At 32.5% G+C, this 41102-nt stretch carries 32 protein-coding genes (1 of these 32 only partly in view); 5 read left to right on the top strand and 27 right to left on the bottom strand.

All coding sequences use genetic code 11. The features are described 5' to 3' along the window. Window positions 1-204: 204 nt before the first annotated feature. From E7Z79_RS01420 to E7Z79_RS01345, 16 genes are all read right to left on the bottom strand, one after another. Complete coding sequence (locus E7Z79_RS01420) at window positions 205-2496, bottom strand: Ig-like domain-containing protein (RefSeq protein ID WP_303738199.1); 2292 nt, start codon at window positions 2494-2496, stop codon at window positions 205-207. A 102-nt stretch (window positions 2497-2598) separates the two neighbouring features. Beyond that, window positions 2599-3075, bottom strand: coding sequence for a hypothetical protein (locus tag E7Z79_RS01415; protein ID WP_303738198.1), 477 nt, complete (start codon window positions 3073-3075; stop codon window positions 2599-2601). Between the two features lie 10 nt (window positions 3076-3085). Next, entirely contained in the window at window positions 3086-3772 is a 687-nt protein-coding gene (gene npdG, locus E7Z79_RS01410) for an NADPH-dependent F420 reductase (protein ID WP_303738197.1), read from the bottom strand. A 4-nt stretch (window positions 3773-3776) separates the two neighbouring features. Continuing rightward, complete coding sequence (locus E7Z79_RS01405) at window positions 3777-4334, bottom strand: DUF2284 domain-containing protein (RefSeq protein WP_303738196.1); 558 nt, start codon at window positions 4332-4334, stop codon at window positions 3777-3779. 44 nt (window positions 4335-4378) lie between these two features. Then, window positions 4379-4723, bottom strand: a complete 345-nt coding sequence (locus E7Z79_RS01400) for a hypothetical protein (protein WP_303738195.1) — start codon at window positions 4721-4723, stop codon at window positions 4379-4381. A 4-nt stretch (window positions 4724-4727) separates the two neighbouring features. Next, the gene (locus E7Z79_RS01395; protein ID WP_303738194.1) at window positions 4728-6098 is read right to left on the bottom strand and encodes an MATE family efflux transporter; all 1371 of its coding nucleotides are present in this window, start codon (window positions 6096-6098) and stop codon (window positions 4728-4730) included. A 4-nt stretch (window positions 6099-6102) separates the two neighbouring features. Next, window positions 6103-7455, bottom strand: a complete 1353-nt coding sequence (cca, locus tag E7Z79_RS01390; protein WP_303738193.1) for a CCA tRNA nucleotidyltransferase — start codon at window positions 7453-7455, stop codon at window positions 6103-6105. 5 nt (window positions 7456-7460) lie between these two features. Further along, entirely contained in the window at window positions 7461-8018 is a 558-nt protein-coding gene (gene thpR / locus E7Z79_RS01385; RefSeq protein ID WP_303738192.1) for an RNA 2',3'-cyclic phosphodiesterase, read from the bottom strand. A gap of 9 nt (window positions 8019-8027) precedes the next feature. Further along, window positions 8028-9158, bottom strand: coding sequence for a 3-dehydroquinate synthase II (locus E7Z79_RS01380; RefSeq protein WP_303738191.1), 1131 nt, complete (start codon window positions 9156-9158; stop codon window positions 8028-8030). Window positions 9159-9166: 8 nt separating this feature from the next. Further along, the gene (locus tag E7Z79_RS01375; RefSeq protein ID WP_303738190.1) at window positions 9167-9958 is read right to left on the bottom strand and encodes a 2-amino-3,7-dideoxy-D-threo-hept-6-ulosonate synthase; all 792 of its coding nucleotides are present in this window, start codon (window positions 9956-9958) and stop codon (window positions 9167-9169) included. Window positions 9959-10199: 241 nt separating this feature from the next. After that, on the bottom strand, window positions 10200-10715 hold the full coding sequence (locus E7Z79_RS01370; RefSeq protein ID WP_303738189.1) for a trans-aconitate 2-methyltransferase: 516 nt from the start codon (window positions 10713-10715) through the stop codon (window positions 10200-10202). After that, complete coding sequence (locus tag E7Z79_RS01365; protein ID WP_303738188.1) at window positions 10708-11553, bottom strand: pantoate kinase; 846 nt, start codon at window positions 11551-11553, stop codon at window positions 10708-10710. Before E7Z79_RS01365 ends, E7Z79_RS01370 begins: the two co-directional genes overlap by 8 nt. An 89-nt stretch (window positions 11554-11642) precedes the next feature. Further along, entirely contained in the window at window positions 11643-11765 is a 123-nt protein-coding gene (locus tag E7Z79_RS01360) for a hypothetical protein (protein ID WP_303738187.1), read from the bottom strand. 258 nt (window positions 11766-12023) lie between these two features. After that, window positions 12024-15611, bottom strand: coding sequence for a right-handed parallel beta-helix repeat-containing protein (locus E7Z79_RS01355; protein ID WP_303738186.1), 3588 nt, complete (start codon window positions 15609-15611; stop codon window positions 12024-12026). A 681-nt stretch (window positions 15612-16292) separates the two neighbouring features. Beyond that, window positions 16293-16799: a flavodoxin gene (locus tag E7Z79_RS01350; protein WP_303738185.1), complete on the bottom strand. Its 507-nt coding sequence runs from the start codon at window positions 16797-16799 to the stop codon at window positions 16293-16295. 68 nt (window positions 16800-16867) lie between these two features. Then, complete coding sequence (locus E7Z79_RS01345) at window positions 16868-18091, bottom strand: FprA family A-type flavoprotein (RefSeq protein WP_303738184.1); 1224 nt, start codon at window positions 18089-18091, stop codon at window positions 16868-16870. Between the two features lie 62 nt (window positions 18092-18153). On the opposite strand from E7Z79_RS01345, the gene E7Z79_RS01340 reads away from it, so the two are divergent. Next, window positions 18154-18819, top strand: a complete 666-nt coding sequence (locus E7Z79_RS01340; RefSeq protein WP_303738183.1) for a histidinol phosphate phosphatase domain-containing protein — start codon at window positions 18154-18156, stop codon at window positions 18817-18819. After that, on the top strand, window positions 18816-19283 hold the full coding sequence (locus E7Z79_RS01335) for a DUF2115 family protein (RefSeq protein ID WP_303738182.1): 468 nt from the start codon (window positions 18816-18818) through the stop codon (window positions 19281-19283). Before E7Z79_RS01340 ends, E7Z79_RS01335 begins: the two co-directional genes overlap by 4 nt. On the opposite strand, the gene E7Z79_RS01330 is transcribed toward E7Z79_RS01335, so the two are convergent. Next, the gene (locus tag E7Z79_RS01330) at window positions 19264-20235 is read right to left on the bottom strand and encodes a glycosyltransferase family 2 protein (RefSeq protein WP_303738181.1); all 972 of its coding nucleotides are present in this window, start codon (window positions 20233-20235) and stop codon (window positions 19264-19266) included. The genes E7Z79_RS01335 and E7Z79_RS01330 overlap by 20 nt on opposite strands. A 145-nt stretch (window positions 20236-20380) precedes the next feature. Between E7Z79_RS01330 and E7Z79_RS01325 the strand changes: the two genes are divergently transcribed. Further along, a complete protein-coding gene (locus tag E7Z79_RS01325) occupies window positions 20381-21472 on the top strand; it encodes an acyltransferase (protein ID WP_303738180.1) in 1092 nt (363 codons plus the stop codon). A 144-nt stretch (window positions 21473-21616) separates the two neighbouring features. Here E7Z79_RS01325 and E7Z79_RS01320 read toward each other — a convergent pair whose 3' ends face one another. Together E7Z79_RS01320 and E7Z79_RS01315 are read right to left on the bottom strand one after the other, a co-directional pair. After that, window positions 21617-22930 (bottom strand): hypothetical protein, encoded by a 1314-nt coding sequence (locus tag E7Z79_RS01320; RefSeq protein WP_303738179.1) that lies wholly within the window; start codon window positions 22928-22930, stop codon window positions 21617-21619. A 318-nt stretch (window positions 22931-23248) separates the two neighbouring features. Then, window positions 23249-25357, bottom strand: a complete 2109-nt coding sequence (locus E7Z79_RS01315; RefSeq protein ID WP_303738178.1) for a hypothetical protein — start codon at window positions 25355-25357, stop codon at window positions 23249-23251. A gap of 367 nt (window positions 25358-25724) precedes the next feature. Between E7Z79_RS01315 and E7Z79_RS01310 the strand changes: the two genes are divergently transcribed. Together E7Z79_RS01310 and E7Z79_RS01305 are read left to right on the top strand one after the other, a co-directional pair. After that, window positions 25725-27539: a bifunctional 2-polyprenyl-6-hydroxyphenol methylase/3-demethylubiquinol 3-O-methyltransferase UbiG gene (locus E7Z79_RS01310; RefSeq protein ID WP_303738177.1), complete on the top strand. Its 1815-nt coding sequence runs from the start codon at window positions 25725-25727 to the stop codon at window positions 27537-27539. 60 nt (window positions 27540-27599) lie between these two features. After that, the gene (locus E7Z79_RS01305) at window positions 27600-28727 is read left to right on the top strand and encodes a YqiA/YcfP family alpha/beta fold hydrolase (protein WP_303738176.1); all 1128 of its coding nucleotides are present in this window, start codon (window positions 27600-27602) and stop codon (window positions 28725-28727) included. Between the two features lie 134 nt (window positions 28728-28861). On the opposite strand, the gene E7Z79_RS01300 is transcribed toward E7Z79_RS01305, so the two are convergent. The 8 genes from E7Z79_RS01300 to E7Z79_RS01265 form a co-directional block, all read right to left on the bottom strand. Continuing rightward, window positions 28862-30664 (bottom strand): glycosyltransferase family 39 protein, encoded by a 1803-nt coding sequence (locus E7Z79_RS01300; RefSeq protein ID WP_303738175.1) that lies wholly within the window; start codon window positions 30662-30664, stop codon window positions 28862-28864. Next, window positions 30664-32469: a glycosyltransferase family 2 protein gene (locus E7Z79_RS01295; protein WP_303738174.1), complete on the bottom strand. Its 1806-nt coding sequence runs from the start codon at window positions 32467-32469 to the stop codon at window positions 30664-30666. The genes E7Z79_RS01300 and E7Z79_RS01295 overlap by 1 nt, the downstream gene beginning before the upstream one ends. 213 nt (window positions 32470-32682) lie before the next feature. Beyond that, window positions 32683-33939, bottom strand: a complete 1257-nt coding sequence (locus E7Z79_RS01290) for a glycosyltransferase family 2 protein (RefSeq protein ID WP_303738173.1) — start codon at window positions 33937-33939, stop codon at window positions 32683-32685. Between the two features lie 10 nt (window positions 33940-33949). Then, window positions 33950-36586: a CDP-glycerol glycerophosphotransferase family protein gene (locus tag E7Z79_RS01285; RefSeq protein ID WP_303738172.1), complete on the bottom strand. Its 2637-nt coding sequence runs from the start codon at window positions 36584-36586 to the stop codon at window positions 33950-33952. Window positions 36587-36700: 114 nt separating this feature from the next. Continuing rightward, entirely contained in the window at window positions 36701-38602 is a 1902-nt protein-coding gene (locus E7Z79_RS01280) for a glycosyltransferase (protein WP_303738171.1), read from the bottom strand. 4 nt (window positions 38603-38606) lie between these two features. Beyond that, window positions 38607-39782: a glycosyltransferase gene (locus E7Z79_RS01275; RefSeq protein WP_303738170.1), complete on the bottom strand. Its 1176-nt coding sequence runs from the start codon at window positions 39780-39782 to the stop codon at window positions 38607-38609. Window positions 39783-39864: 82 nt separating this feature from the next. Beyond that, a complete protein-coding gene (locus E7Z79_RS01270; RefSeq protein ID WP_303738200.1) occupies window positions 39865-40941 on the bottom strand; it encodes a glycosyltransferase in 1077 nt (358 codons plus the stop codon). A 118-nt stretch (window positions 40942-41059) separates the two neighbouring features. Then, window positions 41060-41102 carry the end of an acyltransferase gene (locus E7Z79_RS01265; RefSeq protein WP_303738169.1) on the bottom strand. 1007 nt of this gene lie beyond the right edge of the window, so 43 of the gene's 1050 nt are visible here — the last part of the coding sequence; its start codon lies beyond the right edge, outside the window; the stop codon is at window positions 41060-41062.

The following is a 41102-nucleotide window of genomic DNA, read 5'->3' as shown; positions in this document are numbered from 1 at the left end:
GTAAATGCTGCAAAAAACATTTTAGACGAAGGTCTACGCGCCACTGGTTCAATGGTGCTATGCTTAGTAGATTTCATGCCTAATGGTCAAGGAAAATCCACATATTATTATGAATGGAAATGCTTTGACGAAAAAATAGGCATGGCCTAAGAATCTCCGGCTTCTACAAGCCGGAGAGGTTCAACGAAATGATTTGACAATAATTCATCCTTTATTAACTGTGATTTTTGCAGAGCCAGACACCGCAACATAATAGTTGTTTCCACCATATTTGGCAGTGGCGGTAAATTTGCCTTTCTTATTTAATTTAGTTATTTTAAAGGTAGCCCTACCTTTAGAATTGGTTTTAGCAGTGTAGGTCTTGCCGTTGACCTTTAATGTGACTTTAGTATTTTTCATGGCTCTATAACGATTATCCTTTAAAATCATATAGAATTTTTTTACCTTTTCGCTTGCATAGTATTTCATTTTTGATACGATAATGAACGGTTTTGCCTTTTTAACGGTTATGGTAGATGAAGTTGATGACTTGAAGTATTTGCTGTTTCCGTTAAAAGTGACTGTGACCTTATGTGTACCAGGATTATAACTGGATGTGTCTAACAATACTTGACCGTTTTTGTTTGTAGTATATGTTTTTATAACACCGTCGACATTTACCTTTACTTTGGTATTTTTGATTATTGAACCGTCTGCATCATGCAGGTTTATAATAAGAGGATTGTTGATGCCATAGGTTGCGGTTACGCCTTTAACATAAAATGAAGATGCCTTTTTAATAGTTATATGGCTGGTTACCGGATCGGCATTATAGTTGCTGTCATCCATACTCACAACCATGGTGAATTCTCCAAGGTCAAGGTCTACAAAACAGGTTCCTCCGCTTAAGCATGTAGAAACAAATACGAGTTTATTATCTGAATCATATATTTTCACTAATGTTCTAATGTTGTTTATCATGTAGCTTTGGGAATCTGACAGTTTTACTCTGATTTCTCCACCGAAACCGTAAATCGCTTCAAAGTCTGTAACGGTCAATTTATATTTTGGAAGATTATCTTTTAATATGCAATCTGTAAGGGATGTTCTGTAATGGGCTCCACCGGAAATATTAGCTACATTTCCTGTGAAATTTGATCTGACAGCGGCACCGCTATACATCGCTCCGCCGGTCTTTGCATGATTTTCGATGAAATCACATAAAACTGCAGAGCCTCCATAGATTGCACCGCCTTCATTGGCATAGTTTTCTATAAAAATACAGTCATTAACGAAATTGCCGTAAATCGCTCCGCCGGTTGTTGCATGATTTTCCTCGAATTTGGAATTCAATGAATCCCCTTCACAAGCTCCCGCCCTATATGCAGAATTATCTATAAATAAGCATTCTTCAGAATATCCTTTTATTGCACCGCTTGAATCGGTTGCATAATTACTTATGAAAGTACAGTTTTTGGCGGAACTTCCATACATCGCTCCTCCTTCCTGAGCATGATTTCTTCTGAATTCACAGCCATAAGCATAAATATTGTTTAATGCTCCACCTCTTTCTTTTGCATAATTGTTAAAGAACATTGAATTTTCAACAGAATGAACATTTCCGGAAATGGCTCCTCCATGGGTTGCATGATTGTCCCAAAACTCGGAATTGTTTACATAAGATGCATAAACCGCTCCACCTTCGTTTGCTGCATAATTATTAATGAATATACAATTATTGGCAAAGCAGTCACCTCCAATTGCTCCGCCGAAAGTGGAAGCATTATTATCATTGAAATAACATTTGATTAAATTCGCCTTTGATGCGGCTCCATATTTTAACGCAGAATTTCTATTGAATGTGCAATTATAAGCGGAACCTCCTTCCATTGCACCTGAGCTAACAAGGGCATAATTGGATGTGAATTCACAATATATTGCATATGTATCATATATTGCACCGCCGAATGAGGCCTCATTTGAGTTAAAAGTACAGTTTTTAGCAGAACCATTATATATTGCACCGCCATTCATTGCAGTATTGCCTTCAAAGGTACAGTTTTCCGCATTACCATTGAAGATAGCGCCACCAAAATTATCTGCATTATTTGAAATAAATTTACAATCTATGACCGCATAGGAGTTTCCTGTTATTGCTCCTCCGTTTTGAGCATATCCATTAACAAAGTTAACTCCATTTATAAAGACATTTTCAGATATGATGTTGAATATTCTTGCATTGCCTGTAGCATTAATCATATGTCCATTACCGAATATGTTAACAGACCGGTTAATCAAAATTCCATCCTTAAACTCGGAATCTGTATCATTATCAAATGTAAAATCATGATCAAAATAGATATTAACATCCTCATTGTCATTGATTGCATGATTTAACTCTGCGAAACTATTTGCAGATGCATTCAGCACGACCTCATCATCAAAAATAGCAACATCATTGTCACAAGTTACATTGTCTTGCGCATTAACAGCTGAGATGGCAAATAAGCTAATCAATAACATTAAAATAATAATTTTTTTATTTAGCAAACATCCCAACTCCAAAAATTATTAAATATATAACAATATTTATAAAAAATACTATATAAATATTTTAGTTTAAATCTTGATTTCATTGATGATTTTTTGCAGATATCTCTTTTTTAAAACTAGTTCGCGTTTATTTGCTAATTTGATGCTATTTGGCTGGGGCACTTTTTCACTTAATCTTGAAGCTCCCAAATATCTGGTATCACCTTCCCTCAGTTTATGGGCTTGACCATCATCAATGGCTTTTTTGATGATGTAGTAATCTTGAAATAGGATATCAAAATCGTTGCTCAGGTAATATATCTCCAAATCGGTTATAATGCCCGTTTCATCATGCCAAATTATCAATAACGCTTCCTTTTTGAAAAGCTGTGAAAATGAAATCATGTTAAAATAATCCAAATCAGATATTTTAAGCTTATCTGAAGGATATCGCTTTCCGCAAACTTTAGTTGAATACTTCAGAGGTGCAATAAAAAAAGTTTTTGATTCAATTAAGGACACTTCATCAATATTCTTTCCAATTAGAGCCTCAATTGAATCCATAATAATCGAATCAGTCTTTGTCAAGTGCAGGAATTCCAGTAATTCTTAAACCACCGTAATGTGATTTGTATTTGATGTTTAAACCAATCAACAGTGGAGTGATTTTTTCGATTATTCTTGCTTTTTCCAGTATTCCACAGTCAATTGTTTTAATACCAGGGATTTTGTCAATAATTTCAGCAGCTGTGGCTTTAGCATCAGCATCATCACCTGCAATCAAACAGTCACAGTCGATTTCTTCTGGAATGTTTGAAAGGTGAGAGTTTGAGATGTTACAAAATGCACAGATTACTTTTGCACCGGTTCCGTCAAGGATGGAAGCGGTTCTTTCAGCAGCGGATCCCTCCATGAGGTCGACGAATCTGAATGGTTTTCCTCCGATTGCTGTTTCCAGTGGTACTGTTGCATCCATGACAATCTTGTCGTTACAGAACTCTTTGATTCCTTCGACTGTTGGCTTTTGAGCGGCCAATGGTACTGTCAAAATAAGCACATCACCTTCACGGGCAGCATCTTCGTTTGCCATACCTACCATAGATAAATCATAATCTGCTAAGTCTTCTTTTGCTTTTGCAACGACGTCCAATGCTTTTTCTTCTTTTCTGGAACCGACAATTACATCTACACCTGCAATTGCTAATCTTTCAGCAATTCCAAGTCCTTGTGGTCCAGTTCCTCCAATTACACTTACTTTCATGATATCACCCAATTTTTTTGTCATAAAGCAGGCCGCCAACGAATATAAGATATTCAGGCAGCTTGCCATCATGAGCATAATGGATCTTTAATCCGAAAATATCCTCAACAGTCTGGTCGACATCGGCACCCAATGCCTCCAGAGGATACCGCATTTTAAACGGCATCTTACAGTGCATTCCGAATTCCCTTGTGCACTTCATGCAAAGATTGCATTTGCCCAAAAACAGTGCCTGTGAATCCTCATTCTCCAGCACATAGATATCATTCATCAGCCTGGCCTTGAACCTTTCAAATCTCTTGAGAATATGGTTCAATTCTATTTCTGAAAATGTGTGCTCCAGCTCCTCATCTGAAAATTCTATCTTGAATGCCACAATCTTGAGCTTGTTATAGGAGTTCCACAGCTCATCGACATCAAAATCAAAAGGAGGGTAGCTCCAGTTATATCCAAGCATCTCCTGTTCTTCTATGCATAATTTGGAGAATTTTTCGAAGTCTACATAGTTTTTGTAGTACTCTTCGACATCAACGTCGGCGGTGAGTTTTTTAATCTCAGTCATGATTAATAATATAACAACTGAATTAAATAAAAGTTTCTAAAATGTTATCCGTCAAGCACACGGTTCAATCCTATTTTTTTATGGTTGTAGTTTATGGATTTGTTAGTGTCATTTAGTGATTTTTTCAATGTATTTACAATGGCATTCAGCAATTCCTCATCAAAATCTATGCATTGGCCACCTCTGAATTCACAGATTTTGGAAATCTTTTCATTCTCTAGAAAATCAAGATATTCTCCCCAATCATAGTCGATTTCATCAATCAAAATCTTGAGGTCAAGCATTTTGTCATTGAGCCGTGACGCCTTTTTCAATGCTTTCAGTTCAATGTCTGACAATTCGCTCAATTCATCCCGGCCATATTCGTATATGTATGTTTTTTCACTCATCAAATCACCTTTTTGGTGTGAAGTAATCCTCATGTTTGTTTAGATAATAATTAATGTAAATGTAATTGAATATGCATCCTATTGACATTCCAACGACCATTCCTATGTAAATTCCGATATCTGCAAGATTGAATGCGAATGCAAACAGTCCGGCAAAGAGAACCTCTAAGATGAATGCCCTTAGAAATGTCAGGGCAAGTGATATTGTACCTTTGCCCATTGCCTGGAAAAGGTTTCCTGCCACAATACCGAAAGGCATCAATACGATAAAGAAGCATAGGATATGCAGACAATCGATAACCCTTGCAGACAGGACTGCCGCATCTGCTGAGTATGAGAAGATGTATGACAGCGGCTCGGCAAATACAAACAGGAACGCACAGATTATAACTGAAGATATCAATCCCAGCTTTACGCCATAATTCATGGCCGTCTTGAAGTTATTCAAGTTACGTGCCCCATAAGCTGCCCCTCCAACGGTCAATGCGGCCATACCAATACCTATCAGCGGAGCCATTCCCATTGCAACCAGCCTCCATGTGGCAGTATATGCCGCAACGGCAACTGTTCCCGAAAGCAATGTCAGCCAATAGTTCATCAGTATGGATACAAATGAAAGGATAAACTGCTCTAGACTTGCAGGAATTCCGACAACAAGGATATCCTTATATATTCCAAAATCCCTCTTGTATTCACTCATCTTGACTTCCAGAAAGCTGTCCCTTTTATAAAACATCCAATAAATCATCAGAAACATAGGAAGTGTACCGGATAAAACGGTGGCAACTGCAGCACCTCCGACTCCAAGATTAAAGTAATAAATGAAAATAGGGTCCAGAATCATGTTTATGACAGCTGTAAAAAGCAAAGGATATGATGCGCGTCTTATTTCACCCTGTGACCTGAAGATGGCTGCCATCATCGCAGGAAGAAATATTGAAAATATACCTCCAAGGACAATGCTTCCGTAGGTCATTGTCAAATCTATGATTTCTCCTGCTCCCATAATCAAAAGAAGTGGCTTTAGAATAATCAGCATAAAAATGGTTGCTATAACGGTAACAATTATGCTTAGCATTATAGAGTGAATTGCACTGTTTCCAGCATTGTGATAGTCTTCAGCTCCAATGTATCTGGCAATCAGACTGTTTGAACCTGCACCCATACCGTTTGCAAAGCCGACCATCGCCAAAAATAAAGGTGTTACAAAACCGACTGCTGCAAGAGCGTCCGGACCCAAGCCGGATACCCATATCCCGTCGATAATGTTATTCAGCATCATAAATAAGTTTGAAATAATGATAGGTAAGGCCAACTTATTTATCGCTTTTTTCGGATGGTTTACGATTAAGTCTATTTCTTCGGTCTTTTCCATTTGTTCACCTTACAATGTATTGGCCAGGATTTAGGAAATCATCTAAAAAGTCAATATCAACTTCATCAATGTCGATGAACTCATAAGTGTTGATAATGCTCTTTTTAAGGTTTTTTCCAACTTTTATCAATCCTATATGTTCAGTTGTTAAAATATATCTGATCATGTCTACTGCATCAACGAATTCCCTTTTCTGCATGTGCACTAGAAAATCATCCTGAATATAACAGTTTTCACGACCATACTTGGCCACAAAATTCTCACAGGCCTGTGTAATAAATACTTTAGGCCCCACATTAACTTTAACATTGTTTAAGTGTGATGAAGCCATTTCAAGGAGAATAACACAATAATCTGTTTCATCACTCCAATAGTCTGCCTTGAATACATTGAACTCCTCACCATTCAGTTTCCTTTCCAATGCCTGGCAGGTCTTTCTAAGCTGAGGATGCAGAGTGTCCAAAGGAATGTCCGGAATTCTGAATTTAAATGCTATTAAATCACTGTTTCTTGTCTCAAATTCCTCCAGAATATCATCCTTATTTAGATTTTTGTTTAATGGGTAAAAATAATCTTTCTTGTTATCAGAAAATATATAATTTCGGGCTGACTGGATAAATTCAGCCATCTTATCCAATCTTAAGGCAGCACCGACATTACGATTCTTATCAGTAGGATCAATGACGATTAACGGATCCCTGAATTTTTTTGAAGTGCCGTATTCTTCAATATCTATCACGTGCCCAAATTTCCAATTGATTGCTGCTTTCAGTGTTTTTTCAAAATCGCCATATTTGAGTATCAGCAGTTCGCACAGATAACCGGCAAATCCGCCAACCTTAAACTCTGAACCGTAAGTGCCAGTCATTGCCATGAATCGTTTCAACAGCAGAACTTCATCCTGCTGGCTTTCACTTAAATTGGCCTTTACATAACGGGTGTGCAAAATGGTCCTGTCGACGGCAGATTGCAACTGGTCGCCACTTTCGATGGCATAGCATGGAACAATGTCAACCTCACATCCTTCAATATCGGTTGTCACATAGGGATGTGATGCAAAATGATGTTGGGCGGTGACTCCGAACTCATCACAGCATTCATGGGCCAGCTCGAGACCCTTATCTTTCAGGTATTTCTTTTCAGTTCCCAATGGAAAAGCTATAAAGATATCGATATCCGATTTTCCCTTAAGTGCAGTATTTTTAGCAACGGACCCCACCAAATTTATGTTGGCGTCAATGCCCTTATCATCACATGCATTTTGCAGGAACTTCATTATACTGTCTGATACACTGAAAATATGCTTTTTTTCAGCTTCAGTAGGTTTAATATCTTTTAGTATAGCTTCATAATCCATGGTCATCATAATTCAAATATCTTCAAATCTTCATATATCGGTCCGGCAGGTGTCAGGGTTGATTTTTTAAGGGATACTTTTGTCACTTCCATCTCGCCGATTTCAACATCACTGAACTCTTCTATTGTTGATTTTACTTTATTCTTGTTTTTAGCTGATTTCATGCGTCCTATTGTCAGGTGTGTTGAGAATTTCCTGTCCTTATCCAAACCTAAGCGAACAAATTCCTTATCCAACTTGTCATGCATGTCCCTTATGATGGAATCCTCATCAATTCCCACCCAAATGACATTGATGCGGTTATTGTTAGGAAATGCTCCGCAGCCTTTAATTTTAATATTGAATGAGTCAAATTCGCCTAAAACATTGGATATTGCGTCTTCAAGCAAATTCAGACCTTCAGTATCAATTTCGCCAAAGAATTTTAAGGTCAAATGTAGGTTAACTAAATCCACATATTTTATTCTTGCATCCGTTTTTTTGAATTCCCTGATAATCTTGTTTATCTTTGGCTTTAAGTCATCATCCAAATCAATGGCAAGAAATGCTCTTATCTGTGACATCAAAAACACCTATTGTTCGATAATTGTTTCATCAATCGCTATTCCGAAGTGGCGGGCATTTGATTCAATGTATACCTTTACCTTATCACCCGGCTTTACGTCAGCCACTGACAGAGGATTGTCGTTTTCATCAACTATTCTGATTGTTTCAGCATTTTGAAGTAATGTTCTGATGATTTGTCCTTCATATTCAGCTTCAATTAGTATTAATGGTCTTCTTTCGATTTTACTTCTTCCGACATAAGCTGTTCTGGTTTCACCTTTGGTATTGACAATCAATACCTCATCTCCGGCAACCAGTTCAGACAGGTATCTTGTCTTGTTGCCCGGCACCATAACATAAGCCTGAACAGGCCCTGCATTTACCCTGAATGGACGTGATGCAACATATTCGCTTTCCAAACTTTCGGAGTGAACCAAAAACATTGATTTTGAATATGAACCGATAAGCATTCCTTCACCCGGCTTCATCATGTCGGTTGTATCAACACAGACACGGTCCCCTGAACCCAATGGCTTTACATTGGTTACGGTAGCAATCTGGAGTTCATATTTTGCCTGTGACGCTTCAACAACTTCCTGTGCAATTTTTTTGATTTGATTGAAGTCATTGGCTTCAAATATTATTCCATCGGTTCCGTGTTCCAGTGTTTCAAGTGCAACGCGGGCTCCGTCAAGGTCACGTACTGCAGCAATGATTTCAACATCAACCTTCTGCAAATCTGCAATGATGTTTTCAAGTGGAATGATTGTCCAGTCGGTTCCGACAAGGATGACATAGTCCACGACTTCTCCAAGTTTCACTGCCAATTGCTCATGTGCCTTATCGGTGATTACTACATATGCGCATACTTTTTTTCCTTCGCTTTTTGCTTTTTTTGCATTTGCAATATCAACTGAATCCTTAAAATCCTCATTCAACTCTATGAATCCATCGCCTTCACCATTTATTCCGACCAGATAGATGTCCGCATCATCACTGTTGGAGATTATCTTCACGTTTCCCAATTTCCTGATGTTTTCAATGTCGTCAAGGTCTAGAACATGGTCGATTCCTGATTCCAATGCAGTTGTAATCATCTCTTTCTTGTCTTCCCACACTTCATCAGGTGTTGATATCCAAGCGAATTTGTTCTGCATTATTCCACCTAGTCTAAGAATTTCATTGCTTCGTCAACATCAGCATCATGATGGACGATTTCGGAAATTGCACGGGTGATTTTTCCAGGGTTTTCTGCCTGGAAGAGGTTACGTCCAAATGCAACTCCTGCTCCACCGACTTCAAGGGAATCCTTAACCATCTGCAACAATTCCTCATCGGTGTCTATTTTCGGTCCGCCGGCAATTACTACAGGCACAATTGCTCCTTCAACAACTTCTTTGAATGAATCAGGGTCTCCTGTGTAGTTGGTTTTTACAATATCCACACCAAGTTCTGATCCTACACGGGCAGCATGCTTTACGAATTCCACATCATGCTCGTTTTCAACCTTTTGTCCACGTGGGTACATCATTGCAAGAAGAGGCATGCCCCAGTAGTCGCAGGTTTCTGCAATGCTACCTAATTCCTGTAGCATCTGACTTTCGGTTTCTGAACCCAGGTTTACGTGAATGGATACCGCATCGGCACCTAACTGAATTGCCTTTTCGACACTTGTTACTGTAACCTTATCGTTTGGGTCAGGTGCAAGAGAAGTACTTGCTGACAAGTGAACGATAAGACCTATATCCTTACCGTAACCACGGTGACCTTGCTTTACAATTCCTTTGTGCATGAGAATAGCATCTGCTCCACCTTGGGAGATCTCTTCAACTGTCTCATCCATATCGATGATTCCAGGAATCGGTCCGCTTGACACACCATGATCCATAGGTGCAATTACAGTTCTACCAGTATTTCTATTTATGATTCTTTCTAAACGGATTTTTTTACCTATCATTTTTACAACCTTTTTACTTATGAATTATATTTTTAGTGATTATGATATATAATAGTAATTATACAAAAATATAAAAACAGATATATCCATTTAAATGAATTATTAATAAGATATTAAATGCTCTAAACAATGATTTAAATTCACTTATTATATTTTTTTAAGTTTAATACAAAGTCTTTGATAGTCTATACATGTTTTAATATATGTAAAAAATTTGATTTTATATTAATTTTAAACTTAACTATTTTTTGAGTTTCGGTGTCCACAAGTCGAATTCCTTTATCAATGGAGGAATGCCCGAATCATGATAGCTTTCAAGATAACCCGTAGTTGTGCGGTAATCCTCCTCGCCAACACTCGCAGAATTGAAGAATTCCAAAAGTCCTCGGTTCCTTATCACAGTATGTTTTGGTTTGAATGTGCTGGACCAGATATAGAACACCTTGAAAGTAGTATCTGGATGATATCCTCCTCCCAAATCAATTGCCAATACATCACATGATTGAGTAATCTTATAAGCTTCGGCAATAATCTCATGCCGGCGAACATCCCCCGGAATGAATTGCACATTTTCGATGTTTTTCATCTCATCGACTGCCTCAGGAGAATTGTCCACGGCAATCACCCTACATTCAGGAGCCATCAGTTTTGTGGTGCCCCCCACATGACATCCCAATTCAATTACCGTATCGTCCGCTTCAACCAGTTCTAGCAGATCACTGCGATATTTTTTTACATCATAACATAACTTAATCATAAACTATCCCGACATTGTTGAGTTTATCTATATGCAAGTTTTCAACTTCCACATTTTTGAAGGCATCTTCATTTTCGGCAAATGCAAATACCGTATTTCCAAGCATAGCCATGGAAGTGCCTAAAATATCAGGCCTGGAATCAAAATAATCAACTAGATTTTTCACATCCTCCGACATCAATTTTGTCTCATGGGAAAACCTGTTTGAAAAATCCAGGAAATTCCTTAGGCTCGGCTTTTCCTCAAAATATTCAAGATATTTCAAGCCCACATCGGATATCACCTGCTTATGGTGCGGATCTTGAATGATACTTGAGGTTTCAATGCCTCCAAAAGTCTTCCATGCCACAAAGCATTCATGCTTGAATGATTTGATCTTGCCAATTCCCGGAGCGCCTGGCTCAACCCTTAAAACCATACCCTGTCCAGTCTGTGCAATAACATCGCCCAAACCTGCACCCAGGTTGACTTCAGCCATGTGTGCAATCTGACCGCACAATTCAGCCGAATAGCTCAAATCCAAAAACTCATTCAGGGCAAGAGTCAGACTCAGCGCTGAAGCGGCAGACGTTCCGAATCCTGCCCCAATAGGCAGCTGAATGTCCTGTGTGACTTTAAAATCAGTGTCAATTTCCAAAATATTTAAGACCTCATCGATTACCGTTGAGCCTCCCTGATTAACATCAACCGTTAATTCACTGGAATTCGAAACAGTTGTCTTGACTCCTTGAGACAATAAGAATCCTGCACCGCATGACCCCTTTTTAAGAGTTATGTCATGGTCTTCTATAGTGAAAAACCCGGTAATGTGGCCAGGAACAAAAACTGAATTTGACATAATTTATATTATGTTTTTAAATTAATTAAAATTTTTTAAAAATAATTTGATTTTGAAAAAAATTAGAAAATTAAAAGATTAATCCAACATTATTTGTTTTTACAGCATCCAAAAAAGAAGTTTTTGACTTTTCTGACTTTAGATTTACTTTTTTTCTTTTCTAGTTCCTGTCTTTCATGCATATGTCTTCTTGCTTCGGCCATATCACTCATAATTACACCTCACATTAATTTAGTTATGCCTAAATATTATTTTGTAAAATATCCTATATAAAGTTAATCATTGAAAGGATATATGAATTGTTTTCTTTAAAGATTATTCAGTGATAAAAATAATTTAAAAAGATTTTGAGAGTATCTAAACGCAGATTCATAATGTTTGCCAAATGATTTGACGATTGGCCAAAAAAACTAGTTTTAAAATAAACATTAAAAAAAAAGAGAAAAAAGTAGAAGTTAAAAAACTTCTATTTATTTTTTAAATTTTCTAATTCCTGATACACTAAGAATCAAAAGAACAGCCAATAAAGCAAACAGAGGATTACCAGTTGCCCTTTTTAAGTCCACATCAGTTCCCTTCAAATCTTCAGGTACATTAGAGGTTGTGTTTGTAGTATCATTTTTCCTATTTTTGTTGTTTGAGTTATTTGTATTATTGGTATTGTTGTTGTCGGTTTTATTTTCAAATGTTTCTGTAACATTCTTTGCAGTTGTTTCATTGGTTGAATTACTGCCTGCAACAACGATGTTAGTGAAATTACCTACCTTAATGGTTTTAAAGAATACTGTAAACTGAGACCTTTCACCTTCAGCCAAAATGCCATCATAAGTCCATTTATTTTTGCCATCAAAGGACCATCTGCCTGAAACTGATGTGAAATGATCATAAACCAAACCATCGAATTTGAGCTCTTTTACATAGACATCTTCCAAATCACAGTCTCCAGTATTTGTAACACGAATAAGGAAGCTTGTTAACTCGCCAACAGCGACCTTTGGAGTCATGGTAATTTTTACAACACTTAACATAGGCTCATGGATAACAGTGTCGTTTTTACCGCTGCCCTCTGTCTGGTTGTTGTCAACAGCCACTACATTAGTGAAGGTACCTGCCTTTAAAGTGTTATATATCACCATTATCTCGGCAGACTCACCCACCTGCAGGGTGCCGTTGTATTGCCATTTAGGTTTGTCCATTGTACCGATAAAAATCCATTTACCGGTTGTATCGGAAAAGTCCTGATAACTTAAACCTTGGGAATTCATTTCAGTAACATTAATATTGCTTAATTCACATTCGCCTGTATTGTTGATGCGAATCATGAAAAACGCAGGCATTCCAACTGTAACTTCCGGAGTCAGAGAGACTTTTTCTACGGTCATATTCGGAATATAGACCGGGAAAATGACAGTGTCATTTCCGAAAGTATGATTGGAAAATCCTACAGAAACGTTGTTCTCCATTATTCCTGAGTCTGTTACATTGAAAGTTAGAATAACAAATGCAGTTTTGCCGATTTCTAATGTTTCGTTCAGTATCCAAAGATTTTTAGTTGCATCATAATTCCAATTGAATGGGGATCTGAATGAATCATATACCAATCCATTGCTGAATCCTGTTTCGTTTATCCATACTGATGTAAGATTGCATTCCCCTGTGTTTTTAACAGTGATATTAAAGTCAACCTGTTTTCCGATTACTACAGGATTGGTTAAAACCTCTTTTTCAACTGTCAAGTTTGTCTTGTTTACAGTGAACACGAATACGTTTTGAGTTGATGAAGGGACAATTATTTCTCCGAAGTTAAAAATCTCTACGGTTCCGTCATCATTTAATCTTAATGCACCATTGGTTGGGACTCTGAATCCGGAATCATACAGTGAAACGACATCATTAACAATCGCGTTGTTGTTGCTTTTGAAATCATGATCAGTGAAGATGTTTATTATATCTCTGAATGATGCATAATCGGATTCATCATTCCAATATTTGAACATTAAAATTTTAAGATATTCACCTACATACTCTTCAGATAAGGAGTTTTGTAAAAACCTTAAATCTTCCCACATTACTCCATATTTTGGAGCATCTGCATCTTCTTCAACACAAAATGCAGTATAGCCATCCACATATGTTATTCCTTTTTTTGAATCATAAGTCATGTACATATACTTTGTATGATGTAATGAAATGGAATCTTGTCCAGGATGAACGTTATTGTTTTCAATCAATTCAGTAGCAGCCACTATATACCATCCATCATCAGCGGAATTGTCATAAAACTCTGAATTTGAAACATTTGCAAGGATAGTGCAAATCGCTCCACCATGGAAAGCAGTGTTTCCAATAAATTTAGAATTTGTGATTGTCGGATAATCAGCACCTATAGCTCCACCATATCCTTTAGCCTGATTATTGATGAATGTACAGTTGTTTATGGTATCGCCTTGCCTAGTACTGGAGATTGCTCCACCACCATATCTTTCAGCGATATTTCCTACAAAAGTATCATTTTCAAGGGTATTGTGTCCATACTCAAACACTATTGCTCCACCCATAAGTCCAACATTATGAGTGAAATTTGAATTAGTTATGGTAGGATTGTAAGCTAATGAAAATATTGCTCCACCTTTAGTCATATTTCTATCAAATGGAGGTTTCGGAAATACTCCATTGTTTACAAAGGTACAGTTATCCACTTTCGGATCTTTACAATAGGCACCGGGTCCAAGATAAATAGCTCCACCTTTTTCCGCATAATTACCCTCAAATTTAGAGTTTAGGACTGAATCATTCTCACCATATTTGATACATATTGCACCACCATATCTGGAACAATGATTTTTAACGAACTCTGAATTATTTATTATTACATTGCTAGCAATAGAGTATATTGCTGAACCATCATAATCTGCAGTATTCCTATAGAATGAACAATTATTAATTATAGTGTTTTCTGAGGAATCATGAACATACACAACACCATAACCTGGTGCATTATTATCATGCATACGAGTATTGTTGATAACGTTATTTTTTCCGTTCATCCAAATTCCTGCACCATCACCATTATATACATCGTTTATAGATATAGCTATACAATTTGAAATTTCACAATTGTTGACAGTGATATTGTCACAGTCCTTTAACGCGATTGCTCCACCCTGGTCGGAATAACAGGATGAGAATCTGACATTATCAATCAATGAACCTGAAGCACGTGCACCCTGAAGATAAATTCCACCACCATATATGTTTATAATAGTAGTTTTTGCTGAAGATACAGTTGAATTAACAATTTTTATTTTTTTATCTGAATAAATTCCACCGGCATTACGTGCAGTTGAGTCATAAAAACTACAATTTGCAATTAATGTATTTGAACCAGTGTTATAGATTCCGGCGGCGAAATAAGTGGCTTTATTTCCATTAATCTTTGAATTTATGATTGAAATACCCTCATGGGCTGCAATATAAATTCCGCCACCTCTGCCATTGTTGGCATTATTGGAATTTATTGTACATTTATCCACACAAATATTGTCCCCATCAAGATATAATGCACCACCGTTAGTGGTTTTACCTTTGGTCAACTGCAATCCTTTTAAAACAACATTATTTCCTGTAATCTTAAAGATCTGACGAGTGTTTTCACCATCAAAAACAGGTGTTCCCTCATCAGCAACGATTGTCAAGTTGTTAACGCCGATTGTCAAACCTGTATTAGAGGTTCCTTTATATGTTCCAGGCATTATGTGAATAACGTCGCCCTCATTACAATTGGATAATGCGCTTTGTAAATCAGAGTAAGGACTAGATTGTGAACCGTCTCCACCAGTCGCAGCACCTGCATCTACATACCAACTGTTTCCGTCACCCAAAACATCTCCATCTGAAGATTTTAAAGCATCAGAAACATCATTATTTTCTACAGCCAAATTACCATCTTCTGCTCCAACCCCAAATGAATCCATTTCATCTGAAGCCGCAACAGCATTCAAAAATACTAATAATACAATCAATACCAATAAAATTTTAAATAGTTTATTAAATTTCATTTTTTCCCTCAAATGAGAGTCAAATCAAAATATAAACTAATCAAATTCAATAATTTAATAATATAAATTAAATTTATTTCCAGTTAATTTAAACATCTTAATAAATAATATCCCCAATTATCAGCATGCCCATTAATAACGAAACAGAACTGGCCACTGGCCAATCATGCACACTATCAACAGCACTAAACCGAAAAATACCAATCATTCTCAGCTAAATTCTGCGTACATTTGATTTTTTATATTTATTTTAAGATTTGATCTAACGAATAAATCACATTATATATTATTTAAATTATGTGTAAATCAAATTTTTATTAATTGATTTTTCATTTAAATAAATATTTTTTAAAAAATATTCATTTTTTAACAATAACTATATTTCTTTAAATAACTATTGCGTACAAATATATTAATATAAATTATTATTTAAAACTTTTGATAATAAAAAATATTAATAAATGAACAAAATAACAAAAATAACAATATATAAACATATTTTTTTTCATGAATATTATTTAAATAGTAACTATAAGAAATGCGAGACCATTCAACTAATATAGCAAATAATTTACATAAACCATTTTCTAGAAAAGAAATATAAAAAATATATGACAAAAACAATCTAATATCAAAATTGATTTTTTAATAAAATAATAAAAAAAGAAATTAAAAATTGAATCAATCTTCAATCCATGATTTTACGGTTTCCTTTGCATCATATACATTTGCGCCGGGAATTGACAGACCATTTTTAATGTCTGCACCTTCACACAGTTTCGCCAAATCCTTTTGTGATGAGCCGAAACCTGATCCTTCATGTGTTACAAAAGGTTTTACAGATTTTCCTGCAAAATCCAGTTGTTCCAATTGGGTAAACATTGGCATCGGCAATGTGCCCCACCAGTTCGGAAATCCAATGTATACTGTATCATACTCAGCGATGCTCTCCAAAGTTTCCCTGATTTCCGGCCTTGCATCTGCCTGCTGTTCCTTTTGAGCAACATCGATGCATTCCATGTAGTCTGCAGGATATTCAACTGCCGGTTCAACCTTAAACAGGTCTGCACCATCCAGTTCCTGGATGTATTCGGCAATCACTTCGGTATTTCCCTTTTCAATGTTTTTGAGTTCTCCTCCGAAGTAGTTTTCACCACTTCTTGAAAAATATATTACAATGCTTGACATATCATCACCTTAGTTGCGATTTACAACAATCATGATTTTAAAAAAAATAATGGGAAATAGTCTTTTGACTATTCCTTAATTGAACGAGCGAGTTCCACACCTTTTTCGAATGCTTCAGCTAAAACATCCTCATCAGGGACGAACAATACATCCAATGTATCGGTTACGGTAAATCCTGCTTCCTCAAGGTCACGTTGAAGTTTTGCAACAGCACCTCCACCCCATCCTTTGGATGAGAATATCAAAGCGCTTTTCTCGCTTCCGGTTCCTTTGAAGTTGACACAGTCAAGCCAGTACATCATGTTACCTATTCTTGGGAACGGCTTGTTCATCATTGTAGGAGCACCGAGTGCAATTGCCTTAGAGTCCAAAATATCGGTAATTACGTCATCAGGACCATCTTCCTGCATGAAGTACATTGCAACTTCAACTCCTTCGCTCATGATACCTTCAGCAATTTGATAAGCCAATTTCTCGGTTGAGTGATGCATGGTGTCAAAGATAACTGTGATTTTGTCCTTACATACACCTGATCCCCATTCTTTGTATTTTTCAACGATTGGAGCCGGATTTTTCCAGATTTGACCGTGACATGGTGCAATCATCTTGATGTCATTGATCAATCCTGTATTGGTCAATTCATCCAGTTTCATCCTAAGCATTGGGGAGCCTAAAGTCACCAGGTTAGCATAGTATTTCTGTGCTTCCCTAAGAAGATAGTTTGTGTCATAAAACTCATCGAATCTTTTGGAATGAGCCACATGCTGACCGAATGCGTCATTTGAGAACAGTATGCCTTCTTCTGCAAGCAGTGTGAACATGCTGTCAGGCCAGTGAAGCATTGGTGCTGAAATGAATTTGAGGGTTCTTCCTCCGATGTCCAGCTCATCACCGGTTGCTACGGCATTGATTTCCAAATCGCCGAAATTGTGATATTGTGCTTCAAGGAAGTTTATACAATTTTGTGATGCGTAGATTTCAGCATCAGGATTGTACTCTTCTATGGTTTGCCTTAAGAATGTGGAATGGTCCATTTCGGAGTGGTTTTGAACGAATACGTCAATTTTGAATTCTTTTCCTTCCTGTTCGAATGCGTCCTTTACCCTTGCATCGAACTGCTCGAACATTCCTCTGTAAACATTATCAATCAATACGGTTTTTTCTTCACCGAATACCAAATATGCATTGTATGTGGTTCCTGGAATTCCATATCCATGGAAAGTCCTGCTGTGCCAATGGATTACACCAACCCAATAAACACCATCTGCCATTTTAACTGCTTTTGCTTTCATTTTTATACCTCAAAATTTTAGGTTATATAAATATATATTCTATATTCTATATAAATTATTATATGACTAAAAGAATCGATTTACATATGCACAGTTTATTCAGTGACGGAGAACTTCTGCCGTCAGAACTTGCAAGAAGAGCATTGAAACTGAACCATGAAGCCATAGCTATAACAGACCATGTAGACTGGTCAAACGTGGATACAATACCTGCCATCCAGGACGCCATTGATGACATCAACAGCAAATGGGACATAACCGTCGTTTTAGGCGCCGAAGTGACCCATGCACCATGCGAATCAATTGACGGGATTGCAGCTCGTGCCAAAGAGCTGGGAGCAAAGATTGTGGTTGTCCATGGAGAGACATTGAACGAACCCGTTACTCCAGGAACCAACAGGGCAGCCGTTGAATCCGAACATGTTGACATCTTAGGCCATCCTGGCCTGATTACCGTTGAGGAAGCTGAAATAGCAAAGAAAAATGACATTTACCTGGAAATTTCCGCAAGGCAGGGACATTGTCTTGGAAACGGCCATGTTGCAAACATTGCACGTGAAGTGGGAAACAATCTGCTCGTGAACACCGATACACACTCACCTGATAACATAATAACCTTTGAAAAGTCATACGAAATCGCTTTAGGTGCAGGACTGACACATGAAGAGGCTATGAAGGCAATTGTAGACAATCCAAGGGAACTCCTTTCAAAAAAAGGGATTTTATGAAGGCGTCAAAACTATTGTCAATTATCAGAAAGGATCTGGAAAACTATCCAATAGACTATTTGAGAAACAAGGTAACCGACCCGAGATATAGGGATCCGTTGACCAAAAAGCTTGCAAAATATAACAGCGAAGTTTATGATGAGATTTATGCCGTTGAAATAACAGACGATTTTGAAATTAAAGATGGCGTGATTAAAAATATGCGCGGCGACATCGGATTTTATTTTGAAAGGTATGCCGGAGGTGATGATGAAACCAAACGATTCACCGAAAACATATCATTGTATCTGGCTTTGATTGCCAAAAAGCCGCTGCATCCATTCAGTAAAGATAAAAGTGATGATGTATATTACTCAGATGGTGAGTACTACTGCAAACCACGCTTGACAGCTCTTCATGACGAAAGGTCACTTTGCAGGTACTGCGTATGTAAAAATATGGGATTCAGCGGGATGTTTTACTGAATTCCTCATAATCTCCTGACTTCAAAACATCCAAAAAGAACTTCTTTTTTACGGGACCAAGTTGAGTCAAAAAGTCCTCATAATATTTAGTTGATTTAATTGATTCATAGTCCCTTTTAATCAAATCAAACATGTGTGACTTATATTTTAGTGGCATGTCCCTTAAAGCAAATCGAGGCCCATTGATTTTATAGGCAAGAAGGTCGAACTTGTATGCATCATACCATCCATTTTCAATGAAAATCCTCATAAGTTCTTGACCTGCAGGCACAGTGTCAAAGAACTTCTCGTCAACAACATTGGTGATTGACTTTTCATGCTTTCTTCTGACATACAGGGGCATTTTTATTATTGATATCCTTTCTGCCTTGAGATAAACATAGTAAAAGAACGGCATGTCCTCAAAGAATATTCCTTCAAGGAATTTTGCATTGATTTTTTCAAGAAAATTTCTGTTGTATATTTTTTGACAGACCCCCACAGACAGATCAAAAATGGAACCGGGAGTCTCGCTCGGTTTGAAAGCCCTGTTTTCAAAGCTTTCGTCAAAGGTTTTCATGTCAAACCAGTCATTTCCGTAGTATTTCTCACCGTTATAATTGATCATCTGAAAAAATGTCAAATCTGCATCAAATTTTGTAATTTCCGCATAGGCTATATCCAGTGCATCAGGACAGAACCAATCATCCGAATCTAGATACATAACATAATCCCCATTGGCTATTTTCAGGGCATTGTTTCTAGCTGCTCCCGGACCCTGGTTTGGCTGGTCGATGATTGTGATTCTATTGTCGCTAAAAGAGCTTATGATATCTAATGTGCTGTCTGTTGATCCGTCATTTACAATGATTAACTCAAAATCTACAAATTTCTGTGCCAGAACGCTTCCGATTGCTTTTTCAATATAGTTTTGCGAATTAAAAGCCGGTAGAATAACAGATATTTTTACCATAATACTATTCTAAAATTAATTGTATAAAAAATTAGTTGACTCATTATTAAATGAAACGATTTCAATATATGTACACAAATTTAATAATATCAAAACATAAAAGTATAATATACATAATATAATTATATGTAGGTGTATAATAAAAATGACATTTTCATCAACACATCCCAAAAAAAGAATTTTCTACTTTGATGCTTTAAGGGCGTTGGCTATTATTTGCGTAATTATTATCCACGCCTATGCCAGAAACTATCACATAATACTTACAGAAATCGACCCCTACCCAACCTATAAATATATTTACACTCACATGATGTCAGACTGGTTTAGGATAGGTGTTGATTTATTCTTAATGCTTTCAGGAGCCCTGTCGCTAGGTAGAAATTGGGAAATAAAAGACTTTTTAGGAAAAAGAATACCTAGAATTGTGTCTCCTTTCCTGTTTTGGGGAATAACATTAAGTTTATTGATGATTATTTGTTCATATTATTTTAATTTTCACATAATCAAAAGTTATGATTTTATGTCCATATTAAATTATATATATAACTCATTCTTAGCTCATAACAAAGGTTTCACTCCGTATTGGTTCTTTTGGATGATATTGGGAACTTACTTGATAATGCCAATATTTAATAAATGGCTCATTCTTGCTGATTTAAAAGAAGCTGAGTACTTTTTAGTATTTTGGTTGATTACCTGTTTATTTGATGCAACTCTACTTATTGATTTCCCAATCAAATTAAATTATTTCACAAGCCCTATAGGTCTGGTTGTTTTAGGTTATTATTTAAGACACACAGAAAGGAAACTTCTAAATAATCCATACTTTGACATTTTATTGATAGCGGTTCCATGTATAGTAATGTTGATTCTGTCAGTGCATTTTTCAACTCCAAACAAATTTTTTGTGTTCGCAAGATACTCCCTGCCAGTATCAATTGAAGTAATGGGAATATTTTTACTGTTTAAGAACTTCTCCAAACTTCCAATTTCATTTAATTTCCTTAAAAATCAGAATGGAATATTCAGAAAATCAGTTGCAATTCTTGCAAAATATAGTTATGGAATCTACTTAATCCATGCTGTAATTCAATATTTGCTACTGAAACTGCCAATCCACGGATATAACTTAAGAGTGTTCATTTGTATATTTGTAGCGCTATTCCTTTCAGTTCTAGTAATGGACATATTCAATAGAATTCCGTACATTAACCAGATTATCGGTGCAAAATGAGTAAAAATAGGCATGTGAAAATATTAAAAGAAATTAAAAATATTATAAAACCTATAACTTAATTTTTTAATATAATCAGCACAACGATTTTTATAAAAATTTAAGTTCATATAATTTGCTAATCATAGATTCAAAAGACAATATTTAGGAGTTCTCCCTAAAACTAATTTTCCTATTCTCATTACGACCATATCGTTCGTAATGGACTAAAGGATTCATCCCATGTCGTTTTACATCTTGGTTGCATTCAAAATACTCATCAGTGCTGAAATCAGGACCTGGGTCATTTCCTTTTGTATACCCGATGTTTAAATAATGATTAACAGGATCATCAAGTCCGTCTAAATCATAATTGCTCTTATACCAATCCCCATCAAAATACTGGGAATTCAAAATAATATCATGGTCCTCCTGATGCTGTTCATCAGAAAATTTAATAGTTCTTTTCTCAGCCCTTCCAAAGGTTTCATAATGAACTAACGGATTCTCCAAAACATTTTTAACATCACGATTGCAATCGAAATACTCACGGGTATTGAAATCAGGACCTGGATTATATCTTTTAATAAATCCAATTTTCAAATAATGCTCAACAGGATCGACATCCTCACCAATATCATAAGTACTTACATACCAATCCCTATCAAAATACGGAGAGTTCAAAATCAAATCATAATCATGAACGTTCTTATCTTTAATCGAGATGAGTCTGTTCTGTTTTCGACCATACACTTCATAATGAACTAAAGGATTGACATCTTTTAGTTTAACGTCCTTATTACATTCATAATACTCTTCGGAACTGAAATTAGGACCTGGGTCATATCCCTTTCTACAGCCAATCAATAAATAATGAATAACAGAATCAGTGTTATCCGCTATGTCATAGTTGTCCCTATACCACTGATCATCAAAGTAATTGGAATTAAAAACTTTGAAATAATTATTTGTTTTGGGAAAGACTTCCTGAAAACTAACTTCTGATAGAAAATAATAAAACTTATTTAATTTACGTTTATACAAATCATTTAAAATGAATTTTATTTGGCCAAAAACAGAGTTATCCTCTATAGGAAAAACCCATTCATATTCCTTTAATTCTTTAACATGGTCTTTAAATGTAAAAATATAATCATAATTAGCTAAATTTCCCCATTTGTCAAAATCATCTTTAACAATAGCGATTTTTATTGTATCTTCATGTGGCAACACATCTGGCTCAAATCTATAATCATCAGAAATGATAATCTGCTTTGAAAAATTACCATTTTTTCTAAAAGAAAGTCTGAGTTTAAATTTCTTAATTAAAATAACAATTAATTTATCTGTTGATTTTTCAATTGATTCATAGTCCTTTAACTTTTGAGAATCTACAAAATTATCACTTATCAAATTTTTATCTTTTGTAAAATATGAAATATCGAATGTTTTATAGATTGTTTTAAAGTCATATTCCATTAAATCACAAGTAAATAAATAATGCCCGATATCATTCTCGTTTAAATACTTTTTTAAAGTATTTTTACTACTGATTAAATTTAATAAATTATTTTTAATTGATATAAAATCACCACAATTGCATATCTCTAATTACTTCAATTAATATAGTATATAATCATCATTATATTTATAATGAATAACTAGACTAACCCGTGCTGCCAATCGTTTAGTTGATTTTTTATTACTAAAATCTCCAAAATGTCTAATTATCAAATAACCTTCTCATTACGAATAACATAATAACAATTACATAAATCAATTTCTTTATAATCATCATTAAGAATAACTAACATGATAAATTTTAAATTTATGATCATTGTAAATTTTTTCAAAGCTTACATTATCATTCGAAAACTTATTTAAATTTTTATCAGTGAGAATATAACTTACATTTAATTTTTCTAAATCATTTACATTTAAATCCACGATAAATGAATCAACTCTAACTAATTTAAATGAAGTATCATTTTTATCCTGTATATTTACCTCAATATGAGCATATCTGTTATATACATCATAATTTTGGTTATCTTCATCTATTTTTTGCCATGTTTCCAAATTAGGATATGTGTTTACAGAATTTAATGTTTTAGCTCCTGCTGGAAGAATAATATCTGATTTCATTCCCTGCGTTATCCATATTGCATCAGAGTCGTCTTTAACAATTTTTTCTACATTATGATAAACGTCTGATTCATATATTACATCCGTACCATGATCAACAGGATTTACCAATGCGCCTGTTAAAAAAGATAATCCAATCACACAAATCAAAAATATTTTCTGATTTCTTTTGGATGATGCTAAAAAACTTACTGAAAATAATATTGAGTAAATTACAATTATAATTAGGGGCATAAGAGATAAATAATAACTATTAAATTCAAAAGTTGACAGACAATACATTAAAATTGACAATATTACAGATATAAAAATAAATAGTCTCTTATGATTTAAATTTTTTAAATTACATATTGAACGGATTAAAACTAAAATACCTACAAAAGTGATTGCAGAAGGTATTCTAGTAGTTTTGACATGGCTTCTCAATGTTAAATCTACAATCAGATCAGGGAATTTTACTATATAAAATATTATAAAAAGAATATACAATATTAAAAGACCCACTAACAATTTATCTTTAGTTTTTTGATAGAATAATACAATTCCAGACAATAGTAATGGCATAGGAAACAAATCAACAAATACTGATAAATTACATACATTATTTGAAAGGTTATCCTGAACTAAAGGGTAAAATATAGTTGGCATATAATACAACAATGCATTGAAGGTACCTTCCCCATTAAATGCCTGAGAACCGGGATAAGATGTATTCAATATAATTTTAATTGTATCTAAAGAATTTGTTAATATATGACTCATTATTACAGAAAAGATTAATAAAAATACTGCAAAAATCACAAGATCTTTTTTATTAACTTTAAAATTAGCCCTATTTTTCAAAAATACCCAAATTGCAAATAAAATAAAAACATATGCAAAAGGAATCTGCCATGATGGATAAAATACAAGTAAAAATGTCCCAACTGAAATCATTAACCCAAAAGCAATTAATACTCGTTTTTTATAATCCTCAATTGTCATATACCAATATAATAACAAAGCACCCAGTTGTCCAAAGATTAACTGTTCGACCAAACCATTAATTGCAAACCACCATTGCACAACCGGAGAGAATGTGACCAATAAAGCATATGCCAAAGATAAAGTTTTATTTTTATTTGTTAGCAACATCCCAAATTCAAAAGACACTAACAATAAAAACACTAAACGACCTATCCAAAAAAAGGATAATCCTTGACCGGGATTTAAAAATAGATATCCAATTAAAAATGGTCTGAAAATAGTACCTATATCTAAAACCGGCTGTCCATAAATGATAAACATATCAGTTGTAGTGGCTCTAACAATATCTGAAAAATATCCAAAATCATTCATATATTGAGAAAACGCATACATTGTATTTACAATATATTCATCACTTCTAATAGGTCTAGATACTCCAAAAAAAGGTTTATGAGGTACATTGAACAAATTCATTTCATTAATCGAGGACCCGTGAATTTGAAAAATAATAGCGACAATAACAACAAATATCGAAAGATACAACCTGTAAGTATATAAAAAATTGAATACTTGATTTTTTCTAGTATTATCCGATAAAATATAACAAATAATTATAAAAAGTACCAAAAACACTAGGAATTCTTTAATTGAGAATAGATTAATAAAATCATATGATGAAAAATTAGAAAATAAATTATTATTTTCAACTAAAACAATATATGATTCAATAAAAAACGATGCGAAAATTGATAAAATCACACCTTTAATATTTCTAAATTTAAAATCATATTTCATTTATTAACTCCTAGATTAAATTTTATAAATAATTATTTCATGGAATAATATTCATTAATAAGCTATTCTAACTGTTTATATCATATTATATGTTAAAATTAAGTGATTAATATAATTTATTATAAAATCTATGATACCTCATAACTTTCAGTTGATTTTCTAGATTTTTTTATATTTAGAGAATTGTTTTAAATTAATAGTTCATTTTGACGTTCTATAGTTTTTCATGGATATTTATGCTTAATTTTGCCATTATATCCTTTAATTATTTTTTAATATTTAATTATCCTATATCTTTGAAGGAAATTTTATTAAGAACAAAAATTAAAATAATATATGATAATTTTGTAAATTGTGTGGTTTTTAGATGGCAACTATTAATAAAAAATTTTATAATAATGAAACTGAGTATAGTGACGGTTCAATTGAAGATGAAATACTAGATATGGTTAAAAGTACTGACGATTTAGAATCCATTCTAATTAATGATTCACGCTGGCCTGTATTTTATCATTTATCCTATTTAAGGGAAAATCTATTAAATTGGTATCCATTTAAAGAAGACTCCAATCTTTTAGAAATTGGTGCAGGATGCGGAGCATTAACCGGACTGTTCTGCAATAAGCTTTCAAAAGTTACAGCCGTTGAACTAACTGATAGAAGGTCACAAATAATATATAACAGACATAAAAATTATCCAAATCTTGAAATTTTTCCGGGAAATCTCAATAATATGGAATTCGAGGAAAAATTCGATTATATCATTTTATGTGGCGTTCTTGAATATGCTACACGATTTACACCAACAGATAATCCTCATGTTGATTTTTTAAAAAAAATCAAGAGCATGTTAAGTGAAGATGGAGTTATTTTAGTTGCTATTGAAAACAGAATCGGATTAAAATATCTTTCAGGATCAAAAGAGGACCATATAGCAAAAAGTTTCGTTGGAATTGATAATTATCCAAACGACAATAGTGTCAAAACCTTTTCCAGATTTGAATTAGAGGAAGTAATTAAAGAAGCGGGTTTCAATAATTATAAATTCTTTTATCCGTATCCTGATTATAAATTCCCAACAATTATCCACACTGATGATTTAATTGAAGAAATTCCTGTCCTGACAAATGCCCCTAATCCAGATTATGAAAAAATTAAACTATTTAATGATGGAAACTTGAATTTAACACTATCAAAAGAGAACATATCTAAATATTTCGCCAATTCCTTTTTAGTCGAACTTAGGAACAGTGAAGTTATACCAAAAACAGACAAAATCAAATATTCCAAATTAAGTGCTCGCAGAGAAAAGAAATTTAGAATCGGAACACAAATCTATGAAAAAAATGATAATACTGTCGTATCCAAATTTCCTTTGAATTCAACCTCTGAAGAACATGTTGAAAAGATGCATTATTACTCAAAAAATAATTTTGGTAAAATAAAATGTTTGGATAGTGTTTTGGAAAATAAGAATTTAATTTATTCATATCTTGATGAATTAAATTTATCCAATATCTTAACAAATTTATTGCTTAAAGATCCAACCAAAAAACAAGCTATTGATGAATTGAAAAAGGTTTATGAAGCCATTGAATTTGATTCCTCTGAAACTGACAAGTATCATACATCTGAATTTTCAGAGGTATTTGGATCAGAACAAATAAATAAACCTCTGCACTGCCATGAAGTATCAAATTTAGATTTTATTTTCAATAATCTGTTTTATGTCAATGATGAACTTTTAGCTATTGACTATGAGTGGTGTTTTGATTTTCCAATTCCTGTTGAATATATATTTTGGAGGTCACTTAACTTTGAATATTATCATAATGATGTCTTTAAAAAACTCTTTACAATTGAAGAAATTTTTGATGAATTAAAATTAGATAAAACAGGGATTCCAACATTTAAAAAATGGGAAGATCATTTTATGGAATATGTGGGTGGACCTGTCATCCCTAATCAAAAGATTGTAACTGGAGAACAAATTATTCGTGATTTAAAGCATTATAAAAAATTGGCTAATGATAAAGAAAAAGAGATAAAAAGCCTAAAAAAACAGATGAAAAAACTTGAAAAAAATAATTCAACATTGAAAAGTAAGTTAAAATTAATGGAAGACTCAAATTCTTGGAAAATTACTTCCCCATTACGTAATGTAATGAAAAAAATGAAGTAGACTTATTTTACTGAGATTATTATATTTAAAACCATAGATAAAACTTATTAAAGGGATTTCATGACAAACAAACGATTTGAATTAACCGATGAAATTATTGAAACTGCAGATTACGGCATGCACAAATTAATTGATAAGAATATTAAATTAAACTTTGATGAGATTTCCTCATTCGAATTTCCTTTAGATGAACCTTTTGGATTACAGGTAGTCTACAACAACACAATTCATTGTTTAGTAGTTAAATTCTCATCAAAAAATAAAAATCTGATATGCACTGGCCCAGGTGCTCATGAAAGAGACATAATCCGAAATGGGGAACTGTTTAAACCACCATATATCGATAGATGGAGTTGGTACACCTTCTTTGATGAATCATTCATTGCATATGCTGACCCCATGTTCTTCTATGGAGAAAAGATTAAGATTGCATGGCTTATCGGTACAAAAGAACACTGGTTTTTAGAAGATTTATCTAAAATCATTGAAGAATTATGTAAAAATCAAGAGATAAGACACGATAACATACTGTTTTGCGGATCATCAGGAGGAGGATATACCTCAGTTGTTCTAGGAACTCTAATAAAAAATTCACAGGTTCTAATTAACAATTCCCAATTGTTTGTAATGAATTATTGGGAGAGTATGGTAAATCCCCTATTTGATGTGTTATACGATTCATTTGTAGGCATGACTAAAGATGAAATTGTTGAAAAGATTAAACATAGATTAGACTTGATAGAATTATTCAAAAAAGAAAATTACGCTCCTTTTATAACATATTACGTTAATGCCGAATCAGAATGGGACATTAAACTTCATGGAATGCCTTTTTTAAAACAGATTTACAAATTGAAGCAGTTTAATGGACTTGAGGTTGTTTATTATCGTGAAATTAAAGATGTTCCACATGAACCAATGGACCCTAAAAAAACCGTCAAAGTGATTAAGGAATACTGTAAAAATTACTTATATAACACTGGAGAGACTAAAATAAGAACAGAAAATCAGAATATATACATTGAAGGCAAATATATTAGCCAACTTGAAAAACAAAACAAAAAACTAAAAAAAAAAAACAAAAAATTAAAAAAAGAAAATAAAGAGTTATTAAATTCAACAAGCTGGAAAATAACATCTCCTTTAAGAAAAATCAAAAGATATCTGAAAAAAATTAAGATAAAATAATGGGAGTAATTTAAGTAGAACTACTTCCACTAACTTTCCTTAAATAAGGAATCTTACTCATTGTCAAAATAATTAACCATAAAACAACCAAAATCATGACCAAAAGCAGCGTATAAAAAAAATAATACACCTAATTAGAAATTTCTCTCGTACAGACTAGTTGCTCCCTCATGATAAATTTTTGTGTAATTTTCATGTTGCCATTTAGCAGTTGTGATGATATAATCATACTTAGTTTGATTAAATTCTTTTAATTCAAAACCTATACCTACCAGTCTATCAGCATGAGATCCTGGAATGTTAACTAAATCCACCTCATTTTTAAAATACCATTCATAAAATCTTAAGCCTCCTGACGATCCGATTTCTTTATCCATAAAATTTTCATCATAGTTAATTAAATAATTAGCAACTGAATCTATTTGTAATGCCATATCATCATATTCCACTGTACTAGGGAAATTAAAAATCATAAATAATAACAGAATTATGAAAATTATGGTTAAAAATCTTGATAAAAAATAGCTGTTATCTTCAGATTTATCTTTGTTAAATGTAGGGCTATCAAAGTTATTTCCAATGAAGTTGAAAACTTGATTCAAAGAGTAAATTACAAAATATACCAATGCAGGAAAAGTTGGTAAAATATATCTCTCTGTTTTTATATCCATTAAAGAAAATACAATTAAATAAAATGTAAACAAACAAAAACAAATCAATGATACAGTAAAATTATCAATATTTCCACAATATCTCTTTGCTAAATGCATCAAAATTAAACAAATAACCCATATCGAAAATAGAGTTATCAAATAATTTGTTTTTAGTCCAATAATTGCAAAACAACATAAAACAAAAATTAATAAACAGAAAAATTTATGTTCAAAAATTTTTCCAACAAAGCATTTAATAGCATTACTAGATTTTTTTACTTTTAATAAAAATCCAGATATCAAAATTAAAATTATTAAATAAACAACAGGAGAATGATTAATAAAATTTGGACCCAAATTTTCAAATATTATTTTATCACAATATAAAAAATTTAGATAATTCTTAATATAAAAAAATTTATCGGGGAGATGGCCAAATTGATAAGAATTTGAACTAAAATGATTTAAAGACCCGGAAGCCGCTCCAAAATAACTCAAACTTGAACCCATAGACAACAAAACATGGAAAACATACAGTAAACATGTTAACGAAATGATACCGGAGATACAAATCCACTTAAATTCATTACTTCTAAAAAAATCAGATGATTTTTTAATAAATAATCGTCTGTCATATATCATATCCTTAACTAATTCAATTACATCATGATTTTTAAGAACATACAAAGCAATTAAAATTATTATATATGCATTTGTATATCTGGTGAAAAATGACAGCACTGCTGAAATTCCAGCTAAAGCATAAAATCTATTATCATTATCTATGGCAAATGTGAAAATCAAAGTCCATATTATCATCGAAACAGCGGGAACGTCCAACAATCCACATGCAAAATACAGTAAAGTTAATGAAAAACTGGAGTATAAAAGTGCACCTGTGAAACTTAATAAAGGTGAAAACCTAATTTTAAGAAGGACATACATCCCTAAAATTCCTAAAATTCCAAATAATCCAGTGACAATAAATATTGAACGAATATCAACAAATCCCAATCTAAACAAAATCGATGTTAAATAACAAACTACTGGCGAATTGGCCAAAAACGATGGATTAGAAATATTATTAACATTTAAATCTGCAAAATCTAATGCAGCTGCTAAATAAACATAAAGATCAGAAGAAAAAGCACCTCTAGTTAGATGAAATCTGATTAACATTACAGTAATTAACAGACTAATCACAAACAATATCAACAGATAATATTTGTCTTCATCATATAAATTGATTTTATTAAAAAAACTTGACACATTCATTTCAATCATCATATATCCCACTGAGGAGTCTTGTACCCTAATTTTTCAGCCAATTCCGGCTCCCATTGATTTTTTGTAAACATGACATCAAATTTATCCTTGTTCTCCTTAAGTTTCTTTGTTGATTGTTGAAATTTATGATAAACCATTGCGTATGAAGTTTGGTATATCTTTAATTTTAAAACATGGCGAACAAAATTTGAAAATATCCTATCTGAACGGTAATGTCTTCCCAATTCGGAATCTAAACCTAAACTTCTATCATAAACATCTCTTTTAATGTAAGTGCAGAAAAACGGAGCGAAATTGAGCTCCAAAAGTTCCCCATCATGAAACAAAGGCACATTAATAATATTTCTATGAGTCCTGGATGGAGTCACATCACATTCATAATGGAAATTTGCATAAGGAACATTATATTTTATTCTTGAATCCTTATCAAACAATATCTCCTGAGGCACTATAATCCCACAATCCTCAATTTCATAAGCATGAAACTGCATTGCTTCCAATGCACCTTTTGTCAAAATAGCATCATTATTCAGAAGTAAAATGTCCGAATTTTTATCTGATATGGAAATTCCCTGTTCTACTGCATATGTAAAACCATAATTAATCTCATTTTGAATTAATTTGATTTTACCTTCTGAATGCATGGCCTTAAGATATTCTTTAACTTTATCATTAGAATCATTGTCAACGACGATAATGTCAATCAAAGGGGAATCAAATGATAGAATTGTATTTATATTTTCTTTAAGGTCATCCAGCAATTCATAACTTGGAATTACAATACTGATCTTTTTATTTAATTCATATATTGAAGAAAAATCTTTTTTATTGTCAATTAAGTTATGAATTAATTCAGTTTCAGTTTCATCATCAGGACTTTCATAATTTGTTTTGGACTGCAAAACAGGAATTGAATACAACTTATAATCATTTGAAATATTTAAAATGAAATGCCAATCGTTTAAAGAGCTTAAAGACTCCTCAAATTGAACGTTATTAATTAAAGACCTTTTATGAGCAAATGCGCTTAAAGAGATGTAATTCCTATTGTACAATAATGATTTATTATATGCTCCGAACTGTACTCCTGAAATTTTGTCCCAATCATTGTCATATATTAATTGACCGGAATATATTGCATCAGCATCAGATACTTCGAAAAATGCTCCCATCATTGTTTTTAAGTATTCTTCACACCAGGCATTGCCAATATCTATATAAAAAATGTACTCACCCTCTGCTTTTTCAAGCGCTAAGTTTCTACAATAGGAAAATCCTTTTCGCTCAGCATTCTGGAGTATTTGAACATTTGATTTGTCAATTGAATTTAATGCATCGGCAGTTTTATCTTCGCTGGCATCATCAATTATAATCAATTCGAAGTTATTGTAAGTTTGATTTAAAACGCTTTCAATAGTATCTGAAAGTTCTGGTTCATTATTAAAAACCGGAAGTATGATAGAAACCAATGGTTGATTATTTTCATCCACATTTCTCTTCAAATACTTTGCCAAATGATCCATGAATGAAAAACATCGTTTATCCACATTTGAAAAAGGAGAATTAATTATAGGGGACACATAAAATTTTGATAAGATTCCTTCAAAATCAAAAAACCAATAATCTCTTTGATATTCATCAACTAATGACTCTTTATCTTTTTGAATTTTATTATACTTCTTTTTTAAAGAATTTAATTCATCCTGCTTCTTCTTTAAATCTTTTTCTGTGTTTTTTAAATTTTCATAACCTTCTTTATAAAAATTATAACTATTACTGTGATTTAAGATTTTTTGAAACACTTACACATAACCCCCTTCAATATCACCTAAAAACATTTAAAGAAACTACTTGAAAACTTCAATGAATCAACTTTTTAACCTTTAAGAAAATTCTAAATATTTTTAATTTAATATCTGTAATTACTTCCATATACACATTATTATTAAATTTATAATTGCCCCAATTAATTAAACATATATTAACTATAGCATGTGCAATTGGAGTAATGTCATCTAATTATGCAATTTGAGTTTATCTGCAATTTTAACAGCTTTACGTGATTTATAATCGGAAACTAAATTTTTTAATTGATTATTTTCATCTTTCAATTTTTTATTTTTCATCTTAAGCTTTTCATTTTTATCTTTAAGTTTATCGTTTTTTTGATTTAATTTATCAATTTTTTTATCCTTTTTATTATTTTTATCAGTTAAATTCTTAATTGTATCATTTAACATTGATTTTTCATTATTTAACCTATTTATTTGCTGATTTAATCTAACTCTTTCCATCAGCAAATCATATTCTTTATATGTATCTGATTCCATCACATTTTCGTAAATTGTAAGAGTGTGTGGAGTAAAAATATCCATTAGATTATCATGACCTTCAGATTCATCAAGCGCTGAGAGATCTTTTTTGAATTCTTCTAAAAACAGTTGCTTATATTGTTCTTGAATTTGATTATATCGCATATCAAAACTGCCAATTTTCCAGTTATATAAGTAATGTTTATATTTTTCTAGATTCCCATATTTCTCAAAAAGAGATACAATTCCATTTAACGCAATGAAAATATTCAAGTATCGTTTGTCTTTTGATTCCTGAATAGAGGAGGAATGAATTCTTCGCACATAAAACAGCTGATTATTAAAGCAAATCTTTTTAGAATTAAATAACATTTCCCAAAAAAACTTATTATCATGAAAAATTATGCCTTCTGCAAATTGAGCTCCACTGTTTAAAATAAATTCCGCATCATAAAATTTGCCCCAGGGAGTAGCGGATAACCTAAGCAACATATTTTCAGGAAGGTCTTCATATGAAAAAATTTCCTCCCCCACTTCATTATAAAGATAATTCAGATTATAATATTCGCCGTCAACATATTCGCCGGTATCATCATCATAATTAATTGCTTTAAAAAATATGAAATCGACATCTTTTTCTTTAATCAAATTATAATTATTTTCTAAAGCTTCAGGACACAATATATCATCTGAATCGATGAATAATAAATATTTACCTTCAATTAAATGGAATGTAAAGTTTCTAGCATCCCCACCACCCTTATTTTCTTGATGGAAAACTTTCATACGGTCATCTTTTTTTGCATAATCTTGAAGAATAGATAATGAACTATCAGTAGAACCATCATCAACGCAAATAAACTCAAAATCTGTGAAGGACTGATTCAATACACTTTCAATTGATTCCTCTAAGAACTCTTCACAATTATATACCGGCATTATAACTGATATTTCAACCATACAATCACTCCTAATCGTCTTCTAAAATCCACTCATATACTCTTTTACAATTATTTTTATCAGTATATTTAAAGAAATCATCTACTCTTTTTTGATATTTCTCTTCCATTTCGCAGTTATTTTCAACATAGTGTTCTATTTGTGTAATCAGTTCCTCTTCTGATTCGATGACTTCTCCAAATCCCATTGTTTCATAATCAAAATACCCTTTTTCATAATGATAATCCTCATTTTGATAATATATCACTGGTTTTTTGATATATGCAAAATCAAAAAATACTGACGAATAATCTGTAATCATCAAAGAAGAATTATTAAACAGTTCCTGATAAGGAGAGTCATAATCTACCTTTATTTCATCGGAAACATTAAATAATCCCATATAAGGCAACAAATTCTGATGCGGTTTAAATATAATTTCATAATTATTCCTTTGAAGCAGGTCTGATAATCTTTCATTTTCCAATAAAGATTTTATTCTCAAAAAATATTCTGATGAATAAAAATTATCTTCATTTATATAACTTCTCCATGTTGGAATAAATAATATCTGCTTTTTATTTCCTTCATTCTTCAAATTATCATAACGTGGAAAACCTAAACATTGAACCACATTCTCATCATAATTATAATGTCCATTAACAATCGAATCATATTCATATTTTGATAAAGTTAAAAATAGATGCATATTATGAAGATACTTCACAAGATATCTGGAAACATCATCTTTTGTAACACCATGCTGTAAAAAATATCTTTTATGTGTTGTCAATCCTGAAAATAAAATTTTATTAGTGAAATGAAACGGATTTAACCATTCGTGATTGATATGTGAAGATATTATTTTTTCAGCATAGAAATACAATAGTTTATGTTTTATTGAACCGAAATTTACGACATTTTTGGAACTGATACTCTTAATCGTTTTATAATCCTTTGACTTTTTATCAACAATAAAATATTTTTCAATGCCGTCATTCTGGGAAACCGCATATTTGAATAAATGTTTTGCATTATCGTCAGCAAAATCACGACGATCAATAAATAACCATATTTTCCTATTTTTCCATAAAGGATAAACACATAAATTAAGCAAATGCATAAATATTGCATAAATATCGTAAGGTTCCAATGAAGTTAAAATTTTGAATAAAGATAATGTTTCTAATTTAAACCTGAATTTTGATGAAAAATCAACAATATGGAACGAATTATCTGTGAATAATACAATTTTATTATCCTTCACGAAGTAATTTGAATACTCAGACAGATTACAATAATCCACCAATTTTAATTTTGGATAGAATTTTACAGATTTATCATTCTCATTATAATTAATAAAGAATGATATCTTACAGTTTTCATTTTCATCAACCGGAATTTTAAAATCTAAATTATAATAGAATTTCCAAGGAATGCCTATAGAGGTGTTTAAATGCCTATGTGTTGTAGGATATTCAACATATTTGGACTTATATATTTCTTTAGTATCGCCTACTTTTTTAATAGCTTCAATAGATAGAGTAACATCATCGCAATAACTTACAAAATAACCGGAAATATTCATAAACCCTCCAGTTAATTCAACAATGTCAATATTTAAAGTATGCTTATGAACTCTATTGATTACCTGGTCGCCTGACATGAATATAAGTTTTTTCTTATTAGGCACTTTAATTGAAAAGTCATTATTATTCTTCAAATATATTAAAAAATCCATTTGGTCTTTGGTCATGTAATTATGGTTTAATATAATGCTTTTATCAATATATCCTAATACATAATGAATCTCATCCATCAAAACATCATATTCCTCTTTCGTAAGAATATCCCATATATCCAAACCATTATAATACCACTGCATATCATGGGCAATAACATACTGGACAAATTTAGGAACATAATTAAGCTTTTCCAAACAATAATTGATTAGTTCAACGTGGAAATATCTACTTTTATCCAAATAAAATTCTTTTTTAATATTAATGCTATCTATAGTTGATGAAGCATCACTTCGTTTCCTATATAAATATTGAGCATCATTAACAAAACCTATCTTACCTTCATTAACAAGCAACTTATTAATTAAAACGGCATCTTCACCAATATTGAATCTCTCATCAAAGCTAAAATTGTCAAATAAACTTGTTTTAATAAAACAAGACGCAATAGATAATTGAGGATAATCAAATTCCTTATAAACATCCACAACTTTATCACATATGAATTTCTCATTTAACGTATGATCTCCAGTGATTCTATCAAAGAATACCAGTGGAATCGCAATAATATTTACATCATGATTTTTAAAAAAAGAATAGATTTCACGTAAAGATCCTTCAGATAATTTGTCATCACTGTCTAAAAAATTAATGTATTCCCCTTCGGCATATTTTAAACCTAAGTTCCGTGCGGATGATTGGCCTCCATTTTCTTTTGATACTGCAATAACATTATTGGGATATATTTTCTGATAACTTAATGCAATTTCTCCCGAATTATCACTGCTGCCATCATCAACAAGGATTAACTGAACATTTTCTTCAAAGCCCAAATCTTGATTAATAATTGAATTAACTGTTTCTTCAAGATAATCTTCAGCATTATAAACTGCAATTACAATAGAAAACTTAAATTTTTTATTCATGTTAATCCTCAAAAGACTGTTATCCTCTACTAATATTTTTAAAAGAAAATTTATGATATTAATATATTACATTAATAATAAATATAAATATTTCTTAGATTTATAAAAAATAAACTATTTAGTGCATTCAAATATGTTTTCATCTTTTATCAGGGCATATCGCTCAACCGTTTCATGACCTAAATTTTTAATAAAATCGTCAGATTTTATATCAAAACCTGATTCCATTAACCTGTCTTTAAAATCTGTTCCATAAAGCCTTACATGATCAAATTGGCCGTAATGTTTTTCTCTCAGTTCAGGAGTATTGTATTTCGCATCTTCAAGTGTCTTCTCATAATTGTGAGGAAGTTCGAAAGCGATTCCATTGATTGGAACCAATATTAATGCAGTTCCTCCGGGCTTTAGAACACGGTAAAGTTCGCTTAATGCCTTTTTATCATCAGGAACATGTTCCAGGACATGTGAACAATAAATCAAATCAAAATAATTGTCTTCATATGGAATATCCTGAACATCAACTATCTCTTCAATATGCCATTTTTCATCACTGACATCAACAGGATGATATTCTATATCGCATTCGGAGAATAATTTTCTGAATTGTTCCTCTGGAGCAAAATGAAGAACCCTGTTGCCATTCTTTAATATGTGATTGTTCTGCCGGAAATACAGCCATAGAGCCCTGTGCCTTTCATGGCTTAAACAGTTAGGGCATTCCACTTCCCTGTGAACTATTTGAGGATAAGGCCTAAAGTCGATTCCCACATGCCCACAAATCGGACATTCTTTAGGAGGATAAATCTTTTTGTATTCATTTAAATTTTCGGTTAATTCCTCTTCATTTACATTTATCTCGAGATCAGCGCTGTTATTTGAGAATAATGCCCTTATTGTTTTGGCTATTTTAATAAGCTTCCAGATTCTAGTAGAATATATCTCTTTTTGAATGTTCTTCTGATTTTCAAGTTGGCGAATATATTTCTTTTTCTGTTTTTTTAATTTTTGTTTTTCCTGCTTCAATTCCGAATGTCTTTCATGCAACAATGGAATTTCTCGATTAATTTCATAAACATAAGGATTTGAGGCATTGGAAAATGCATCCCATCTTCTTTTAATGTGCTTTGAAACCAATGGATTTTTATCAGAGTTTATTCCATCCAAATATGATTTTGCCTTTTTATAGTACTCCTCATCGGGATTTTGAGGAATATGTCTTATTATTTGAGCTATCCTAAACAGTTCATATTCATTTTTGAATCTATCATAATAATTTTCAGATACCAGAAAATCCTTAACCCTGTCCACCACTTTAAATATGGAATCGTGTAATGTGGAATCATAGGAAACGGAATCTTCATTATCCAATCTATAATAGTACAGATATTCTGGAACAAAAGATATTCTTGATGACCTCAGCATTGATTTAACATGAAAAAGTATGTCTTCAAAAGGCAAGTCTTCATCAAATACAAAATCATCATAGCTTTTCAAGAAGTCATTTTTATATAATTTGGTCCATGGGGCAAAATATGCATTTAACACATACATTTTAACGGATTTATAGTTAAAAGTGAAATTGTTAAACTCCACACGCGGAAATATCTTATCAAACTCAAAATATGTCGCACTATTCGTTTTCTTATCGTCAATGAGGCTGCCAATTTTAAAAAATGCAATGTCTGAATCATTAGAGGTCATATTGTCATAGGTTAATTTCAGAAAATCAGGCGCGATATAATCATCGGAATCCATAAAAAAGATGTATTCCCCATCACTTTCATTTAATCCGGCATTTCTGGCACTGCCTGGACCGCTGTTTTTTTGTGAAATGACTTTAATCCGTGAGTCAATATTTGAAAATTCATTTAAGATTTCCAAGGACCCGTCTGTGGAACCATCATTAACGCATATCAACTCAAAATCTTCTAATGTTTGAGTTAGAATACAGTTTAAAGTATTCCTTAAGTATTTTTCACTATTGTAAACAGGCAATATTATAGAAACTTTTGTCATTTTTTCATCTTCTTAATACATTTTTGATTTGGCTAAGCGGTTTTACCATTTTCCAGCTTCTAGAATTGAAAATAGCATTATTTTGCTTCTTATACTTCGATATTTCTTTTTTCAATTCTGTATTATCATTTTTAAGTACATCAATTTCATATTCTAATCTGAAAATTTTATTGTTTATCTTGGTCTGCCGTTTTCTTAACTTATGCCTTAGGTTAATGGATTCATATTCAATATGGTTTTCACAGTATAATGCGGATTTAAACATTAAACGTACATAGAAAGGGAGATTCTTGAAATCCTCATCATTTTCATATTTTTCTCTCGAATCGTTAAAATCGGCCTTAATCTTTTGAAAGAATTCCTCCTTTTCTTCCTCTTTTACGTGGGTAAACAGATAGTACGAATCTACAATTCTTTTTTTATACAACTGATCTTTTAACTTTTCATAGCAGCCATATTTTTTCGCTAATTCAACTATCAATTTAGATATATCTATCCAGTCTGAAAATTTTTCAGTATGTGATTGGGTAATCGAATCAGACCTCACACGCCTGAAGTATAAGTGCTTATCATAAAAATAGACTCTTTTGGCTTTAAGCAGAGCTTCTGTATAAAACAGGTTGTCTTCAAAAATCAAACCTTCAGGAAATCTCATATCCCCAATAAATTCATTTTTAAATAAGTTTCCAGGTGCGGTGACTGACAACCCTAAAAGATTTTCCCCAATGTCATCAACAGGATTGAATACCTTCCCATCCGCTTTTTCTTTTAAAATGAGATTTTCATAATAATCATCTATTATTTTTTCCCTGGTTTTATCGTCAAAATTTATTAATTTAAATACTACAAAATCAGTAGAGTTGCTTTGGGCGATTTCATACAATTCTTGAAGTGCAGATGTTTCCAGATAATCGTCAGAATCTAAAAAGCAAACATATTCCCCAACTGCTGCATCCAAACCTATATTCCTTGATGCCGCAAGACCTTTATTTTCCTGATCGATTATTCTAATACGTTTATCATCATAGGAATTTAGTATATTCAACGAATTATCGGTTGAACCGTCGTTGATGCATATTATTTCAATATCTTTTAGGCTTTGACTAACAACACTATTAATACACTCTTTTAAGTAATCTTCAACATTGTATACTGGAATAATTACTGAAATTTTTACCATACTAACCCTTTTTAAATGTTTTTTAGCGCCCTATTGACATTTTAACTTTTTTTCACAAGATGCATTTCTATAATCTACTAGCTTATCGTGGGAAATGAAGCATTTTCCTAATATATTTCAAAAATTTATTATAAACTCTTTTAAAAATATTTGGCTTCTTTTTAGATTTTTTCCGTTTTTTCTTTTTTAAGTCATATTCCTTAACAGCTGATTCAAATTCCTGATAAGTTTTTGAATTAATGCCTGTATAAAGAATAAATTTTGCTCTAGGATTGAATTTGCCAAAATCCTCATCCTTTTCCAAATCCATAAGGGATTTTGGGAAATCCTCTTGAATTTTTTCAAAAAAGTCCGGTTTATATTCATCAGTTACTTCAACAAACCTGGTATAAATGTTAGTGAATTTCTTTTTAAAAATCTTATCTTTAAAATCTTCATAAACTTCCAGATCTTTAAGTAAATCATATATAATATTATATATTTCAATTAAATCCGGGAAATTTGAAAAATTGGATTGGGTAATTGAATTCTTGCGAATTCTCCTCCAATACATATACTCATCATAAAAATAAACCCTTTCCGCCTTAAATATTGCTTCAACAAAAAATGGATTGTCTTCGAAAATCAGATTTTCATGATATTTGATGTCTTTAATAAAATCTCTTCTGAATAATTTTGCCGGACCGGTTACGGAAATATTTAAGACCGAATCATAAACATCCCTGTAGCTAAACACATTATCTCCGCAGGCATCTTTTAGGAATTTCATATCAAAGTAATCGTCACTGTACTCTTCCCTATTATCATCATAAAAGTTAATTATTTTAGTTATTGCAATGTCCAGTGAATTTTCTTGACAAACTGCATAAAGTTTCTCCAATGCATCAAGTCTTAAATAATCATCAGAGTCCAAAAAAGTAATATATTCACCATTTGCATGTTCAATTCCAACGTTTCTTGATGCCGCCAGCCCTTTATTCTCTTGTGAGATTATTTTTATCCTTGAATCTGAGTATTCCTTGACTAAATTTAGCGAATTATCAGTAGAACCATCATCAATGCAGATAATCTCAATATCAGTTAATGTTTGATTAATTACACTATCAATGCACTCATTAATGTAGCGTTCGACATTGAAAATAGGAATGATAATAGACACTTTAGCCAAAATTAACCCCTCTAAAAATATGATTAATTCCTATATTTAAATAGTATATATAATAGTTATATATTTAACATAATTAAAACTTATGCATAATTACTTAGAAACATCATAATTATGTTCCACTGAACTTTTTTAGAGAAGGTATTTTACTGAAA

The sequence above is a fragment of the Methanobrevibacter thaueri genome, assembly GCF_015062905.1.
GTDB classification, from domain to species: domain Archaea; phylum Methanobacteriota; class Methanobacteria; order Methanobacteriales; family Methanobacteriaceae; genus Methanocatella; species Methanocatella thaueri_A.
This window is presented reverse-complemented; position numbering and strand designations above follow the sequence as displayed.

Bases quoted from the DNA above. Each gene is read 5' to 3' on its own strand.
- E7Z79_RS01335 (WP_303738182.1), top strand. From the start codon at position 18,816: ATGAAGGCGTCAAAACTATTGTCAATTATCAGAAAGGATCTGGAAAAC.
- E7Z79_RS01400 (WP_303738195.1), bottom strand. From the start codon at position 4,723: ATGAGTGAAAAAACATACATATACGAATATGGCCGGGATGAATTGAGC.
- cca (WP_303738193.1), bottom strand. From the start codon at position 7,455: ATGGATTATGAAGCTATACTAAAAGATATTAAACCTACTGAAGCTGAA.
- E7Z79_RS01320 (WP_303738179.1), bottom strand. From the start codon at position 22,930: ATGGAATATGACTTTAAAACAATCTATAAAACATTCGATATTTCATAT.
- E7Z79_RS01330 (WP_303738181.1), bottom strand. From the start codon at position 20,235: ATGGTAAAAATATCTGTTATTCTACCGGCTTTTAATTCGCAAAACTAT.
- E7Z79_RS01310 (WP_303738177.1), top strand. From the start codon at position 25,725: ATGGCAACTATTAATAAAAAATTTTATAATAATGAAACTGAGTATAGT.
- E7Z79_RS01315 (WP_303738178.1), bottom strand. From the start codon at position 25,357: ATGAAATATGATTTTAAATTTAGAAATATTAAAGGTGTGATTTTATCA.
- E7Z79_RS01395 (WP_303738194.1), bottom strand. From the start codon at position 6,098: ATGGAAAAGACCGAAGAAATAGACTTAATCGTAAACCATCCGAAAAAA.
- E7Z79_RS01350 (WP_303738185.1), bottom strand. From the start codon at position 16,799: ATGTCAAGCATTGTAATATATTTTTCAAGAAGTGGTGAAAACTACTTC.
- E7Z79_RS01380 (WP_303738191.1), bottom strand. From the start codon at position 9,158: ATGCAGAACAAATTCGCTTGGATATCAACACCTGATGAAGTGTGGGAA.
- E7Z79_RS01360 (WP_303738187.1), bottom strand. From the start codon at position 11,765: ATGAGTGATATGGCCGAAGCAAGAAGACATATGCATGAAAGACAGGAA.
- E7Z79_RS01355 (WP_303738186.1), bottom strand. From the start codon at position 15,611: ATGAAATTTAATAAACTATTTAAAATTTTATTGGTATTGATTGTATTA.
- E7Z79_RS01370 (WP_303738189.1), bottom strand. From the start codon at position 10,715: ATGATTAAGTTATGTTATGATGTAAAAAAATATCGCAGTGATCTGCTA.
- E7Z79_RS01375 (WP_303738190.1), bottom strand. From the start codon at position 9,958: ATGATAGGTAAAAAAATCCGTTTAGAAAGAATCATAAATAGAAATACT.
- E7Z79_RS01345 (WP_303738184.1), bottom strand. From the start codon at position 18,091: ATGAAAGCAAAAGCAGTTAAAATGGCAGATGGTGTTTATTGGGTTGGT.
- E7Z79_RS01275 (WP_303738170.1), bottom strand. From the start codon at position 39,782: ATGGTAAAAATTTCAGTAATTATTCCAGTATACAATGTTGAAGATTAC.
- E7Z79_RS01290 (WP_303738173.1), bottom strand. From the start codon at position 33,939: ATGGTTGAAATATCAGTTATAATGCCGGTATATAATTGTGAAGAGTTC.
- E7Z79_RS01405 (WP_303738196.1), bottom strand. From the start codon at position 4,334: ATGACTGAGATTAAAAAACTCACCGCCGACGTTGATGTCGAAGAGTAC.
- E7Z79_RS01285 (WP_303738172.1), bottom strand. From the start codon at position 36,586: ATGAATAAAAAATTTAAGTTTTCTATTGTAATTGCAGTTTATAATGCT.
- E7Z79_RS01325 (WP_303738180.1), top strand. From the start codon at position 20,381: ATGACATTTTCATCAACACATCCCAAAAAAAGAATTTTCTACTTTGAT.
- E7Z79_RS01415 (WP_303738198.1), bottom strand. From the start codon at position 3,075: ATGGATTCAATTGAGGCTCTAATTGGAAAGAATATTGATGAAGTGTCC.
- thpR (WP_303738192.1), bottom strand. From the start codon at position 8,018: ATGTCACAGATAAGAGCATTTCTTGCCATTGATTTGGATGATGACTTA.
- E7Z79_RS01340 (WP_303738183.1), top strand. From the start codon at position 18,154: ATGACTAAAAGAATCGATTTACATATGCACAGTTTATTCAGTGACGGA.
- E7Z79_RS01300 (WP_303738175.1), bottom strand. From the start codon at position 30,664: ATGATTGAAATGAATGTGTCAAGTTTTTTTAATAAAATCAATTTATAT.
- E7Z79_RS01280 (WP_303738171.1), bottom strand. From the start codon at position 38,602: ATGACAAAAGTTTCTATAATATTGCCTGTTTACAATAGTGAAAAATAC.
- E7Z79_RS01305 (WP_303738176.1), top strand. From the start codon at position 27,600: ATGACAAACAAACGATTTGAATTAACCGATGAAATTATTGAAACTGCA.
- E7Z79_RS01365 (WP_303738188.1), bottom strand. From the start codon at position 11,553: ATGTCAAATTCAGTTTTTGTTCCTGGCCACATTACCGGGTTTTTCACT.
- npdG (WP_303738197.1), bottom strand. From the start codon at position 3,772: ATGAAAGTAAGTGTAATTGGAGGAACTGGACCACAAGGACTTGGAATT.